Origin of the sequence: Microvirga terrae (genome assembly GCF_013307435.2) — a bacterium.
Lineage (GTDB): Bacteria > Pseudomonadota > Alphaproteobacteria > Rhizobiales > Beijerinckiaceae > Microvirga > Microvirga terrae.
The window spans coordinates 4264976-4321275 of the sequence record NZ_CP102845.1 but is presented as its reverse complement, the minus strand read 5'-3'; the positions used below and the strand labels follow the sequence as shown (position 1 = coordinate 4321275).

55 protein-coding genes (2 of these 55 running past the window's edge) are annotated in these 56300 nt (G+C 64.5%); 31 read left to right on the top strand and 24 right to left on the bottom strand.

Annotated features, from left to right (window positions below; translation table 11 throughout):
• Positions 1 to 928, bottom strand: the 5' portion of a protein-coding gene (locus HPT29_RS20335) for a dihydrodipicolinate synthase family protein (protein ID WP_173946474.1). Its footprint begins 11 nt before the window's first position; only the first 928 of its 939 coding nucleotides appear in the window; the start codon lies at positions 926 to 928; its stop codon lies beyond the left edge, outside the window.
• Between the two features lie 32 nt (positions 929 to 960).
• Positions 961 to 2694 (bottom strand): IlvD/Edd family dehydratase, encoded by a 1734-nt coding sequence (locus tag HPT29_RS20330; protein WP_173946473.1) that lies wholly within the window; start codon positions 2692 to 2694, stop codon positions 961 to 963.
• A 164-nt stretch (positions 2695 to 2858) separates the two neighbouring features.
• On the opposite strand from HPT29_RS20330, the gene ytfQ reads away from it, so the two are divergent.
• From ytfQ to mmsB, 8 genes are all read left to right on the top strand, one after another.
• Positions 2859 to 3821 carry a galactofuranose ABC transporter, galactofuranose-binding protein YtfQ gene (gene ytfQ / locus HPT29_RS20325; RefSeq protein ID WP_173946472.1) on the top strand — a complete coding sequence of 321 codons (963 nt, stop codon included), beginning with the start codon at positions 2859 to 2861 and terminating at the stop codon, positions 3819 to 3821.
• A 66-nt stretch (positions 3822 to 3887) separates the two neighbouring features.
• On the top strand, positions 3888 to 5396 hold the full coding sequence (gene ytfR / locus HPT29_RS20320; RefSeq protein ID WP_173946480.1) for a galactofuranose ABC transporter, ATP-binding protein YtfR: 1509 nt from the start codon (positions 3888 to 3890) through the stop codon (positions 5394 to 5396).
• Entirely contained in the window at positions 5397 to 6401 is a 1005-nt protein-coding gene (gene ytfT / locus HPT29_RS20315) for a galactofuranose ABC transporter, ATP-binding protein YtfT (protein ID WP_173946471.1), read from the top strand.
• Positions 6398 to 7357 carry a galactofuranose ABC transporter, permease protein YjfF gene (yjfF, locus tag HPT29_RS20310; protein WP_173946470.1) on the top strand — a complete coding sequence of 320 codons (960 nt, stop codon included), beginning with the start codon at positions 6398 to 6400 and terminating at the stop codon, positions 7355 to 7357. Before ytfT ends, yjfF begins: the two co-directional genes overlap by 4 nt.
• An 18-nt stretch (positions 7358 to 7375) precedes the next feature.
• The gene (locus HPT29_RS20305) at positions 7376 to 8146 is read left to right on the top strand and encodes a FadR/GntR family transcriptional regulator (protein ID WP_247654383.1); all 771 of its coding nucleotides are present in this window, start codon (positions 7376 to 7378) and stop codon (positions 8144 to 8146) included.
• 312 nt (positions 8147 to 8458) lie between these two features.
• Entirely contained in the window at positions 8459 to 9502 is a 1044-nt protein-coding gene (chvE, locus tag HPT29_RS20300) for a multiple monosaccharide ABC transporter substrate-binding protein (RefSeq protein WP_373371156.1), read from the top strand.
• Between the two features lie 82 nt (positions 9503 to 9584).
• Positions 9585 to 11114 (top strand): multiple monosaccharide ABC transporter ATP-binding protein, encoded by a 1530-nt coding sequence (gene mmsA / locus HPT29_RS20295; protein ID WP_173946469.1) that lies wholly within the window; start codon positions 9585 to 9587, stop codon positions 11112 to 11114.
• 55 nt (positions 11115 to 11169) lie between these two features.
• On the top strand, positions 11170 to 12315 hold the full coding sequence (mmsB, locus tag HPT29_RS20290; RefSeq protein ID WP_210272002.1) for a multiple monosaccharide ABC transporter permease: 1146 nt from the start codon (positions 11170 to 11172) through the stop codon (positions 12313 to 12315).
• 83 nt (positions 12316 to 12398) lie between these two features.
• On the opposite strand, the gene HPT29_RS20285 is transcribed toward mmsB, so the two are convergent.
• The gene (locus HPT29_RS20285; RefSeq protein ID WP_173946467.1) at positions 12399 to 12707 is read right to left on the bottom strand and encodes a hypothetical protein; all 309 of its coding nucleotides are present in this window, start codon (positions 12705 to 12707) and stop codon (positions 12399 to 12401) included.
• Between the two features lie 579 nt (positions 12708 to 13286).
• On the opposite strand from HPT29_RS20285, the gene HPT29_RS20280 reads away from it, so the two are divergent.
• Complete coding sequence (locus HPT29_RS20280; RefSeq protein ID WP_173946466.1) at positions 13287 to 13514, top strand: hypothetical protein; 228 nt, start codon at positions 13287 to 13289, stop codon at positions 13512 to 13514.
• Positions 13515 to 13581: 67 nt separating this feature from the next.
• Here the strand turns inward: HPT29_RS20280 and HPT29_RS20275 are convergent, their stop codons facing one another.
• From HPT29_RS20275 to HPT29_RS20260, 4 genes are all read right to left on the bottom strand, one after another.
• Positions 13582 to 14289, bottom strand: a complete 708-nt coding sequence (locus HPT29_RS20275; protein WP_173946465.1) for an outer membrane protein — start codon at positions 14287 to 14289, stop codon at positions 13582 to 13584.
• Positions 14290 to 14583: 294 nt separating this feature from the next.
• Positions 14584 to 15015, bottom strand: coding sequence for an NUDIX hydrolase (locus HPT29_RS20270; protein WP_173946464.1), 432 nt, complete (start codon positions 15013 to 15015; stop codon positions 14584 to 14586).
• Between the two features lie 62 nt (positions 15016 to 15077).
• Positions 15078 to 15572, bottom strand: a complete 495-nt coding sequence (locus tag HPT29_RS20265; protein ID WP_173946463.1) for a phasin family protein — start codon at positions 15570 to 15572, stop codon at positions 15078 to 15080.
• Positions 15573 to 15608: 36 nt separating this feature from the next.
• Positions 15609 to 15989, bottom strand: coding sequence for a phasin (locus tag HPT29_RS20260; protein WP_009763815.1), 381 nt, complete (start codon positions 15987 to 15989; stop codon positions 15609 to 15611).
• A 204-nt stretch (positions 15990 to 16193) separates the two neighbouring features.
• On the opposite strand from HPT29_RS20260, the gene HPT29_RS20255 reads away from it, so the two are divergent.
• From HPT29_RS20255 to HPT29_RS20245, 3 genes are all read left to right on the top strand, one after another.
• Positions 16194 to 18875, top strand: coding sequence for a sensor histidine kinase (locus tag HPT29_RS20255; RefSeq protein WP_173946462.1), 2682 nt, complete (start codon positions 16194 to 16196; stop codon positions 18873 to 18875).
• A complete protein-coding gene (locus tag HPT29_RS20250; RefSeq protein ID WP_173946461.1) occupies positions 18875 to 19342 on the top strand; it encodes a GNAT family N-acetyltransferase in 468 nt (155 codons plus the stop codon). Before HPT29_RS20255 ends, HPT29_RS20250 begins: the two co-directional genes overlap by 1 nt.
• A 130-nt stretch (positions 19343 to 19472) precedes the next feature.
• Positions 19473 to 22208: a bifunctional acetate--CoA ligase family protein/GNAT family N-acetyltransferase gene (locus tag HPT29_RS20245; RefSeq protein ID WP_173946460.1), complete on the top strand. Its 2736-nt coding sequence runs from the start codon at positions 19473 to 19475 to the stop codon at positions 22206 to 22208.
• A 59-nt stretch (positions 22209 to 22267) separates the two neighbouring features.
• Here HPT29_RS20245 and bfr read toward each other — a convergent pair whose 3' ends face one another.
• The 8 genes from bfr to HPT29_RS20205 all read right to left on the bottom strand — a co-directional run bounded on the left by bfr (position 22268) and on the right by HPT29_RS20205 (position 28621).
• Positions 22268 to 22756, bottom strand: a complete 489-nt coding sequence (bfr, locus tag HPT29_RS20240) for a bacterioferritin (protein WP_173946459.1) — start codon at positions 22754 to 22756, stop codon at positions 22268 to 22270.
• A 192-nt stretch (positions 22757 to 22948) separates the two neighbouring features.
• Positions 22949 to 23206, bottom strand: coding sequence for a (2Fe-2S)-binding protein (locus tag HPT29_RS20235; RefSeq protein WP_173946458.1), 258 nt, complete (start codon positions 23204 to 23206; stop codon positions 22949 to 22951).
• A 119-nt stretch (positions 23207 to 23325) separates the two neighbouring features.
• Complete coding sequence (locus HPT29_RS20230; RefSeq protein WP_173946457.1) at positions 23326 to 23895, bottom strand: putative glycolipid-binding domain-containing protein; 570 nt, start codon at positions 23893 to 23895, stop codon at positions 23326 to 23328.
• Between the two features lie 214 nt (positions 23896 to 24109).
• Complete coding sequence (locus tag HPT29_RS20225; protein WP_173946456.1) at positions 24110 to 24781, bottom strand: LutC/YkgG family protein; 672 nt, start codon at positions 24779 to 24781, stop codon at positions 24110 to 24112.
• A complete protein-coding gene (locus tag HPT29_RS20220; RefSeq protein ID WP_173946455.1) occupies positions 24778 to 26211 on the bottom strand; it encodes a LutB/LldF family L-lactate oxidation iron-sulfur protein in 1434 nt (477 codons plus the stop codon). Before HPT29_RS20220 ends, HPT29_RS20225 begins: the two co-directional genes overlap by 4 nt.
• Positions 26212 to 26220: 9 nt before the next feature.
• The gene (locus HPT29_RS20215) at positions 26221 to 26997 is read right to left on the bottom strand and encodes a (Fe-S)-binding protein (RefSeq protein ID WP_173946454.1); all 777 of its coding nucleotides are present in this window, start codon (positions 26995 to 26997) and stop codon (positions 26221 to 26223) included.
• A gap of 146 nt (positions 26998 to 27143) precedes the next feature.
• On the bottom strand, positions 27144 to 28004 hold the full coding sequence (locus tag HPT29_RS20210) for a calcium-binding protein (RefSeq protein ID WP_173946453.1): 861 nt from the start codon (positions 28002 to 28004) through the stop codon (positions 27144 to 27146).
• 230 nt (positions 28005 to 28234) lie between these two features.
• On the bottom strand, positions 28235 to 28621 hold the full coding sequence (locus tag HPT29_RS20205; protein WP_173946452.1) for a c-type cytochrome: 387 nt from the start codon (positions 28619 to 28621) through the stop codon (positions 28235 to 28237).
• A 248-nt stretch (positions 28622 to 28869) separates the two neighbouring features.
• Between HPT29_RS20205 and HPT29_RS20200 the strand changes: the two genes are divergently transcribed.
• The 8 genes from HPT29_RS20200 (at position 28870) to HPT29_RS20165 (ending at position 37656) form a co-directional block, all read left to right on the top strand.
• Positions 28870 to 30303 (top strand): FAD-linked oxidase C-terminal domain-containing protein, encoded by a 1434-nt coding sequence (locus HPT29_RS20200; protein WP_173946451.1) that lies wholly within the window; start codon positions 28870 to 28872, stop codon positions 30301 to 30303.
• Positions 30300 to 31496 carry an FAD-binding protein gene (locus HPT29_RS20195; protein ID WP_259060209.1) on the top strand — a complete coding sequence of 399 codons (1197 nt, stop codon included), beginning with the start codon at positions 30300 to 30302 and terminating at the stop codon, positions 31494 to 31496. The genes HPT29_RS20200 and HPT29_RS20195 overlap by 4 nt, the downstream gene beginning before the upstream one ends.
• Position 31497: 1 nt before the next feature.
• Complete coding sequence (locus HPT29_RS20190) at positions 31498 to 32112, top strand: DUF2585 domain-containing protein (protein ID WP_173946450.1); 615 nt, start codon at positions 31498 to 31500, stop codon at positions 32110 to 32112.
• 9 nt (positions 32113 to 32121) lie between these two features.
• Positions 32122 to 33477, top strand: a complete 1356-nt coding sequence (glcF, locus tag HPT29_RS20185) for a glycolate oxidase subunit GlcF (protein ID WP_173946449.1) — start codon at positions 32122 to 32124, stop codon at positions 33475 to 33477.
• A 157-nt stretch (positions 33478 to 33634) separates the two neighbouring features.
• On the top strand, positions 33635 to 35098 hold the full coding sequence (locus HPT29_RS20180; RefSeq protein WP_173946448.1) for a chromosome partitioning protein ParA: 1464 nt from the start codon (positions 33635 to 33637) through the stop codon (positions 35096 to 35098).
• 339 nt (positions 35099 to 35437) lie between these two features.
• Positions 35438 to 36289 carry an SDR family NAD(P)-dependent oxidoreductase gene (locus HPT29_RS20175; RefSeq protein WP_173946447.1) on the top strand — a complete coding sequence of 284 codons (852 nt, stop codon included), beginning with the start codon at positions 35438 to 35440 and terminating at the stop codon, positions 36287 to 36289.
• A 6-nt stretch (positions 36290 to 36295) separates the two neighbouring features.
• A complete protein-coding gene (locus HPT29_RS20170; RefSeq protein ID WP_173946446.1) occupies positions 36296 to 36892 on the top strand; it encodes an NUDIX hydrolase in 597 nt (198 codons plus the stop codon).
• Between the two features lie 56 nt (positions 36893 to 36948).
• On the top strand, positions 36949 to 37656 hold the full coding sequence (locus HPT29_RS20165; RefSeq protein WP_173946445.1) for a DUF2076 domain-containing protein: 708 nt from the start codon (positions 36949 to 36951) through the stop codon (positions 37654 to 37656).
• Between the two features lie 54 nt (positions 37657 to 37710).
• Here HPT29_RS20165 and HPT29_RS20160 read toward each other — a convergent pair whose 3' ends face one another.
• Entirely contained in the window at positions 37711 to 38040 is a 330-nt protein-coding gene (locus HPT29_RS20160) for a DMT family transporter (protein ID WP_173946476.1), read from the bottom strand.
• A gap of 119 nt (positions 38041 to 38159) precedes the next feature.
• Entirely contained in the window at positions 38160 to 38924 is a 765-nt protein-coding gene (locus HPT29_RS20155) for a L,D-transpeptidase (protein ID WP_173946444.1), read from the bottom strand.
• A 207-nt stretch (positions 38925 to 39131) separates the two neighbouring features.
• Here HPT29_RS20155 and HPT29_RS20150 point away from each other — a divergent pair, with 207 nt between their 5' ends.
• The 4 genes from HPT29_RS20150 to HPT29_RS20135 all read left to right on the top strand — a co-directional run bounded on the left by HPT29_RS20150 (position 39132) and on the right by HPT29_RS20135 (position 44046).
• Positions 39132 to 39977 (top strand): DMT family transporter, encoded by an 846-nt coding sequence (locus tag HPT29_RS20150; RefSeq protein WP_173946443.1) that lies wholly within the window; start codon positions 39132 to 39134, stop codon positions 39975 to 39977.
• A gap of 219 nt (positions 39978 to 40196) precedes the next feature.
• On the top strand, positions 40197 to 40484 hold the full coding sequence (gene groES / locus HPT29_RS20145) for a co-chaperone GroES (RefSeq protein WP_173946442.1): 288 nt from the start codon (positions 40197 to 40199) through the stop codon (positions 40482 to 40484).
• 56 nt (positions 40485 to 40540) lie between these two features.
• The gene (gene groL, locus HPT29_RS20140) at positions 40541 to 42187 is read left to right on the top strand and encodes a chaperonin GroEL (RefSeq protein WP_259060208.1); all 1647 of its coding nucleotides are present in this window, start codon (positions 40541 to 40543) and stop codon (positions 42185 to 42187) included.
• Between the two features lie 197 nt (positions 42188 to 42384).
• Positions 42385 to 44046 (top strand): calcium-binding protein, encoded by a 1662-nt coding sequence (locus HPT29_RS20135; RefSeq protein WP_173945425.1) that lies wholly within the window; start codon positions 42385 to 42387, stop codon positions 44044 to 44046.
• Between the two features lie 78 nt (positions 44047 to 44124).
• Here HPT29_RS20135 and gstA read toward each other — a convergent pair whose 3' ends face one another.
• Together gstA and HPT29_RS20125 are read right to left on the bottom strand one after the other, a co-directional pair.
• Positions 44125 to 44742 (bottom strand): glutathione transferase GstA, encoded by a 618-nt coding sequence (gstA, locus tag HPT29_RS20130; protein WP_173945424.1) that lies wholly within the window; start codon positions 44740 to 44742, stop codon positions 44125 to 44127.
• A 25-nt stretch (positions 44743 to 44767) separates the two neighbouring features.
• Positions 44768 to 45217, bottom strand: coding sequence for a DoxX family protein (locus HPT29_RS20125; RefSeq protein ID WP_173945423.1), 450 nt, complete (start codon positions 45215 to 45217; stop codon positions 44768 to 44770).
• Positions 45218 to 45313: 96 nt separating this feature from the next.
• Between HPT29_RS20125 and HPT29_RS20120 the strand changes: the two genes are divergently transcribed.
• The 5 genes from HPT29_RS20120 (at position 45314) to HPT29_RS20100 (ending at position 48224) form a co-directional block, all read left to right on the top strand.
• A complete protein-coding gene (locus HPT29_RS20120) occupies positions 45314 to 45760 on the top strand; it encodes a MarR family winged helix-turn-helix transcriptional regulator (protein ID WP_173945422.1) in 447 nt (148 codons plus the stop codon).
• Between the two features lie 78 nt (positions 45761 to 45838).
• A complete protein-coding gene (locus tag HPT29_RS20115) occupies positions 45839 to 46384 on the top strand; it encodes a VOC family protein (RefSeq protein WP_173945421.1) in 546 nt (181 codons plus the stop codon).
• An 84-nt stretch (positions 46385 to 46468) separates the two neighbouring features.
• Positions 46469 to 46855, top strand: coding sequence for a COG4315 family predicted lipoprotein (locus tag HPT29_RS20110; protein WP_173945420.1), 387 nt, complete (start codon positions 46469 to 46471; stop codon positions 46853 to 46855).
• A gap of 56 nt (positions 46856 to 46911) precedes the next feature.
• Positions 46912 to 47418 carry a sigma-70 family RNA polymerase sigma factor gene (locus HPT29_RS20105; protein ID WP_173945419.1) on the top strand — a complete coding sequence of 169 codons (507 nt, stop codon included), beginning with the start codon at positions 46912 to 46914 and terminating at the stop codon, positions 47416 to 47418.
• Positions 47415 to 48224, top strand: a complete 810-nt coding sequence (locus HPT29_RS20100; RefSeq protein WP_173945418.1) for an anti-sigma factor family protein — start codon at positions 47415 to 47417, stop codon at positions 48222 to 48224. The genes HPT29_RS20105 and HPT29_RS20100 overlap by 4 nt, the downstream gene beginning before the upstream one ends.
• Positions 48225 to 48238: 14 nt before the next feature.
• On the opposite strand, the gene HPT29_RS20095 is transcribed toward HPT29_RS20100, so the two are convergent.
• Complete coding sequence (locus HPT29_RS20095) at positions 48239 to 49066, bottom strand: aldo/keto reductase (protein WP_173945417.1); 828 nt, start codon at positions 49064 to 49066, stop codon at positions 48239 to 48241.
• A 198-nt stretch (positions 49067 to 49264) separates the two neighbouring features.
• Here HPT29_RS20095 and HPT29_RS20090 point away from each other — a divergent pair, with 198 nt between their 5' ends.
• Complete coding sequence (locus HPT29_RS20090) at positions 49265 to 50293, top strand: flavodoxin family protein (RefSeq protein WP_247654246.1); 1029 nt, start codon at positions 49265 to 49267, stop codon at positions 50291 to 50293.
• 62 nt (positions 50294 to 50355) lie between these two features.
• On the opposite strand, the gene HPT29_RS20085 is transcribed toward HPT29_RS20090, so the two are convergent.
• From HPT29_RS20085 to HPT29_RS20070, 4 genes are all read right to left on the bottom strand, one after another.
• Positions 50356 to 51384 carry an ABC transporter substrate-binding protein gene (locus HPT29_RS20085; RefSeq protein WP_173945416.1) on the bottom strand — a complete coding sequence of 343 codons (1029 nt, stop codon included), beginning with the start codon at positions 51382 to 51384 and terminating at the stop codon, positions 50356 to 50358.
• Between the two features lie 201 nt (positions 51385 to 51585).
• Positions 51586 to 52371: a MetQ/NlpA family ABC transporter substrate-binding protein gene (locus HPT29_RS20080; RefSeq protein ID WP_173945415.1), complete on the bottom strand. Its 786-nt coding sequence runs from the start codon at positions 52369 to 52371 to the stop codon at positions 51586 to 51588.
• Between the two features lie 34 nt (positions 52372 to 52405).
• A complete protein-coding gene (locus HPT29_RS20075; RefSeq protein ID WP_173945414.1) occupies positions 52406 to 53071 on the bottom strand; it encodes a methionine ABC transporter permease in 666 nt (221 codons plus the stop codon).
• Complete coding sequence (locus HPT29_RS20070) at positions 53061 to 54155, bottom strand: methionine ABC transporter ATP-binding protein (RefSeq protein WP_247654245.1); 1095 nt, start codon at positions 54153 to 54155, stop codon at positions 53061 to 53063. The genes HPT29_RS20075 and HPT29_RS20070 overlap by 11 nt, the downstream gene beginning before the upstream one ends.
• 262 nt (positions 54156 to 54417) lie before the next feature.
• Between HPT29_RS20070 and HPT29_RS20065 the strand changes: the two genes are divergently transcribed.
• Positions 54418 to 56300, top strand: the 5' portion of a protein-coding gene (locus HPT29_RS20065) for an ABC transporter ATP-binding protein/permease (RefSeq protein ID WP_173945413.1). It continues 214 nt past the right edge of the window; 1883 of the gene's 2097 nt are visible here — the first part of the coding sequence; the start codon lies at positions 54418 to 54420; its stop codon lies beyond the right edge, outside the window.

Here is a 56300-nt window from a genome sequence, read left to right as displayed (position 1 = left end):
AGCGCAGCACGACCGGATCGACACGGCGGGCGACCTCGATCAGACCCTTGCGGGTCTCCGGATGCAGGGACTGCAGTGGATGACGGACCGCGTCCGATCGGATGACGCCGCCCTCCTTCATGAGCACCTTGGCGGCCAGCAATCCGCACTGCCGGTTTTCGTAATTGATCAGTGGAAGCCAGCGTTCATAAGCAACCGCAGCCTCCTCCTTGTCGCCCGCCATATAGGGATCGATGATCTTGCGGATGCCGTCCGGATAGGCGCCGCCGGTCATCGCGCCCGTGGCGCCGGCATCGAGGTCGGCCATGAGGGTAATGGCTTCCTCGCCGTCCCAGGGACCTTCGATGGCGTCTCCTCCAAGAGCGATGAGATCCCGCAGCTTGGACGCGGTGCCGGGCACCTCGATCTTGAAATAGGAGACGTTGGCGATCTCCTTGGCCATGCGGGCAAGGAAGGGCGCTGACAGGGAAGTCCCAGCCATGGGCGCATCCTGAATCATGATCGGAATGCTGATGGCATCCGAGACCCTGCGGAAGAACTCGTAGATTCCAGCTTCCGACACCCTCAGGGTCGCACCGAAGAAGGGCGGCATGATCATCACCATGGCGGCGCCCGCGGCTTCTGCCCGCTTGCAGCGCTCGACGCAGATGTCGGTCGAGAAATGGCTGGTGGTGACGATGACCGGAACGCGGCCGGCGACATGGTCGAGCACCGTCGTCATCACGGTCTCGCGTTCGCTGTCGGTCAGAACGAACTGCTCGGAAAAGTTCGCCAGGATGCAGAGGCCGTCGGAGCCCGCGTCGATCATGAAGTCGATGGCACGTTTCTGGCCTTCGAGATCGAGCCTGCCGTCGTCATCGAAAATGGTGGGGGCCACCGGGAATACGCCGCGGTACGGGCGCGTGGAGGTCTTGCCGGTCGAGGACATGTTTTCTCCCTTCACTATCATCGGCGTCGTGTTCAATGGTTGTCGCGGGGAACGGGTGATCCTGTCCGTCCGACGAGAAAGTCCAGATCGACTCCTTTGTCGGCCTGCAGGACGTGGTCGATGTAGAGTTTGGCCCACCCGCGATCCGCATGCGGCGCCGGCGGAGCCCAGGCGGCGCGTCGACGCTCCAGCTCCTCGGCCTCGACGTGAAGATGCAGGCTGCGGGCGGTGACATCAAGCGTGATCAGGTCGCCGTTCTGCACCAGCGCCAGCGGACCGCCGGCGGCCGCCTCTGGTGCCACGTGCAGCACCACCGTGCCGTAGGCGGTGCCCGACATGCGCGCGTCCGAGATCCGGATCATGTCGCGGACGCCCTTCTTGAGCAGCTTCTGCGGCAACGGCATGTTGCCGACCTCGGCCATGCCCGGGTAGCCCTTCGGTCCGCAGTTCTTGAGCACCATGATGCAGGTCTCGTCGATGTCGAGATCCTCATCGTCGATGCGGTGATGCAGATCCTCAATGGTTTCGAATACGACGGCACGGCCCGTGTGCTGCATGAGTTCAGGCGAAGCCGCCGACGGCTTGATGACTGCGCCGTTCGGCGCAAGATTGCCCTTCAGGATGGCGATGCCGGCCTCCGGCTTGAATGGCTCCTCGAAGGTGGTGATCACCTCGCGGTTCCAGCACGGCGCGTCCTTCACATTCTCCCAGAGCGACTTGCCGTTAACGGTGAGCGTATCCTTGTGCAGAAGGCCGCGCTCGCCCAAGGTGCGCAGCACTACCGGCAGGCCGCCTGCATAGTAGAAGTCCTCCATGAGGAAGCGCCCTGACGGCATGAGATCGACGAGGCAGTGGATCTCGCGGCCGAGCCTGTCGAAATCGTCGAGGGTCAGGTCGATCCCAACCCGTCCCGCGATGGCGAGCAGGTGTACGACCGCGTTGGTCGAGCCGCCGATGGCCGCGAGCGTGCGGATCGCGTTCTCGAAGGCCTGCCTGGTCATTACCTTCGACAGCACGAGATCCTCGTTCACCATCTCGACGATGCGCCGCCCGGCCATGCGGGCGAGATGGTTGCGCCGGGCGTCGGCGGCCGGGATTGCGGCGTTCTCCGGCAGGCCGACTCCGAGAGCCTCGACCATGGAGGCCATGGTGGAGCCGGTGCCCATGGTCATGCAGTGGCCGGCCGAGCGGTTCATTCCACCTTCCGCCTCGTGGAATTCCTGCAGGGTCACCTCGCCCGCGCGCAATTGCTCGCTCATGGAGATGATGTTGGTACCCGAGCCGATATACTTGCCTCGATAGACGCCGCGCAGCTGGGGCCCGCCCGACACGCCGATCGTGGGCAGATCCGCCGAGGCGGCGCCCATCAGCAGGGCAGGGGTGGTCTTGTCGCAGCCCATGAGGAGAACCACGCCATCAAGCGGATGGGCGCGGATCGCCTCCTCCACGTCCATAGCCGCCAGATTGCGGAACAGCATGGCGGTCGGGCGCATGGTCACCTCGCCGAGCGAGGAGACGGGGAATTCGAGCGGGAAACCGCCAGCATCCAGCACGCCGTACTTCACGTGCTCGGCGATGGTGCGGAAATGCGCGTTGCAGGGCGTCAGCTCCGACCAGGTGTTACAGATTCCTATGACGGGCCGGCCCTCGAACTGGTCCTGCGGGAAGCCGCTGTTCTTCAGGAACGAGCGGTAATAGAATCCCATCTTGTCCTGACGTCCGAACCAGGCTTGGCTGCGCAGAGAGCGTTTCTTGTCTTCGGTCATTGTCCCGGTGCCTTCGCAACTGTGTAGCGCCCCGCCGAGCGGGGCTCAAAAGAACGCGACTTTGGTTGAATAGGCGCTCAATTTGATTCATATAATAGTACTAATGGTCAGCTGATAAGGCTGCTAAAGTCGAAGAGCAACGACAAATTTTAGGGAGAAAGCTCATGAAGGCCCGTCATCTTCTGACGACAATCGGCATGGCTGCGCTGATGCTGTCCTCAGGCGCCGCCTATGCCCAGAATAAAATGACCATCGGATTCTCGCAGGTTGGATCGGAATCCGGCTGGCGGGCCGCCGAGACGAAGGTCTCGAAGATCGAAGCCGAGAAGCGCGGCGTCGATCTGAAGATCTCCGACGCGCAGCAGAAGCAGGAGAATCAAATCCGCGCCGTTCGCTCGTTCATTGCGCAGGGCGTCGATGCCATCTTCATCGCTCCCGTCGTGTCGACGGGCTGGGACGCGGTTCTCAAGGAAGCCAAGGACGCCAAGATTCCGGTCGTCCTGCTTGATCGCTCGATCGACACGAAGGACGAGTCCCTCTACCTGACCGCCGTGACCTCCGACACCGTCTATGAGGGCAAGGTGGCCGGCGAGTGGCTGGCGAAGGAAACCGGCGGCAAGTGCAACGTGGTCGAGCTGCAGGGCACGGTGGGCTCGAGCCCGGCGATCAACCGCAAGAAGGGCTTCGATCAGGTCGTCGCCGCCAATCCCGGCATGAAGATCGTCCGCACCCAGTCCGGCGACTTTACCCGGACCAAGGGCAAGGAAGTGATGGAGAGCTTCATCAAGGCGGAGGGCGGCGGCAAGAACATCTGCGCCGTCTATGCGCATAACGACGATATGGCGATCGGCGCGATCCAGGCGATCAAGGAAGCCGGCCTGAAGCCCGGCAAGGACATCAAGATCGTCTCTATCGACGGCGTTCCGGACATCTTCAAGGCGATGTCCGATGGCGAAGCCAACGTCACGGTCGAATTGACGCCGAACATGGCCGGCCCTGCGCTCGACGCGCTCATGGCCTTCAAGAAGGACGGCACGGCGCCCAAAAAGTGGATCCAGACCGAGTCGAAGGTCTTCACGCCCGAGACGGCCAAGGCCGAATACGACAAGCGCAAGGATCTGTACTGAGATCCTAAGTGACGGGCAGCAGGCGAGCGCTCGCCTGCTGCCTGGCCCGTAGGCGGTGAGGACGGGATTCCACCATTGACAGAACAGTCTCATCTTCTCGAGATCCGAGGTCTCACGAAGGGCTTCCCGGGCGTTCAGGCGCTCGACCATGTGGATTTTACGCTGCAAGCCGGGGAGATCCACGGCCTTCTGGGTGAAAACGGCGCCGGCAAGTCGACCCTGATCAAGGTGCTGACTGGAGTCTTCAAGCGCGATGCCGGCACCATCCGGCTTGACGGCCAGGAGATCGAGGCGCGCGATCCCGCGGACGCGCTCTCGCTCGGCATCGGGACCGTCTATCAGGAGGTCAATCTTCTTCCGAACCTGTCGGTCGCGGAGAACCTCTTCATCGGCCGGCAGCCTCACCGATTCGGCCTCGTGCGCACGGGCGAGATGCGCCGTCGCTCAGAAGAGCTTCTGGCAGGCTATGGCCTCGACATCGATGTCGCCAATCCTTTGGGAACCTATTCGGTGGCGGTTCAGCAGATCGTTGCGATCGCCCGCGCGGTCGATCTCTCGGCCAAGGTGCTGATCCTCGACGAGCCGACGGCGAGCCTCGATACGCATGAGGTTGAAACCCTTTTCAAGATTTTGCGGGACCTCAAGAGCCGCGGCATCGGCATCGTGTTCGTCACGCACTTCCTCGATCAGGTCTACGCGGTCTGCGACCGGATCACTGTGCTTCGGAACGGTCGTCTCGTGGGTTCTCGTCCCATCGCCGCGCTGCCTCGCATCGAGCTCGTCTCGATGATGCTCGGCCGAGAGCTGGCCGCCGAGGCACTCCATCGCAACCAGCGCAGGGAGGTGACGGGAGAGCCGCTCGTGGCGTTCAAGGATTACGGCAAGCGCCGTCTCATGGAGCCTTTCGATCTGGCGGTTCGGCCCGGCGAAGTGGTGGGCCTTGCGGGCCTGCTCGGCTCCGGCCGGACGGAAACGGCCAAGCTGGTTTTCGGCATCGAGCGCGCCGACAGCGGTCAGGCCTTCGTCGGCGGCAAGCCTGTGCGCATCGCCACGCCGCGTGACGCCGCCCGGCTGCGGTTCGGCTTCACTCCTGAGGATCGAAAGACCGAGGGCATCGTGGCGGAACTGTCCGTTCGCGAGAATATCATCCTGGCGCTGCAGGCGCAGCGCGGCTGGCTGCGTCTGATCCCGAGACGCCGGCAGGAGGAGATCGCCGACCGCTTCATCAAGCTCCTCGACATCCGGACTCCGGATGCGGAGAAGCCCATCGGGCTTCTGTCGGGCGGCAATCAGCAGAAGGCGCTGCTCGCCCGATGGCTCGCCACCGAGCCGCGCTTCCTCATTCTCGACGAGCCGACCCGCGGCATCGATGTGGGCGCACATGCGGAGATCATCCGCCTGATCGAGCGCCTGTGCGAGGATGGGCTCGCCCTTCTCGTCATCTCGTCGGAACTGGAGGAGATCGCCTCCTACAGCGACCGGGTCGTCGTCCTGCGCGACCGGAGGCATGTGCGCGAACTCACCGGATCCGACGTCAGCGCCAATACCATCATGACAACCATCGCGGGCCATTGAATGAGCGGCATGATTCAGGCCAGTGCTCCTCGCACATTTCCCAAGGGACTTCCGCAGGTTGCGGCACTCCTCATCGTCTTTCTCGTCAACTGGCTCGTCTTCCGCGACTTCTTTGCTCTGCGCCTGCAGGACGGTCGGCTCTTCGGCAGCCTCGTCGACGTTCTGAACCGCGGCGCGCCGGTGGCCATTCTGGCCCTTGGCATGACCCTCGTCATCGCGACGCGAGGGATCGATCTCTCCGTCGGAGCCGTCATGGCCATCGCGGGTGCGACGGCCGCAACCTTGACCGCGCAGGGCTACCCGCTGCCCGTCGCTCTTGCTTCTGCCGCCGGAATCGGACTGGCTTGTGGCCTCTGGAACGGCTTCCTCGTTGCGGTGCTCGAAATTCAGCCCTTCGTCGCGACGCTGATCCTGATGGTGGCCGGGCGCGGTTTCGCGCAGCTGATCACGGAGGGGCAGATCATCACCTTCGTGAGCGAGGGCTTCGCGGCCATCGGTGGCGGCTCCTTCCTGATGCTGCCGATGCCTGTCGTGATCGCCATCGTGATGCTGATCATCACGCATGTGATGGTCCGCTATACGGCCCTCGGCCTCTTCATCGAGTCCATCGGCGCCAATGTCCGCTCGAGCGCCTATGCCGGGATCGGCACCAAGGTCGTGACCATCGCGGTGTACATGTGGTGCGGCCTATGCGCGGCCATTGCTGGGCTGATCGTGACGGCGGACATCCGCGGGGCGGATGCCAACAATGCCGGGCTCTGGCTCGAGCTCGACGCCATCCTGGCTGTGGTGATCGGCGGCACGTCCCTGTTCGGCGGGCGCTTCAGCCTCGGACTCTCCGTTATCGGCGCCCTGATCATCCAGGCCATGAACACGGGAATCCTGCTCAGCGGCTACCCGCCCGAATACAACCTTATCGTGAAAGCCATCGTGGTGCTCGCCGTGCTTCTCGCCCAGTCGCCGGTCCTGTCGGCCGTCCGTTCCGTTTGGAAGGCCAGGACATGATCAGGCGTCATCTTCCCGTCCTCGTCACACTCGCCGTGTTCATCGTCGGCTACCTGATCTGCCTCGCGCAGTTTCCGAGCTTCGCCTCGACCCGGGTGATCGGTAATCTTCTGACGGACAATGCCTTCCTGGGTATCGTGGCGGTCGGCATGACCTTCGTGATCCTGTCCGGCGGCATCGACCTCTCGGTCGGTTCGGTCATCGCCTTCACGGGCGTGTTCCTCGCCGTCACCATCGAGAAATACGGCCTCAATCCCTACTTGGCCTTCGTGCTCATTCTCGGGATCTCGGCTCTGTTCGGGGCCGGCATGGGGTTCCTGATCCATACCTTCCAGATTCCGGCCTTCATCGTCACGCTCGCCGGCATGTTCCTGGCGCGCGGCCTGTGCTTCGTCCTGACGACGGATTCGATCCCGATCAACGCGCCCGCTTATGGTCAGATCACGGATATCGCCTTCGGACTTCCGGGCGGGGGGAGGCTCACCTTCATCGCCATGATCATGCTGGTCACGTTCGGGACAGGCATCGTTCTGGCGCATTACACGCGCTTCGGCGCCAATGTCTACGCGCTCGGCGGCAACAGGACCTCCGCCCAGCTGATGGGTATACCCGTCGGAAGGACGACCATCCGCATCTACATGCTGTCGAGCTTCCTCGCGGCCTTGGCCGGGATCGTGTTTTCCTTTTATACCTCGGCCGGCTACTCCCTGGCGGCGACCGGGGTCGAACTCGACACGATCGCGGCGGTCGTCATCGGCGGTACCCTGCTCACGGGAGGCCACGGGACGATTATCGGCACACTCGTGGGCGTGCTGATCCAGGGATTGATCCAGACCTACATCACGTTCGAGGGGACCTTGAGTTCGTGGTGGACCAAGATCGCCATCGGGGCTCTGCTGTTCGCATTCATCGTGCTGCAGCGGGGGCTGTCGGCGGCGTCGCTTCGAACACGGTAGAGCAAAAGGAGACGGGTGTTGCTGAACGATGTCCAGAGGCCTTCGAGAGCGCGTTCAGCCCATGATCTCGTTGCCCATGGGATCGGCCAGAACATCATGCAGGGCCGTTTCCCTGTCGGCAGCACCCTGCCGGGGGACGCGGAGCTGATGGAGCTCTACGGCGTCTCGCGAACGGCCCTTCGGGAGGCGATGAAGACCTTGGCGGCGAAAGGCTTGATCGAGTCGAAGACCAAGGTCGGCACGAAGGTTCTCGATCGCAACAACTGGAATATGTTCGATGCCGACATCATCGAATGGCATCTCGAGATGGGGGTCGATGCCCGCTTCCTCGGGTGGCTCTTCGAGATCCGGCAGATGCTCGAGCCCCTCGCCTGCGCCACCGCCGCCGTGCGGCGCACGCCCGAACAGCTCAAGGAGATGCATCGGGCCCTCCAGGCCATGTACCAGTGCGAGAGCAGCCGGCAGGGCTTCACCAAGGCGGACCTCGCCTTCCATCAGGCCATTCTGGAGGCTTCGGGAAATCCCTTCCTGCAGTCGATCGGATCGGTCATCGGCGCGGCGCTCGCGACCTCGTTCACGATCAGCTCCCCGGTATCCAGCGACGACCGCTTCCGGGAAGTGATGCGGCAGCATCAAGCCGTATACGATGGCATCGAACAAGCCGATCCCGCGGCGGCGAGCGAGGCGATGTCCGACCTGATCCTGCAGGCGGCGCAGAGGGTCCAGATCAAACATGAGGAAAGCTCGCTGGCGAATGTCCAGGTCCATGCTTTCTCCGGAGTGGAGTAAACCTCCCGGTGGGATCACTGCTCCAGACCAACAGAGGCTTGGGTCGGTTCCTTGCTGCGCTGATTAGTATTATAGTATGATTTATGGCTTGGCGGGAGAGGACTAACACTCCGCCGGCAAAGTGGAGGGGGAGGGCTGTTCCAAGGGATGGCTCTGACTTTATCATAGGTGAAACGGGCGGCCTGGATGCCTCACGTACGGGAGGCCGACAGGGAGCCCGGAACGAAGAATGCTGAATATGCGCCGGGCGAGAGAATGTCGTTCCGGGCATGGACGAGAGGGAGAACGACCTTGAAGACATTCACGACCACATTGGCGGCCGTGGCTCTTGGAGCCTTTGGACTGCTTGGCGCCGCTCAGGCGCAGGATAAGGGTACGGTCGGCGTGGCCATGCCGACGAAGTCGTCCGCGCGCTGGATCGACGACGGCAACAACATGGTCAAGGTGCTCAAAGAGAAGGGCTACAACGTCGACCTGCAATACGCCGAGGACGATATCCCGAACCAGCTCTCGCAGATCGAGAACATGATTACCAAGGGGGCCAAGGTTCTTGTGATCGCGGCGATCGATGGCACGACCCTCTCCGATGCGCTGCAGCAGGCTGCCGATAAGGGCATCAAGGTCATCGCCTATGACCGCCTGATCCGCAACTCGAAGAACGTCGACTACTACGCCACCTTCGACAACTTCCAGGTCGGCGTGCTCCAGGGCGGCTATATCGAGAAGGCCCTCGGCCTGAAAGAGGGCAAAGGCCCGTTCAACATCGAGCTGTTCGGCGGCTCGCCGGACGACAACAACGCCTACTTCTTCTATAACGGCGCCATGTCCGTTCTCGAGCCTTACATCAAGAGCGGCAAGCTCAAGGTGGTCAGCGGCCAGACCGGCATGGACAAGGTCTCGACCCTGCGCTGGGACGGCGCTGTCGCCCAGGCCCGCATGGATAACCTTCTGTCCGCCTTCTACACCGACAAGCGCGTCGATGCGGTTCTCTCTCCCTATGACGGTCTGAGCATCGGCATCATCTCCTCGCTCAAGGGTGTGGGCTACGGCACGCCGAAGCAGCCGATGCCGGTCATCACCGGGCAGGATGCCGAGGTGCCCTCGATCAAGTCGATCCTCGCCAAGGAGCAGACCTCGACGGTGTTCAAGGACACCCGCGAACTGGCCAAGGTCACTGTCAACATGGTCGATGCAGTGCTCTCCGGAAAGCAGCCGGAAGTCAACGACACCAAGACCTATGAGAACGGCGTGAAGGTGGTTCCGTCATACCTGCTGAAGCCGGTCAGCGTCGATGCCTCGAACTGGAAGGAAGTCCTGGTCGGCAGCGGCTACTACAAGGAAGACCAGTTCAAATAATTGGTGCGATGAAGAATGGACCCTGCGCACTCGCGCAGGGTCCTTGCTCGTTTCTGGAAGGCTTTTTGCCTGAGGTCATGCAATGAATGCGATCCTTGAGATGCGGGGGATCACCAAGACGTTCCCGGGCGTGAAGGCGCTCGACAACGTCAACATCTCGGTCAAGGCCGGCGAGATTCATGCCCTGGTGGGCGAGAACGGCGCCGGAAAATCCACGCTGATGAAGGTCCTGAGCGGGGTCTATCCGCACGGCTCCTATTCCGGCGAGATCCGCTACGAGGGCGAGGAGCGACGTTTCTCGGGCATCGCCGACAGCGAGAAGCTCGGCATCATCATCATCCACCAGGAACTTGCCTTGGTGCCCCTCCTGTCGATCGCGGAGAACATCTTCCTCGGCAACGAGCAGGCCAAGTACGGGGTGATCGATTGGTCGATTGCATTTGCAAGAACCAAAGAGCTGCTGAAGCTCGTCGGCCTCAACGAATCTCCCGACGAACTGATCACCAACCTCGGTGTGGGCAAGCAGCAGCTGGTGGAAATTGCCAAGGCGCTTTCCAAGAAGGTGAAACTCCTCATCCTGGACGAGCCAACCGCCAGCTTGAACGAAAAGGACAGCGATGCGCTCCTGACCCTGCTGCTCCGGTTCAAGGAGCAGGGCATCTCGTCGATCCTGATCTCGCACAAGCTCAACGAGATCTCGAAGGTCGCCGATTCCATCACGGTCCTGCGCGACGGCGGCACGGTCGAGACGCTCGACTGCCGGGCGGAGGAGGTGAGCGAGGACCGGATCATCCGGGGCATGGTGGGCCGCACCATGGAAGATCGCTACCCGACACGCGAGCCAAAGATCGGCGAACCGATCTTCCAGGTTGAAAACTGGTCGGCCTATCATCCGCTCCACAGCCACGTGCAGGTGGTCAAGAACGTCAACTTGACCATCCGGCGCGGGGAGATCGTCGGCATCGCCGGGCTGATGGGGGCAGGACGAACCGAGTTCGCCATGAGCCTGTTCGGCCGCAGCTACGGCCAGAACATCTCTGGCCGAGTGACCCTGCACGGCAAGGAGATCGACGTCGGCACCGTCGAGAAGGCCGTTTCCAACGGCATCGCCTATGCGACCGAGGACAGGAAGACCTATGGCCTGGTTCTGGCCGAGGACATCCGCAAGAACGTGACGCTCGCCAATCTCGAGGGCGTCTCAAAAAATCTCGTCATCGACGATATTCAGGAACTGGCGGTCGCCAACGACTACCGGGGCAAGATGCGGATCCGGTGCTCCAACGTCTTCCAGGAGACGGTGAACCTCTCCGGCGGTAACCAGCAGAAGGTGGTCCTGAGCAAGTGGCTCTTCTCGGATCCGGAAATTCTGATCCTGGACGAGCCGACCCGCGGCATCGACGTCGGGGCGAAGTACGAAATCTACACGATCATCAACCGACTGGCCGATGCCGGCAAGGGTGTACTCATGATATCCTCGGAAATGCCGGAACTGCTCGGCATGTGCGACCGGATCTATGTCATGAACGAAGGCTCCCTGATTGCCGAGCTCGACATCGCCGAGGCATCCCAGGAAAAGATCATGCACGCTATCGTTAAGTCGGGGAGACGCTGAGATGGACACGAGAACCGCTGACGAGCTTCACGTTCCCCAGCAGACAACGTCGTGGATGGAGTTCGTCAAAACCCATTTCCGCGACTACGGCATGCTGCTGTCGCTTCTGGTCATCATGCTGTTCTTCCAGGTGGTGACCGACGGAACCCTGCTGCGACCGCTCAACCTCACCAACCTGGTGCTCCAGAACAGTTACATCGTCATCATGGCGTTGGGGATGCTCCTGGTCATCGTGGCCGGGCACATCGACCTCTCGGTCGGCTCTATCGTGGGCTTCGTCGGGGGCCTTGCCGCCATGATGATGGTGCGCTGGGGCTTCGATCCCGTGACGACCACCATCGCCTGCCTTATCGTGGGTGGGCTCATCGGTGCCGCTCAAGGCTACTGGGTCGCGTATTTCAAGGTCCCGTCCTTCATCGTCACGCTTGCCGGCATGCTGGTGTTCAAGGGCCTGACCCTGGCGCTCCTCGGCGGCATGTCGGTCGGCCCATTCCCGGTGGTGTTCCAACGCCTGAGCTCCGGCTTCATTCCGGACGTCTTTGGTGGCGAGGGCTTCAACTACACGGCGCTGTTTCTGGGTGCCGCCAGCGTGGCTGCGATCATCTATTTCAGCTTCCGCAGCCGGGCCAATCAGCTCAAGCATGCAGTCGAGACGGCACCATTCGGGCTGTTCCTGTTCAAGAACGGCCTTCTGGCCGTTCTGGTGGTTGCGTTCTGCTATCTGATGGCGACCTATCGCGGCCTGCCGAACGTGCTTGTCATCATGGCGGTGCTGATCGCCCTTTACGCTTTCGTGACCAACCGCACCACGATCGGCCGGCGCATCTATGCGCTCGGAGGCAACGAGAAGGCGGCCAAGCTGTCGGGCATCAAGACGGAGCGCCTGACCTTCCTGACCTTTGTCAACATGGGTGTGCTGGCGGGACTCGCCGGCCTGATCTTCGCCGCCCGCCTCAACACCGCGACCCCGAAGGCCGGCCTCGGGTTCGAGCTCGACGTGATCGCGGCCGTGTTCATCGGCGGCGCCTCGGCGACAGGTGGCGTCGGCAAGGTGACGGGTGCGGTTATAGGCGCCTTCGTCATGGGCGTGATGAACAACGGCATGTCGATCCTCGGCATCGGCATCGACTATCAGCAGGTGATCAAAGGCCTCGTGCTGCTCGCGGCCGTCTCGCTCGACGTCTACAACCGGAAGAAGTAGGCGCGCTTCCACTGACACGACTCAGCAGAACGGCGAGCCTCGGCTCGCCGTTTCGATTTGGGATGAGGCTGAAAGCGTTAAGCTTAGCGGGCCTCCGCCGTCATGCCGGCGGCTTCAGGAACGGGACTTTTGGTCAAGGTCATCCTGTCATTGCGCCGGTCGCAGGACACTGTGACGAAGCCGTCCGAGGCATTGATGCGAACGGTCACGATGTCGCTCGTGCTCACCAGCTTGACCGGCTCCTCGTCAACATCCTGCGCGGCCTCGTTGATGATCGAAAGGCACTCGCCGAAAGGCATGGATGCAACGCGGGTATCGGCCGACTGAGCGGCAGACCCGACCGCCAGGGCACCCAGGGTGCCGAGCGTGATTGCAAACGAAGTGGAGCGCATTGACCGATTCTCCCAACACTCGGAGATCACCACGCCCGAGAGTTTTCCGCTGTGTCCTATCGCACAGGGAAGGAACGTGCCTCGTCATAGGCCGTTCCTCGGTATCAATGTCGCAGGGGGAGGGTGGCCGCCGGCAACAGGCATCGCATGGCCAGGGTTAGAGAAGGGTGAAGAACCTCAACCACTCGACTCCTTCCGTTGTGCGGACATCCGACGTCCTCTCTCCTCGGCGTCCTCGAGAGCTTCAGCCAGCAGGCGACGGCTCTGCAGCAGGGCTTCTGCATCGTGTGCCACTCGGCTCAACGAGCCTAGGATCTTTTCGGCCTCCCTCTCATGACGGGTCTCGGGCATGACAATCTCCAGTAAGCTGTGCTGATCCAACCGCCTGACCGTTCCCAGGTTCCTGCACGCCATACCGACCTTGAGAGGAGCCATATTTCTGACGTAATAGCGTATAATTTAAATCGTATTGCACAGCTGCTTCGGGGACTATGTTCCTGGTGTGGAATCGACTAGTGCTTGATCCCTCCTATTGCGCGTTCAGACATGATTCATCCCAAGATTATCAGGGATGGTCCCATGCCGACTGGCGGACCAGACCCTTTGAAGGATGCTCTCGCTCTCCAGGCCCGGGTGAAAGGCCTGCAAGCCCTGCTCGAGTTGCAGCGTTGGCAGATCGAGGTGCTCAACAACAGACTTCATCCCACCGAACCGGGTGCCATCGCGGCGCGGCGTCTGCTCGCCATCAAGCGCAGCGAAACCGGACGGGATCAGTTCAGGGTACCAAAAAGCGTGAACGATCCTTGATGCTTCGAACAAATGAAAAGGCCCGATGTCGCCATCGGGCCTTTCGCTTTTCGAGGGCAGGGCCTGATCAGTTGAACTTGTAATTCACGCCGGCGCGGAGCACGCCGAACTCGGCATCGCGGTTCACGTTGACCCGACCGCCGAGATTGTAGTTGTCCTTCGTGTCGAGATCGACATAGAGGCCTTCGACCTTGGCGGTGAAATTGTTGGTGATGGCATATTCCACACCGCCGCCGAGGGTCCAGCCCCAGTTGATCTCGTCGCCGCTGTGATAGCCGAGCAGCGGGTCATAGCCCCGGTTGCCGCCGATATCGCCATAGGCGAAGCCGCCCGTGCCATAGACGAGGGCCCGGTCGAAGGCGACACCAGCGCGCGCGCGGATCGTGCCGAAGAAGCCATCCGAATCGCCGGGATAATAGGTCGTGCCGTAGGACGCGCCCTTGTTGCCGACGGCGGCGTATTGCAGGTCCGTTTCAGCGCCGGCCACGAACATGCCGAACTGATAGTTGTAGCCAGCCTGAGCACCACCGACGAAGCCGCCGCTCCGGCGCCCCTTGATGGTGCCGAAAGCCGGATCGTAGAAGCGGCTGTCGCCCGCGTTCCAGCCGTAGCCGGCATTCAGACCGGCGTAGAAGCCCGTCCAGGTGAAGACAGGAAGAGCATTGTAGGCGGGAGCAGGAGAATAACGGCCCGGCAGGTCAGCCGCGTGCGCCGGCGAAGCCGCAATGACAAGAGCCGCCGTGGCAGCGAGCAGTCCAAGAGCAGAGGTACGCATTACTGTATTCCGTGCTTTGCAACCAAGATCAGATAGGCATTTATTGCCCGTCCCGGGTGTAATAAAGGATAGCGAGAGAATGTTGCAATATCGGAAGCGGGAACCATTCGAAATATGATTGACGATTGATGAACGTTTACTGTTCATCAACCATTTCAGCCGCGCCCGACTTGAGGTCTTGCGCCTGTTGTGCGCAGATCCCAGCGTGAAGTTTGGCCGCGAGGCCTCCAAGTAAGAGACAAAACTTGGCCTCGCCTTTTTCGGGGCGAGGCCTTTTTGCATTGGGCGTGCGTCTCAGGAGTCACGAAGGTTCAAGGCCTTTGCGCGGCGGGCGACAACATCCACATCTGCACTCATCGGCAGGACGGTCGGATCGAGATCCTCGATAAGAAACCACTTTGCCTCAAGAGCATCGTCGCCGGCGATCGGCTCGCCTGAAATCCAACGGCATTGCACGGCGGTCAGAATATAGTGCTGCTGAACCTGCCCGCCTGAACCCCGCGTGATGACATCGAGCGTGGTGATGACATCCTGGGCTTCCGCATGAACGGCGGTTTCCTCCAGAAGCTCCCGCATCGTCGCTTCCTCGACCGTTTCGCCGAACTCGATCTTGCCGCCGGGAAAGCCCCATAGACCGGCATCGGGCGGGTTGGCGCGCCGCACGAGCAGAGTGTAGCCGTCCCGGATCACGACGGCAATGACGGCAGGAATCGGGGATGTGAACATGAAAAAGGCCCGGCCATGAACGGCCGAGCCTTAATACAATGCAGCGCCGATGTGGAGTGTGGTCAGCGACCCGAGCGGTGCAGTGCCGATTGCAAAGGCTCGAGGCTCTTGGTGAACCAGAGAGCCGTGGTCTCGGCGATATCTTTCCACTGCGAGGAAGCCGCCTCAAAGACCTGACGAGCCGCTTGGCTCTGGGCGTTGAAGGCCTCAGGAAGTGGGGACGGTTTGATGGCCGAGCGCCACAGGTCGAGCGCAGCATGGCGCTGCGTGATCATGGCGTCGATGATCTTGTCGTTCACCTCGAGGGCGCCCTTGGCCGATGCCGCCGCCGCTTCGCTCATGGCTTGGCGGAGGGCATCACCCTGCTTCCTGGCGGATGAGAAGAAGGTTCCGGCCTCAATGGGAGCTGTGGCAGTCGCAGAATGGGGAACGGGCGTCGCCTCGGTGACGGCCTCGACCGTGTCGGCGGTCGGGATGGCAGCCATCTCGACCAGATCGCCGGCTTTCTGCATGCTCTTGGCTGTACTCTTGGCTTTGGGCTTCTTCACTTCCGCCATCGTGACGTCCTCGCAAGGTCTAAAGGAGCAGGGTGCTTACTTCTTGGATCCGGGCTGCTTCATGGCCGATTGAGCCAGAGAGCCGAACTCCTTCATCTGGGTCTGCATCGCCTCGAACTGGGTCCGGACGAACTCGGCCTGGATCTGCATGGCTTCCTGCATGTCCTTCGCGCGCACCATCCGCTGAGCGAGGTCGAAGGCAGCCGAGAGGTTCTGCTCGGTATAGGCGAAGGTCTTGCGCGCAGCATCCTTTGCGCTGGCCTGAACGGTGTTGGCTGAGCCTTCGAAAGTGTCGGCAGTCTTTTGAGCGGCGCTCATGAAGCCGTCGATGGCCTTGCGGGCCTGCTCGACGCTCTTCTCGGCGAAGTCGCGCATCTCCGGGGGAACTTCATAATTTTGGGTCGGGTTCGTGGCCATAGGATACTCCTGCTCGTTGAGGGATTTGTGCAGTGCAATATCACATTGTGCGCTGCAAAATCAACTCCCTTTTGCGTCGCCCTTATTAAGGTTACCTGAAAGTAAAAGGATTCAAGTGTCGGTGCTTTGCATGCTTGGCCGCTGATATTAGGCTAAAAGCTCTGCCAGAGGTGGATCGAAGGCAGTTCACAGCAAGGACCGTTAATGACGGGCGGACCCAACCCATTCGAGGCGCTGATGGCGCGGCTTGCCGCGGAGCCGGACTTGCGCCTTCTGGCCAAGCCTGACGCGGGCGTGCTTGTCTGGGACCAGACTGGCGACAGGCTGCTTTGGGCGTCTCCAGCGGCCCGGGGGGTGCAGGACGCATTCACCGACGCGATGGGGCAGGTGGTCCCGGGGTTCCGGGCTCATGACCGCATCAAGGCCCTGGCAGGTGGCCGCGCACCGCGGCAGGGAGTTCGCCAGGAGCGGCTCCGCCTTGATCCGAACCGCCCCTGGCTCCCAGTCGCGGCCCTCTGCCGTCTGGAGTCGCTGGAGAATGGCGAAACCGTCTTGGTGACAGTTTTCTCCGGCGGCGTGCCAAAGCCTTCGTCCCGTCGTCGCACGGTCCAACCGGTCGAGGAATCGGCTTCCGAGCCCGCTGTGCCAAGCGACGTCGAGAGCGCCTCTCCGCCCATCAAGCGTACCGGTCCGGTCCGCTTCATCTGGCACGCGGATGCACAGACCCGTTTCACCGATGTGTCGCCTGATCTTGCCCGGGCTGTGGGACCGATCGCTGGCAACATCCTCGGTCTGACATGGGAGGAGGTGGCCCAGACGGTCGTTGAGGATCCTGACGGGGCCGTGGCGGCCCTTTTCTCGCGCCGCGAAACCTGGAGCGGGCACACCGTTCTCTGGAGCGTCGACAATTCACGGCTGCAGGTGCCCGTCGACTGGGCCGGCATGCCGGTCTTCGGCTTGGGCCGGGAACTCGTCGGCTTCCGCGGCTTCGGGCTCCTGCGCATGGAGGATGTTCGCGAGCGCGAGGCACAGGATGAACCCTCGATTGTCCCGGCCGATCTGATTGCACAAAGCCTCGTCAACGACGAGACGCTGCCGTTCCGTCCCCCTGAGGAGATGCCGGATGAGGAGCCTTCCGCCGAACCCGAGCAGCCCGGAGAGGAAAGTTGGTTTTCGAGTCTTCGCCATCGAGTGACCGAGGCTCTGTCCACTCCCAGGCCGTCTGATCCGGAGCCGCGCGAGCAGAGCCGTCCTGCCGAAAAGACTGGTCAGACATCGGGACTTTCCACTGCGGAGCGCAACGCCTTTCGTGAGATCGCCCGCGCGCTGGGGGCGCGGCTGGAGCACAACGGGCCAGCCCAGGATGATAGGGTCCCTGAAGAGCCGGTGGGTGCTCCCGAGCCCGGTCCGTCCTCACTGGAGCCGCCGACTGCTTCAGATAAGGGTGACCGGGTGCTCGACCGCCTGCCCATCGGTGTGCTGGTCCATCGCGGCGAGACCGTCTTGTTCGGCAATCGCTTTCTTCTCGACCTGACCGGCTACGACGACATCGAACAGATCCGCTCGGACGGGGGGATCGTCCACCTGTTTCGCGGCTCCCCCGCTCTCGGCGGTGCAGGCGACGGTGACTCTACTCTCGCGCTCACCACAAGGGCCGGCGAGACGATCGCCGTTGCCGTGCGCTCCGCGTCTGCCGAGTGGGGGGGCGAGCCGGCCGATCTGATGGTCGTCCGGATTGCGGCCGGCGGCGACGCTCCGGCGTCTGTCCAGGACAGCCGGATCCATGAATTGGAGGCGATCCTCGATACGGCAACCGACGGCGTTATTGTGCTCAACGAAACGGGACGCATCCTCTCCCTCAACCGCTCGGCCGAGGCGCTCTTCGGCTATGACGAGCAGGCGGTGGCGGGCGATGCGATCACCGTTCTCCTGGCCCCGGAGAGCCATATGGTCGCTCTCGACTACCTGGAGAGCCTGCGCACCCCCGGTGTCCGGAGCCTGCTCAATGATGGGCGTGAGGTGCTCGGCCGGGAGCGTCAGGGCGGGTCGATTCCGCTCTTCATGACGATGGGCCGTCTCGGCGACGGGCCGGATCGCCGCTTCTGCGCGGTTCTTCGCGACATCACGGTTTTCAAGCGGGCGGAGGGCGAGTTGATCGGCGCCAAGCACGCGGCCGAGGAGGCGAGCGCTCAGAAATCCGATCTCCTGGCCAAGATCAGCCATGAAATCCGCACGCCGCTGAACGCCATCCTGGGCTTCGCCGAGGTCATGCTCGAAGAGCGGTTCGGCGCCATCGGCAATGAACGCTACAAGGAGTATCTCAAAGACGTTCATGCCTCCGGGTCCCATGTGATCAGCCTCGTGAACGATCTTTTGGATCTTGCGAAGATCGAGGCTGGCCGTCTGGAGCTGTCCTTCACGGGGGTGAGCCTCAACGAACTGGTCTCGTCCTGCGTGACCCTGCTTCAGCCCCAGGCTGCGCGCGACCGCATCGTCATGCGCATGAGCTTCGCGCCGAAGCTGCCGCCGGTGGTGGCCGATGAGCGGTCCATGCGCCAGATCGTCCTCAATCTCGTCTCCAATGCCATCAAGTTCACCGATGCGGGCGGGCAGGTCATCGTTTCCACGGCGATCACGGATCAGGGCGAGGTAGCTTTCCGCGTGCGCGATACCGGGATCGGAATGACGCCCGAGGAGGTCGAAGCGGCGCTCGAGCCGTTCCGCCAGCTCGCCACCTCGCGCAAGCGCGGCGGCACGGGCCTCGGATTGCCGCTGACCAAGGCGCTCGTCGAAGCGAACCGGGGCGCGCTGCAGATCGCGAGCAAGCCAAGCGAGGGAACCCTCGTCGAGGTGATCTTTCCTCCGACACGCGTCCTGGCTGAATAGTGCCTGGCTTCGCGCTCCGCCGCGCCGCTCTGGCGGACGTGCCGACAATCGCCGACCTGAACCGTCGCGTCCGCCAGACCTGCCTGCCTTACCTGCCGGATCTTCACACTCCAGATGAGGATCTCGCCTTCTTTCGGGGGACGGTTTTTCCGACATCCGAGGTCTGGCTGGCCGAGGCGGGCACCCAGCCTATCGGGTTTGCCGCTGCGCGGCAGGATTGGCTGGAACACCTTTACGTCGATCCGGCATGGCACGGAAGGGGCGTCGGATCGGCTCTCCTGTCCTCCGTCAGGGACAATCGTGCCGAGCTGAACCTCTGGACGTTTCAGGAGAACGCGCAGGCACGCCGCTTCTATGAACACCACGGGTTCGATTTGGTCACGGTAACCGATGGTTCGGGCAACGAGGAGCAATGTCCGGATGCGCATTACCGGTGGGCCCGCCCCGAAATCCGGCACGGTTCGTAACCGGATCTTTCCGCGTCATGCTTCCCATCCTCGGCGAATTGCGATCGATCAACGATGCCGATGCATATTGCAGATATGAGCGGCCGCGATACGTACTGGGTTCGGATGCTCCACGAGACGAAGGATCGCCATGTCTACCTATCGCCTCGATCGGCTGTTTTCCCCCCGTTCCATCGCGGTGGTCGGCGCGAGCCCTCGTCCCGGTTCTCTCGGCCTGATCTTCGTGCGCAATCTGATCGCAGGAGGCTTCGACGGAGAGCTTTTTCCCGTCAATCCGCATCATATCGAGGTCGAGGGCAGGCCCTGCTTCGCATCCGTGGAACAGCTTCCGGAGATCCCCGACCTCGTCGTGGTGGCGGTGCCGCCCGAGCGGGTGCTCGGCGTGATTGAGGAGGCCGGTCGAGCGGGCGTGAGCGCCGCCATCGTGGCGACCGCCGGGATGGGATACGGCGCAGGTTCCCTGGGCGATCAGGTCCGGCTCGCGGCGCGTGCTCACGGGCTGCGCATCGTCGGCCCCAACTGCATCGGCGTACTGGCACCGCGCGCCAGGATGAACGCCAGCTTCGCCGCTCATAATGTCAGGCCCGGGGACCTGGCTCTCGTGTCCCAGTCCGGTGCGCTCGCCGCCGGTCTCGTCGAATGGGCCGCCCAGCGGCAGGTGGGGTTCTCGGCCATCGTGTCCCTGGGCGACAAGGTCGATGTCGATTTCAGCGATTGCCTGGACTTCTTCTCCGCCGACAGCGGCACCCGGGCGATCCTCCTCTACATCGAGTCCATCGACAACGCGCAGAAATTCATGTCGGCGGCCCGGGCCGCCGCGCGCGTCAAGCCGGTGGTGGTCATCAAGGCCGGGCGGCACGCTCAGGGAGCCCGGGCTGCCGCGACCCATACCGGGGCCCTGGCCGGGTCCGACGCCGTCTATGACGCGGCCTTCCGACGGGCCGGCCTGCTTCGGGTACTCGACCTCGACCAGCTCTTCGCCGCAGCCGAGACCCTGGGACGGCAGAAGCCGTTTTCTGGAAGCCGTTTGGCAGTTCTTACCAATGGAGGTGGGATCGGGGTTCTCGCCGTCGACCGTTTGGTCGATCTCGGCGGAACGCTCGCGCCCCTGTCGGAGAAAACCCGTAATTCCCTCGACGCCATCCTGCCGCCGACCTGGTCCCACGCCAATCCCATCGACATCGTCGGCGATGCGGACCCGGCCCGGTACGCGGGGGCCCTCGAGGCCCTGCTGGCCGATCCCGAGAACGATGCGGTTCTGATCCTCAACGTGCCCACGGCCATCGCGGGGGCCTCCGACGTCGCCGCAGCCGTTGTCGACGTGGTCCGGCGGGACCGCTCCCGGGGCTACCGGCAGAAGCCGGTCTTCGCCGCCTGGATCGGCGAGGATCCGGACTCGGCCCGCCTCTTCGAGGAGGCGCGGATCCCGAATTTCGCCACTGAGGCCGACGCGGTCCGCGGCTTCATGCAGCTCGTGCGCTACCGGGAGGCGCAGGAGGAGCTGATGGAGACGCCGGACAACCTCCCGCATGACTTCGAGCCGGACACGGAGGCCGCGCGAGCCGTCGTCGCGCATGTGCTGGCGCAGGGCCGGCGCTGGCTCGACCCGCTCGAGGTCAATGCCCTGCTGCGGGCCTACGACATTCCGACGGTGCCGGTCACCCTCGCGACCACGCCGGACGAAGCCGGGGAGGCGGCCCGGCCGATCATCGCCGAGGGAGGCACGGTGGCCGTCAAGGTTCTCTCGCCGGACATCATGCACAAGTCCGACATCGGCGGCGTGAAGCTGGACCTGACCACCGAGGAGGGGGTCAGGAAGGCCGCCGCCGAGATCTTCGAGCGCGCGGCCCGCCTGAAGCCGCAGGCTCATGTGACGGGCGTCACCGTTCAGCCCATGGTGCGGCGGGCCAAGGCCCGCGAGCTCATCGTGGGTCTCGCGGACGATCCCTCCTTCGGCCCCGTCGTGCTGTTCGGGCGCGGTGGCACGGCGGTCGAGGTCATCAACGACAAGGCGCTGGCCCTGCCGCCCCTCGACCTGAAACTCGCGGGCGACCTGATCGCCCGCACCCGGGTGTCCCGGCGCCTGAAGGCCTACCGGGACGTCCCGGCGGCCGACGAGGGAGCGATCGCCCTCACGCTGGTGAAGCTGGCGCAGATGGCCGCCGACATCCCGGAGATCCGCGAACTCGACATCAATCCCCTGCTGGCCGACCAAACCGGGGTGATCGCGGTCGATGCCCGCGTGGCGGTCGCGCCCGAAACCCGGAAGGGGAGCGGCCATCCGCGGTTCGCGGTCAGGCCGTACCCGAAGGAATGGGAGCGCACGATCAAGCTGCGCAATGGACGGACGGCGTTCGTGCGGCCCGTCCGGCCGGAGGACGAGGCGGAGTTCCGGCGCTTTTTCGAGCAGATCACGCCCGAGGACCTGCGCCTTCGGTTCTTCGCGCCGGTGCGCGACTTCAGCCACACCTTCCTGGCCCGTCTGACGCAGCTCGACTATGCCCGCGCCATCGCTTTCGTGGCCTTCGACGAGGCGACGGGCGAGATGATGGGCGCGGTCCGCCTCCATGCGGATGCCAACCATGAAACCGGCGAATACGGCATCCTGCTCCGCTCGGACCTCAAGGGGCTCGGCCTGGGCTGGGAGTTGATGCGCCTGATGATCGAATGGGCCAAGGTGGACGGCCTGCACGAGATCGAAGGCCAGGTCCTGCGCGAGAATTCCACCATGCTCGACATGTGCCGCAGCCTCGGCTTCTCGGTCCGGGTCGATCCGGATGATCCGGAACTGCGCCTGGTCACCCTGCCGATCGCGTCGATCCACGAGCCGGAAAAGCTCGCGCAGCAGCAGCCGCCGCCGGGGTGAAACGAAGACGGCCCGCCGGGAGGGCGGGCCGTGTCCTGCATCGGAATGATGGCGAATGCTTAATCGTGGTCGTCCTGGAGCCCGCCGATATGCTTCTGGGCGTAGAGCTCGATGCCGACCTGCTCGACGAGGTTGATCTGGGTCTCGAGGAAGTCGATATGGCCTTCCTCGTCGGCCATCAGCTCCTCGAAGAGGTTCTTGGACACCCGGTCGCCGATGCTGTCGCAATAGGCCGCCGCCTCGCCGTAGAGGTTGCGCGCGTCGTATTCCGCCGCCAGGTCGGATTCGAGGATTTCCTGGATGTTCTGGCCGATGCGCAGGGGATCGAGCACCTGCAGGTTGGCGAAGCCCTCAAGGAAGATGATGCGCTCGATGAAGCGGTCGGCGTGGTGCATCTCCTCGATGGATTCCTTGCGCCAGGTCTTCGCAAGTTCCTTGTATCCCCAATCGTCCAGGAGCCGGTAGTGCAGCCAGTACTGGTTGACCGCCGTCAGCTCGCTGCGCAGGCCGCGATTGAGATACTCGATTACCTTGGGATCACCCTTCATCCTACCCTCTCGTTCACTGGCGCATCGTGCGGAAAAGTGGATCCGGTTTTCAGCTCGAACGATGCGCCCATCCAGAAAAAGCATCGGATGGATCCCAAAAGTGCGGTCCACGTTTGGGTCCGATACTCAAGGCGCCGGATGCGCCGGAACAGTCTTTAGAGGATTTGTGAACTAGGGTGGAAGTTGTTTTCTTCAAAGGGTGGGTTCGGCGGCGGCTTTTTCCAAAGCGGTCGGGCAGCAGCCGCGGTTGCAGGCCGCGATGGGCTCGACTCCCGCATCGATCAGCGCCTGGTCCATGATCGCGCGGATCGTCCGCGCGCAGCGCCCGCAATTGGGGCTGCAGCCGAGACAGCGATAGACCTGCGCCGGGGTGCGGGGACATTCCGGTCCCGGCTTGAGGCACGCTTTGACATCACCGTCGGAGAGGATGTTGCAGGAGCAGACGATCATTTGTTGTTCTAGTTTAGAATGACTAAAAACTACATGTGATATCAAAGACTTAACGAAAAAAACCGCCGGGCGCCAGCACTATTCCCTGTGCCCAGATGTCACGGCCACGTCGTAATGCGTCAGCCTAGGCGTTTGAACAACCTGGGATAGTCCAGGACGAAGCCGTCCCCGTCCACGGGGAGATCGGCGGTGAAGCCGCTCTCCAGGCTCTCGAACCGGTAGAGGGAGCCCGCATCGATCGCCGTATAGCGCTGATCGGCTGGAGAGACGGTCAGATCGGGCACGCCGATGTAGCAGAGCCGGATGTCCATGCTCTCGCCGGTCTCCAGGTCGAGGCGCCGGATCGGGAGCGTGTTGGTCAGGGGCGTCGCCTGGATGTCGACATCGATGCAGCCCTGCAGGTCCGGCCGGTCCTTGCCGTTCTCGCGCCAGTGCCCGCGGCCGTCGCTCTCCAGATGCAGCACGTGCCCCGAGGTGGTCCTCACGTGGACCTCCTTCGTGTGCCACAGCGCATCCAGCCTGACCCGATAGGAGAGGCCGAACTCGTCCTCGCCCTCCCGGCCAACGACGACGCCCGAGATGGCGAGCCCGCCATCGGCCGGACGCACGTCCACATGCTCCAATCCTGCCTCGCAGCCGTCCCAGGCCGACCAGCGGAGGGCGCGGAAGATCAGGGTCGGGATGGACATGGGGGGCTCCGGGGCGCAGCTCTTGTGCCGGTCGATTATGGCTCAGCCAGGCGGCTTGTCGAATCGCCCGCCCCGTCATGGCCGGCCTTGTGCCGGCCATCCCGATCGGAAAGGCGCGGCGCCACACAGAAGCGGGATCACCGGCACAAGGCCGGTGATCACATGCAGGAGCGGCTTGTGCCTGAAATCGGGGCAACGGTCCGGCGCGAGGCCCTCAGTCCCGCACCACCACCACATGCAGGCGCCGCGGGCCGTGGGCGCCGAGCAGCAGGGTCTGCTCGATGTCGCCGGACCGGGACGGGCCGGTGATCCAGTTCACCGTGCGCGGCATCGTGCCCTTGCCGTAGGCGAAGCGGACCCGATTCCAGACGGATTCGTAATCGCCCGCGATGTCCTTGGCCGACACCACGATGATGTGGTTGTCGGGCAGGAAGTTGAGGGTGGACGGGTTCTGGTGCCCCGACACCATGGCGAGGGTGCCGGATTCGGCCACGCCCCCGAAGGCGTGGCTCACCGCGTTGAGGTCGCGGCCCTCGCTCGGCCCATGGGCGATCTCGAGGGCGGTCTCGGACCAGGGCATCGCCTGCAGGCGCGGATCGTCGCCCATGCGCAGGGTCGCAGGCAGGTTGTGGTTGCGCAGGAAGAGCGCGATGGATTGCGGCACCTCCGCCGGGGAGGCGACCTCTGTCACCGTGGCGAGCGCCGTTTCGACCATGGTCTTGAAGAGCGCGATGCGCTCCTCGCCGGACACCTGCCCGCGCTGGGGGATCACGCCCTTGGGGGCGCGTTCCAGGCGGTCGGCCACGATCTGCCGCCGGATGGTCTCGCTGCCCTTGACGCCGAGGGAGCGGCGAATGTTGGCGAAAATGTCGTCGCGGGCGCTCATGCGCGGGCCCCCTTGCGCTCGCGCTTCCAGCGCTGCTGGAAGGTCTCGCCCTGCGGGGCCGGGAAGTCGCGGTACTTGGTCCAGCCCTTGGCCATGGGCAGCCATGCGAAGCGGCCGCGCTGGCGTCCGGCGAGGGCGAGCGCCCCCATGGCGGCGCGGGTCGCCAGCCGGTAGAGGGCGGGGCGCCTGGCGAAGAAGCCCCAGAGCTGGAGGCCGGACCGGACGGTGGCGGGGGTCAGGTGCCGTTCGAATTCCCGTTCGCGCCAGTGGCGCATGAGTTTCGGCAGCGGGATCCTGACCGGGCACACGCTCTCGCAGCGCCCACAGAACGTGGACGCGTTGGGCAGGTGGCCGGCCTTGTCGACGCCGATCAGCGAGGGCGTGAGCACCGCCCCCATGGGGCCGGGATAGACCCAGCCATAGGCGTGCCCGCCGACCGCGTGATAGACCGGGCAATGATTCATGCAGGCGCCGCACCGGATGCAGCGCAGCATCTCCTCGAAGCTCGTGCCAAGCATGGAGGAGCGGCCGTTGTCGAGGATGACGACGTGGTAGTTCTCCGGCCCGTCCGCATCGGGGCTGCGGCGGGGGCCGGTGGAGAAGGTGGTGTAGACCGACATCTCCTGGCCCGTGGCCGAACGGGCGAGAACGCGCAGGAGCTGGCTGACGTCCTCGAGCGTCGGGACGAGCTTCTCGATGGACGCGAGCACGATATGGGTCTTCGGCAGGATCTGGGTCAGATCGCCGTTGCCCTCGTTGGTCACGATGATCGAGGTGCCGGTCTCCGCCACCAGGAAGTTGGCGCCCGTGATGCCGACATCCGCCGCCAGGAACCGCTCGCGCAGGACGGCCCGGGCCTCGGTGAGAAGCTGCACCGGCTCGGAAAGGTCGCGCTTGGCGTCGAGATGCGTATGGACGCGCCGGAAATCCTCCTCGACCTGGGTGGCGTTGAGGTGAACGGCCGGCGCGATGATGTGGCTCGGCAGCTCGCCGCGCAGCTGGATGATGTATTCGCCGAGATCGGTCTCGACCGGCCGGATGCCGTTCGCCTCCAGGTGATGGTTGATCCCGATCTCCTCCGAGATCATGGACTTGCCCTTCGTGACCGTCTTGGCCCCCGTGTCGCGGCAGATGCCGAGAATGATGTCGCGGGCCTCATCGGCGTTGCGGGCGAAATGCACGTGCCCGCCCGACGCTCTCACCTTCTCCTCATAGGCCTCGAGGTAGAGGTCGAGATGCTCGAGCGTGTGGTTCTTGATGTCGCGCGCCGCATCCCGCAGCGCCTCGAATTCCGGCAGCTTGGCGGCCGCCATCTGGCGCTTGTCGATGAAGCCCTGCTTCACGTTGCCGAGCGCCTTCTGGAGCTGATCGTCGTTCAGCGCCCGCGCGGCATTCTGCTTGAACTGGGGGGAGGTGGAATGAACGGTCATGATCGACTTTTACTTGACGGCAGGGGCTTTGGCGACACCGATCGGCGGTTCGTCGGTCATGCCGGCCAGAACCTCCGCCACATGACGCACTTGAATCGGACGGCCGTCGCGGGTGAGTTTTCCCGCCATGTTCATGAGGCAGCCGAGATCGCCGGCGAGCAGGGTGGGGGCATGGGCCTCCTCGACGTTCCTGGCCTTGGCGTCGACGATGGCGCCCGAGATGTCGCTGTACTTGACGGCGAACGTGCCGCCGAAGCCGCAGCAGACGTCGCTGTCCTTCATCTCGACGAGGCTCAGGCCCTCCACGCTCCCGAGAAGCCGGCGCGGCTGGGTCTTCACGCCGAGCTCCCTGAGGCCCGAGCAGGAATCGTGATAGGTGACGGCGCCGTCGAACGTCGCATCGACCCTGGTGACGCCGAGCACGTCGACCAGGAAGCTCGTCAGCTCGTAGGTCCTGGCGGCGAGCGCATCGGCCTTGGCGCGCCAGTTCGGGTCCTCCTCGAAGAGTTCCGGGTAGTGGACCTTGATCGTGCCCGCGCAGGAGCCCGAGGGCGCCACCACGTAATCGTAGCCGTGGAAGGCTTCGATCACCTGCATGGCGAGGTCGCGCGTGGTGCCGCGGTCGCCCGAATTGTAGGCCGGCTGCCCGCAGCAGGTCTGGACGGGAACGTCGACGATGCAGCCGGCATCTTCCAGAAGCTTGACGGCGGCAAAGCCCACGGAGGGGCGCATCAGATCGACGAGGCAGGTGACGAAGAGGCCGACGCGGGTCTGTCTCGGGGCCATGTTCACGGTTCTAGGATCTCGCGTTGTTTTTGAGATCGTACCATGAACGTAAATCAGGCTGGGTCAAGAGGACCGCCGGCAGACCTGTCATGAAGCACGGGAGCGGCCGGACCCATAAGGCCCGGCCGCTTCGCAAGGACCGTCTCTCAGGCGATCAGCAGGAAGTCGGACGCGTGAAGCTCCACACGTCCGGCGACGGATGCAAACTGCACCGCCTTGGCCGTGCCGCTGCCATCCACGTCGTAGAAGAGCGCACCGGCAGCCTGATCGTAGAGAATGTGCTGGCCGGCACTCGTCGCCTTCGTGCCGAGGGCGAATTCGCTTTCGCTCAGGGTGTTGCCCGCGCCGTCGCCCAAGGCCGCGAAGGCGCCGAGGTTCAACTCGAAACGATCGCCCTGGTCGAGGCCTTCTCCGACGTCGGGAATGAAGTTGAATTCCGATACGACGTCGACGCTGCCGTCGAGCTGCGTGAACCGGAAGGCGTCCGCACCGAAGCCGCCCACGAGCTCGTCGGTGCCCGCACCACCGATGACGGTGTCCTGGCCGAATCCGCCGCTGACCTTGTCGACCCCGGCCCCGCCCTCCAGGACGTCGTCGCCGCTGTCGCCGTTGAGCTTGTCGCCGCCTGCGCCGCCATAGGCATGATCGTTGCCGCTGCCGCCGTGGAGCAGGTTGCCGGCATCGCCGCCGCGAAGCTCGTCGTTTCCTTCATCGCCGTAGAGACGGTCGAAGCCGTCGCCGGACGTGACGATCACGTCGTCGCCGGCTTTGCCGGACACCGTATCGCTCCCGCCCAGGGCGTCGATCACATCGTCGGACGACGTTCCGTCCAGGGTCTCGCCCGCGTTGGTCCCGAGGATGGTGTTCGGGGGAGGCGCAGGGTTCTGCTCGAGAACCGGCAGGCGGGACAGCAGATCGGATCCGAACGGAAGGCCCGAGATCCTGGACAGATCGGGCCGATCGAGCTCGGCCATTCGGTCATGGATGCTGGCAAGAAGACTCACCATGAATCTCTCTCCTATGATCGTGATGCGGGGCCTCGCGGCACCCGACATAGGAGGCTAACTTTCGATTCATTATATAGTTTCAATGATGATCGACGACGCTGTGGCGCGTCGCTGCGAAACATCCAGCGTAACCGGGCAGAAAACCCGGCTCACGCTGGCCTTTTTATGCTGAAACGGAGCTGTTCGATACCTGCATTGCATTCAGCGCAATGCGAGCTTGGCCGCAATAGTCACTGGGATTTCTTACCCGAGGCGTCGAATTGCTTGAGGTAAGCGACGAGATCGTTGACCCTCTGCTCGTCCTTCAGGCCGGCATAGATCATCTTGGTGCCCGGGATCTTGGCTTTCGGGTCCTTGATGTACTCGCGGAACGTGGCTTCGTCCCAGGTGATGCCGGAGTTCTTGTTGGCCGCGGAGTAGTTGTAGCCCTCGACCGATCCCGAGTGGCGGCCGAAGAGGCCGTTCAGCACCGGGCCCACGGCGTTTTTCGCATTCTCGCCCACCTGGTGGCAGGCCCGGCACTGGGCGAAGACCTTCTCGCCGGCAGCCGCATCCTGGGCCTGGGCGGACCCGAGCCCGGCGAGAAGCAGGGCGGCGGAAAGAACGAAGGAACGCATCAAAAACTCCTTTGCTGGACCCCTGTCCCATCCTAGAGCATCGGACCCGAAAGTGGACACCACTTTTGGGATCCATCCGATGCTGAATTTTTTGAGCGACGCATCGTTCTTTGCGGAAAACCGGGTCCACTTTTCCCCACGATGCGTTAGAGACATTCTAGATTATGTGAAAACGCCGTCGGGAAAAGCCGCCTTGTTGTAAAGGTAGCCATTCCTGGGACGCACCGGTGATTCCTCGGGAGGATGCCATGACCATTGCATTTCCACAGCCGGACAAAGCGGTTCTGGCGCGACGGAAGGAGATCGTCGACGGTCTGGGACGCCTTGTCGCGTCGGAGGCGCTGATCGTGTCCGAGGACGAGCGCCGCGCCTTCGAGACCGACGGCCTGACCGCCTATCGCCGGATGCCCCTCGCGGTAGTGCTGCCCTCGACCACGGAGGAGGTCTCGGCGATCCTGCGCTTCTGCCACGAGAACCGCGTCAAGGTGGTGCCGCGCGGGGCGGGAACCTCGTTGTGCGGCGGCGCGATCCCGCAGGAGGACGCCATCGTGCTCGGCGTCGCCAAGATGAACCGGGTGCTCAACGTCGATTTCGAGGCACGCACGGCGCGCGTCCAGTCGGGCATTACCAATCTCGGCATCAGCCAGGCGGTGTCGCATGAGGGCTTCTTCTACGCGCCCGACCCGTCGAGCCAGCTCGCCTGCACGATCGCCGGCAACATCGCGATGAACTCGGGCGGGGCCCATTGCCTGAAATACGGCGTGACCACCAACAACCTGCTCGGCGTCACCCTGGTGATGCTCGACGGCACGGTGGTGGAGATCGGCGGCGAGCATCTCGACGCTGCGGGCTACGACCTCCTCGGCCTGATCTGCGGATCGGAGGGGCAGCTCGGCGTCGTCACCGAGGCCGTGGTGCGGATCCTGCGCGCGGCGGAAGGAGCGCGGCCGGCGCTCTTCGGATTCTCGTCGGTAGAGGATGCGGGCGCCTGCGTGGCGGCGATCATCGGGGCGGGCATCATCCCGGTGGCGCTCGAATACATGGACAAGCCCGCGATCCAGATCTGCGAGGCCTTCGCCCATGCGGGCTATCCGCTCGACGTGGAGGCCATGCTGATCTGCGAGGTGGAGGGCTCGGACCAGGAGATCGACGACATGCTCCGCCGCATCGTGGCGATCGCCGAGCCGTTCCGGCCGAAGACCATGAAGGTCTCGCAATCGGAGGCCGAGAGCGCGGCGATCTGGAAGGGCCGCAAATCCGCCTTCGGGGCCACGGGGCGCGTCGCCGATTACATCTGCATGGACGGCACCATCCCGACCGGCCAGCTGCCCTACGTGCTCAACCGGATCGACGAGATCGTGAAGTCCTACGGGCTCGGCGTCGCCAACGTGTTCCATGCGGGCGACGGCAACCTGCATCCGCTCGTCATGTTCAACACCAACGTGCCGGGCGAGATGGAGAAGGCCGAAAAGGCCGGCGAGGACATCCTCCGGCTCTGCGTCGAGGTCGGCGGCTGCCTCACGGGCGAGCATGGCGTCGGGATCGAGAAGCGCGACTTGATGACCTGCCAGTTCAACGCCACGGATCTCGAGCAGCAGATGCGCGTGCGCGGCGTGTTCGACCCCGGCTGGCTCCTCAACCCGGCGAAGGTGTTCCCCCTCGAAGGAAGGTTCGCCGCGTGATCGTCGATCCCCCTCGCCATACCCCCCGCGACGAGCAGGACGCGTCGATCATCATCCGCGAGGCCGCCGACAAGGGCACGCTCCTCAACGTCGGAGGCAACGGCACCAAGGCTTCGATGGGACGGCCGAACCAGACCGACGCGTCGCTCTCGTCGTCGGGCCTGACCGGGATCACGCTCTACGAGCCGGCCGAACTCGTGATCTCCGCGCGCAGCGGCACGCCGGTGCTCGAGGTCATGCGGGTGCTGGCCGCGAAGGGGCAGGAACTGCCCTTCGAGCCCATGGATTACCGCTCACTGCTCGGCATCAAGGGCGAGCCGACCATCGGGGCGGTGGCGGCCATGAACATCTCCGGCCCGCGCCGCATCATGGCGGGCGCCGCCCGCGACAGCCTGATCGGCGTGCGCTTCGTCAACGGGCGCGGCGAGGTGGTGAAATCCGGCGGACGCGTGATGAAGAACGTCACCGGGCTCGACCTCGTGAAGCTGATGGGCGGCTCCTGGGGCACGCTGGGCTTCCTGACCGAGGTGACGTTCAAGGTGCTGCCCAAGCAGGAGCGCATGGCGACCCTCGTGATCCGCGGCCTCGACGACCGGCAAGCCATCGAGGCCCTGTCCATGGCGCTCGGCTCGCCCTTCGACGTGACCGGCGCCGCCCATGTTCCAGACCGCGACCGCCGGGGCGGCAACACGCTGATCCGGCTCGAAGGCTTCAGGATCTCGGTCGATTACCGGATGAACGAGCTCAAGCGCCTGCTGAGGCGCTTCCGCTTCATGGACATCCTCGAAGGGGTCGGGGCCGAGGCCCTCTGGCAGTCGGTGCGCGACGTGACGCTCCTGACCGATCAGGGCAACCGGGCCGTCTGGCGCGTCTCCACGGTGCCGACCAAGGGGCCCGACCTGGTCGCGCAGGTGGCGCAGTCCCTCGACGCGCAATGGTTCTACGACTGGGGCGGGGGGCTCGTCTGGATCTCGACGCCTGTCGACGGCGATGCGGGCGCGTCGGTCCTGCGCGAGGCGACCGGAGCGTTCGGCGGCCATGCCACCCTGGTGCGCGCCCCGGCCGAGATCCGCTCCGCCGTCGACGTGTTCGAACCGCAATCGGACGCCCTGATGACGCTCTCGCGCGGCGTCAAGGCGTCCTTCGATCCCGCCGGAATCCTCAATCCCGGCCGGATGTACGCGGGGATCTGAGATGGCCGGCACGGCATCATTTGCGGAGGCACGGCCGTCGAACGGCGGGCGGACGGCGCTCGTCGCGGGCCTCGCCCTCGGGCTCATCGCATGCACGGCCGCGATCCTCCTGCTGATGGGCCGCACGCCGATCTGCACCTGCGGGACGATCGAGCTTTGGCACGGCACCGTGAAGGATTCGGGCAACTCGCAGCATCTGACCGACTGGTACACGCCCTCCCACGTCATCCACGGCTTCCTGTTCTATGCGGGAGCCTGGGCGATCGGGCTTCTGCGCGGAAAGGCGCTGCCCTTCGGCGTTGCGCTTCTTTGTGCCATCGGGCTCGAAGCCGCGTGGGAAATCGCCGAGAACACCGACGCGGTCATCGAGCGCTATCGTGCGACCACCATCGCGCTCGACTATTACGGCGACAGCGTCGTCAACTCGGTGTCGGACATCCTCGCCATGATGGCCGGCTTCGTCTTGGCGCGGATCTGGCCGGTCTGGCTGACGGCGCTCGTCGCCGCAATCATGGAAGCTTTCGTCGGGTTCTGGATCCGCGACAACCTCATTTTGAACGTCATCATGCTGATCCATCCCATGGATGCCATCAACCGCTGGCAAGGGGCGATGTGAGACAAAACCATGCAGACCAATTTCACGCCCGATCAGCTCAGAGATCCCGCCATGGCCAGTTCGGAGAAGATCCTCCGGACCTGCGTCCATTGCGGCTTCTGCACGGCGACCTGCCCGACCTATCTCCTGCTCGGCGACGAGCTCGATTCCCCGCGCGGGCGCATCTACCTGATGAAGGACATGCTGGAGAGCGGCAAGCCCGCGTCTCCGGAAGTGGTCAAGCATATCGACCGCTGCCTCTCGTGCCTGTCCTGCATGACCACCTGTCCGTCCGGCGTGCATTACATGCATCTGGTCGACCATGCCCGCGCCTATATCGAGGCGACCTATACGCGTCCCTGGCATGACCGGCTCCTGCGCTGGGTGTTGGCCAGCGTGCTGCCTTATCCGGGCCGCTTCCGGTTCGCGCTCGGCGCCGCGGTGCTGGCCAAGCCCCTGAAGGGCGTGATCGGCGGGCTGCCGCTCCTCGGCAACCGCCTGCAGGCGATGATCGAACTGGCGCCCGCAAAAGCGCCCGCCCGCTCGCCCTTCGAGCAGCCCGGCACCTTCAAGGCCCATGGCGAGCGCCGGGGCCGGGTGGCGATTCTGTCCGGGTGCGCCCAGCCGGTGCTCAAGCCCGGCTTCAACGAGGCCGCCGTCCGCCTCCTCAACCGCCATGGCGTCGACGTGGTCCAGCCCAAGGGGGAGGGGTGCTGCGGCGCCCTCGTCCACCACATGGGCCGCGACGAGGAGGCCCATGGCTTCGCCAAGCGCAACATCGACGCCTGGATCGCCGAGATGGACGGGGAGGGGCTCGACGCCATCATCATCACGGCGTCCGGCTGCGGCACGACGATCAAGGATTACGGCTTCATGTTCCGGGAGGACCCGGACTATGCCGAGAAGGCCGCCCGCGTCTCGGCCATCGCCAAGGACGTCACCGAATACGTCACGTCCCTCAAGCTCATGGAGCCGGTCCGCGAGACCGACCTGGTGGTGGCCTATCACTCCGCCTGCTCCATGCAGCACGGGCAGGCGATCCGCACCGAACCGAAGACCCTGCTGAAGCAGGCGGGCTTCACCGTGAAGGACGTGCCGGAAGGGCATATCTGCTGCGGGTCCGCCGGCACCTACAACCTGCTGCAGCCCGAGATCGCCGCCCAGCTCAGGGCCCGCAAGGTCGCCAATATCGAGCGCACCAAGCCCGATCTCATCGCGACCGGCAACATCGGCTGCATGACGCAGATCGGGAAGGGAACCGGGATTCCCATCGTCCACACGGTCGAGCTTCTCGACTGGGCGACCGGCGGGCCCATGCCGGAAGCCCTGGAGGCGGCCGGCTTCCAGAAGCGCATCTCGGGATCGTTGACCATCGCGGCCGAGTGAGGCTGCTACATTCTTACGCAACGAAATTTCATTTCCAAACCGCTCCCATCTGGGCTAAAGGTCGGGAAAGGGTGAATTTCAGAGGCGTAAGGGCCGGCATATGTCTTCGGGTTGGACGTCGTTCAGGAACCGTTTTGGCAGGAAGCAGGATGAGGCTTTGGCCGGCTCCCTGCATGAGGAGGGCGAGAGCGCCCAGGCAGCCGCGGCCGCCGCTGCACCTGTCGAGGCGCCCGCCCACAAGGGCGAGACGATCGTGGTTCGTCCCAACGGGGCGCTCGATTCCGTCGGCCAGAAGAACGAGCTGATTCGCGTCCGCTTCGCCAACATGATCGACCGGCTGGAGGAGATCCGCAGCCTGAAGGAGGATTTCGCCCTTCTCAGCGAGCCCGTGAACGACCTCATCCGCAGCTACCCGCAGCTCCAGTCGCGGCTTCTCGAAACCGAGGCGGTGCTCAGGCAGGAAAGCGACATGACCGTGGCCCTGCGCCGGGAGCTCGGCGACATCAACAGCCTCCATGCCCGGACGGTGGACGATCTGACCGCCGCGGTCTCGCAGCTGCGCAAGGCGGAGTCCCGGGTTCGCGAGCAGGATTCCTTCATCGAGGACCTGCGCCTCAACGTGAAGGACAAGGAGGCGATCGTCGGCGACCTGGAGAACCAGCTCGCCATCGAAACGGAGCGCGCCCGCAACATCACCGAGGAGAACCAGGCTCTGCGCCTCGAAGCCCAGGAGGCCGACCAGACGGTGGCCCGGGCCGAACGGGAGCTCATCGAGACCCGAGAGCGCAACGGCCTGCTCGATCATGAGGTGAAACGCCTGCAGAAGGTGGCCGAGGAGCAGAACTATCGCCTCTCCAGCCTGACCAACCGCTACGGCGAACTGGAGACCCAGCTCGAGGCGACGCGCCAGCGCGCCTCCGAGCTCGAGACCAAGCTCATGGCCGAGCAGGTGCTGCGCCAGCGCCTCGAGACCCAGATCGATTCCGAGCGCTCGGCCCATCAGACCGATCTTTCGGCGCTCGACATGAAGATCGAGGGCCTCAACTCGCGTCTGGCCGCGACCGACAAGATCCTGGCCCATACCCGCGACCAGCTGCGCGACAAGAACGAGGCCCTGCGCGGCGTCGAGCGCAACCTGAAAGAGACGACCATCGAGAAGAACACCCTCGACCGCCGCCTCGAGGCGACCCAGCAGGAGGTCGAGCGCCAGGTCGCCATGGTCAACGAACTCCAGCGCTCGCGCATCGAGCTGCAGGAGCGCGTCGAGATGCTCAACAAGGCCATCGCGGCCAAGGACTTCCAGATCGAGAGCTCCGACAACAAGCTGGCGAGCCTCACCGAGCGCATCGATCAGCTCACCAAGCGCTTCGATCAGGAGCGCGGGACCCTGGAGGCGGCCAACCGCCGCCTCACCGAGGAGCTGCAGAACGAGAAGGCCGAGCGCTCCCTGGTCCAGGGCGCCCTCGAAATCGCCCGCGAGAGCCGCACCAAGATCCAGAAGAAATACGTGGCCCTGCGCAAGAAGACCCGCCTCGACACGCCGGAAGAGGATCCGACGCTGTTCGACGAGGACGAGACCGAAACCAATGTCCGGCCCCTGAAATCGCCGGACGCGGAATAGATCGTTCACCTCCACGGCCCCGCAGAGATGCGGGGCTTTTTCTTCGGTGGATGGCGTTTGCGCCGCTCAAACCGTCATCACCGGCCCTGTGCCGGCGATCCCGATGGATCGAGGCGCAGCGCTCCTCAGTGTCGGAATGGCCGGGACAAGCCCGGCCATGACGCGGAGAGGGCGCCACGACAAGGAAGGTTCAGGCCGGGACCGAGATCGGCTCGCGCACCGCGCCGGACACATGGCGCCCATCGCTCCGCCGGCCTTGGCGAACGAGCCCCGGCGCGCCACTTTGGGCCGATCGTCCAATCGCATCCGTCTCGGAAACAAGAACGAAGGATCCAAGCAATGGCCCAGCACCCTGCAATCGCCCCCGGCCGCGTCGCGGTCGTCACCGGAGCCGCGAGCGGCATCGGGCTTGCCGCCGCCAGGCGGTTCGCGGAGCTCGGCATGAGGGTCTGCCTGGCGGATCTCGAAGGCGAGGCGCTCCGGCGCGCCGCCGAGGAGGTGGCCGGGGTCGCCGGCAGCCCGGACCACGTGCTGGCGGTCGCGACCGATGTCAGCCGGCTGGAGGAGGTCGAGAGACTGAAGGAAAGCGTTCATTCCGCCTTCGGCGAGGTGGCGCTTCTGATGAACAATGCCGGGACCGAGGCCGGCGGCGAGATGTTCGGCGATCCGCAGCGCTGGCGCGCCATCCTCGAGACCAATCTCTGGGGCGTCATCAACGGCGTTCAGGTCTTCGCCCCCGCCATGATCGACCAGAACACCCCGGGCGCCATCATCAATACGGGATCGAAGCAGGGCATCACCACGCCGCCCGGCAACACCGCCTACAACATCTCCAAGGCCGGCGTGAAGGTTTTCACCGAGGCGCTCGCCCACGACCTGCGCACCCGGCCCGGCTGCCAGGTCACGGCGCATCTGCTCATTCCGGGCTTCGTCTATACGGGCTTCACCCGGGCCAGGGGCATCAGCGAGAAGCCGGCCGGCGCCTGGGCGCCGGAGCAGGTCGTCGACTTCCTGCTGCCGGCCCTTGAGCGGAAGGACTTCTACGTGCTCTGCCCGGACAACGAGACCACGCGCGAGATGGACGAGAAGCGCATCCGCTGGGCCGCCGAGGACCTCATCGAGAACCGTCCGCCGCTGTCGCGCTGGCACCCCGACTACAAGGAGGCCTTCGCCAAGGTGATGGAAGGCTGACCACACTTGGGTTCCTCGACCGTGCCCTTCGATCCGGCAGCCTTTCGGGAGCAGATCGGGACGATCCTGAACGCGCACGCCGGGGCGTTCGGCGTGCCGCAGGAACGGCATGCGCTTCTGCGCCGTCAGATCGCCGATGGGGACGCCCTCCACGCGCGGGGGACGTGGCCCGGGCATGTCACCACATCGGCGTTCATCCTCGATCCGGCGGGGCGGCGGATCCTGCTGATCCATCACCGCTCCCTCGGGCGCTGGCTCCAGCCCGGCGGCCATTACGAGCCGCCGGACGAGCCGGCGATGTCGGCTCTTCGCGAGGCCGTGGAGGAAACCGGAATGGGCGGCCTCGTGATCGACCCGTGGCATGCGCGGACGGGCCTGCCCATCGACATCGACAGCCACCGCATCCCGGCCCGTCCCGAGCGGAACGAACCCGAGCATTGGCATCACGACATCCGCTATGTGGTGAGGGCAACGGAGCGCGACGCCGTCCGTCCCGATCTGCGGGAGGTGCATGGTGCGGCTTGGCGCGACGTCGCGGACCTGGAGACGATCGCCCCGCAGGCCCTGCGGAATATGCGCCTGCTCGGACTGGCCCACCCCTGACAAAGGCCGGGGCCATGCTTACATCCTCCACCAGCACGCCCTGAAGGAGCCATGCCATGAATGATCAGGAACGCCAGGTCATCAGCGACATCTTTCGACGCCTCGAGCAGGTAGCGGACCAGCCTCGCGATCCGGAGGCCGAGCGCTTCATCGCCGAGAAGCTGCGCCAGCAGCCCTATGCGCCCTACGCCCTGGCCCAGGCCGTCTTCGTCCAGGAGCAGGCTTTGGGCAATCTCCAGGCCGAGAACGAGCAGTTGCGGGCCGAGCTCGACCGGGCGAGCCGCCAGCCTCAGCAAGGTGGCTTCCTGTCCAGCATCTTCGGCGGCGGCGCGTCGCGTCCGCCGGGACCGGCCTACAACACTCCGCCGGCCCGCCAGGCCTCGCCCTGGGGCCAGCCCCAGCAATTCCCGCAGCAGCCCTACGGGGCTCCCCAAGGCGGCATGGCGGGCGGCGCGCCCGGCGCCTGGGGCGGCGGCATGCAGCGCGGCGGCGGCTTTCTTGGAACCGCCCTCACGACGGCGGCGGGCGTCGCCGGCGGCATGATGATCGCCAACGCCCTGACCCACGCCTTCGGCGGCGACAACAATCCGCTGAACGACGCGTCCTCCCTGGCCGGCCTGGGCGGGGCCGATCAGGCGGCGGACAATGCCAATCTCGGCGGCATCACCGACTCGCTCTACAACGAGCCCCAGGGCGACCAGGGCGGCCAGGACGATTTCTCCGACTTCGGCGGCGATGGCGGCGACGAAGGGGATTGGACCTGAGATCCCGCTGTCGGCCGCGTCAGATGCGCCCGCCCTCCGGCGGGCGTTTTCGTGTCAGTGGCCGGAGGTTTTCGAGAAGACGTTGATGAGCAGCACGCCTGTCAGGATGAGCGCCATGCCGGCGAGGGCGGGCAGGTCGAGCGGTTGCCGGTAGATCAGCCATCCCGCGAGGGCGATCAGCACGATGCCGACGCCGGACCAGATCGCATAGGCGATCCCGATCGGAATCGTGCGCATGGTCAGGGACAGGCAGTAGAAGGCGAGCCCATAGCCGACGACCACGATGACCGATGGCCAGACGCGCGTGAAGCCCTCCGATGCCTTGAGGGCCGATGTCGCGACGACCTCGCTGACGATGGCCGCAAAGAGATAGGCGTAGTTCATGGCATCCCCCGTTGACCCGGTCATGCCGCCTTACAATGGACCGCGGGCGATTCCCAAAAGCCGATGGCCGGGACGAGCCCGGCCATCGCATAAGGCATGGAATGCCGCGTGCGGGGCGGTCAGATCACGATCACGGTCGTTCCGACCTTCACGCGGTTGTAGAGATCGACCACGTCGTCGTTGAGCATGCGGATGCAGCCGGACGAGACGGCCTGGCCGATGGTGTGCGGCTCGTTGGTGCCGTGGATCCGGTAGAGAGACGAGCCCAGGTACAGGGCGCGGGCGCCGAGCGGGTTGTCCGGTCCGCCTTCCATGAAGCGCGGAAGATCGGGGCGGCGGCGCAGCATCTCGGCCGGCGGGCGCCAGGACGGCCATTCGCGCTTCATGGACACGGTCTTGCGCCCGCTCCACTCAAAGCCTTCACGGCCGACGCCGATTCCGTAGCGGAGGGCGCGGCCGCCTTCCTGCACCAAATAGAGGAACTTGTTGTTGGTATCGACGATGATCGTGCCCGGGCGCTCGGCGCCGCGATACGACACGAGCTGGCGCTGGAATTCCGGCGCGATCGCGTAGTCGATGCTGTTGTCGTAGCCCGTGCCGTTGCCGTAGTCCTGCGGCAGGGACCCGACGACGCTGCCGGTGGTGCGCACGTCGTAAGGATAGCTCGCGACCCGTTCGGCCTGATAGGCCCGTGCGGCCGGGCGCGCCGCGCGGGGATAGCTCTCGGCATACCCATCCTCCGTGTGGGCATAGGGATAGTCGTAGCCCGGGGAGACATAGGTGTTGCCGTAGAAATTGCCGCTCCGGTAGGCGGGCTGCGCGGAGGCAGCAGCCGGGAGGAGGGCGGCCAGAAGCAGTGCAGAGCAAGAGGTCCAAGCGCGCATCGAAGTATCCTGTCTAGCTGTTTTGCAGAATAAACCGGAAGCGCGGCTTTTGTTTCCGCCAAGCTGTCTGAATTTAAGCTGAGGCCGGAGGATCGCTTTCCTGTCGATGCTTTGAAAAGAGGGGTGAAGGCGCGCGGAAAGTGCTGTAAGAGCCGTGCTTCTCGAGGGCGCTCATTCCGGACGCCGTCTCCACATCGTCGTGACATCATGATATTCGGTCCCGCCCTGCGGGCGGCCGCGGGCATCGCGGTTCTGTCCATCATGGATGCGGTCATCAAGGGGATGTCCGCCCATTACCCGACCTTCCAGGTCGCCTTCCTGCGCTTCATGTGCGGCAGCCTCGTGGTCGCCGGGGTCGTGGCGGTTCTGAAGCCGGGCTGGCCCAACCGCGAGACCGTCGCGGCCAACGCGATCCGCTCCGTGATTGCGGTCGTCACGGCCTTGAGCTTCTTCTATGCCCTGGGACAGCTGCCGCTCGCCGAGACCCTCGTCCTGTCCTTCCTGTCGCCGATGTTCATCGCCCTGTTCGGCATGCTGATGCTGCGCGAGAGGGTCGACAGCCGGATCGTGGGAGCGATCGCCATCGGGTTCCTGGGGACCCTCGTGGTGGTCTTCGGCCAGACCGGGGAGACCGGGGCGGCCCGGTCCTGGACGGGCGTGGCGGCGGCCCTCGTCTCGGCCATCACCTATGCCCTGAGCCTGGTGCTGCTGCGCCAGCGCGCCCAAAGGGACAAGTTCCTGCACATCGTCATCTTCCAGAATATCGGGCCGTTCATCCTGGTGGCGCCGTTCGGTCTCTGGGCCTGGCAGCCCCTGAACACCGCGCATCTGCCCTGGTTCCTGCTCATGGGCGTGCTCGGCGTGATCGGCCACGTGCTGATGGCGACCGCCTATGCCAAGGCTGAGGCGGCCAGGCTCGCCCCGCTCGAATACACGGCCCTGATCTGGGCCGTGCTGATCGGCTACGGGGTTTTCAGCGAAATCCCCACCTGGGCGACCCTGGGCGGCGGCATCCTCATCGTGGCGGCCGCGATGCTGACCTCCCGGCGCTGAGGCAGCCGGCGTCCGGTCGGTCATGAAAGCATCACATCAGGCCTTTAGGAGGAGCCAAGGGTCATTTTCTGCCATGGTCCCTCGGGCAGGTCTCTTGACTCCCTCCGCCCATATGACTATCTCGCCGCCAGCGTTGGCACTCCTCCAAGGACAGTGCTAACAGCGAAGAGACCAAGGTGCGGCCAGAGGGGCCGTGCCCATCGTCAAAGGGGAAGTTCCATGAAGTTCCGTCCGCTGCACGACCGCGTCGTCGTCCGCCGCATCGAAGCCGAGGAAAAGACGGCCGGCGGCATCATCATCCCGGACACCGCCAAGGAAAAGCCGCAAGAGGGCGAAGTCATCGCCGTCGGCCCCGGCGCCCGTGACGAGAGCGGCAAGGTTGCTGCCCTCGACGTGAAGGCCGGCGACCGCGTCCTGTTCGGCAAGTGGTCCGGCACCGAAGTGCGCATCGACGGTCAGGACCTCCTGATCATGAAGGAATCCGACATCATGGGCATCGTCGGCTAATCGGCCGCCATCGCCCCGATCGCAAGAATTTTCCAATTTAACTGGAGGCAAAGCCCATGGCTGCCAAAGACGTTAAGTTCTCCTCCGACGCTCGCGACAAGATGCTCCGTGGCGTCGACATCCTCGCCGATGCGGTAAAGGTCACGCTGGGCCCCAAGGGCCGCAACGTGGTGATCGAGAAGTCCTTCGGGGCCCCGCGCATCACCAAGGACGGCGTCACCGTCGCCAAGGAGATCGAGCTCTCCGACAAGTTCGAGAACATGGGCGCCCAGATGGTGCGCGAAGTGGCCTCGAAGACCAACGACATCGCCGGTGACGGCACCACGACGGCGACGGTTCTGGCCCAGGCCATCGTGCGCGAAGGCGCCAAGGCAGTGGCCGCCGGCATGAACCCGATGGACCTCAAGCGCGGCATCGACCTCGCCACCGCCGAGGCCGTGAAGGACATCCAGTCCCGCGCCAAGAAGGTCGCCTCCTCCGAGGAAGTGGCCCAGGTCGGCACGATTTCCGCTAACGGCGACAAGGACATCGGCGAGATGATCGCCCATGCCATGCAGAAGGTCGGCAACGAGGGCGTGATCACGGTCGAGGAAGCCAAGACCGCCGAGACCGAGCTCGACGTCGTGGAAGGCATGCAGTTCGACCGCGGCTACCTCTCGCCGTACTTCATCACCAACGCCGAGAAGATGGTGGCCGAGCTCGAGGATCCCTACATCCTCATCCACGAGAAGAAGCTCTCGTCGCTCCAGCCCATGCTGCCGATCCTCGAGGCCGTCGTTCAGACCGGCAAGCCGCTCCTCATCATCGCCGAGGACGTGGAAGGCGAGGCGCTCGCCACTCTCGTGGTCAACAAGCTGCGTGGCGGCCTGAAGATCGCCGCCGTGAAGGCTCCGGGCTTCGGCGACCGCCGCAAGGCCATGCTCGAGGACATCGCCGTCCTGACCGCCGGCCAGACGATCTCCGAAGACCTCGGCATCAAGCTCGAGACCGTGCAGCTCCCGATGCTCGGCCGCGCCAAGCGCGTCCGCATCGAGAAGGAGAACACCACGATCATCGACGGCGCCGGCCAGAAGGCCGACATCGAGGCCCGCGTTTCGCAGATCAAGGCGCAGATCGAGGAGACCACCTCGGACTACGACCGTGAGAAGCTGCAGGAGCGTCTGGCCAAGCTCGCCGGCGGCGTCGCGGTGATCCGCGTCGGCGGCGCGACCGAGGTCGAGGTGAAGGAGAAGAAGGACCGCGTCGACGACGCCCTGAACGCCACCCGCGCTGCGGTGGAAGAAGGCATCGTCCCCGGCGGCGGCACGGCTCTGCTGCGCGCCAAGGCTGCGGTTGCCAAGCTCCAGAGCGACAATGCCGACGTGAATGCCGGCATCAAGATCGTTCTGCGCGCTCTCGAGGCTCCGATCCGTCAGATCGCCGAGAACGCCGGTGTCGAAGGCTCGATCGTCGTCGGCAAGATCGGCGACAACACGAAGTCCGACACCTTCGGCTTCAACGCCCAGACGGAAGAGTTCGTGGACATGCTCCAGGCCGGCATCGTCGATCCGGCGAAGGTGGTCCGCACGGCTCTGCAGGACGCGGCTTCGGTCGCCGGCCTGCTCGTCACGACCGAGGCCATGGTGGCCGAGGCCCCCAAGCGCGAATCCGCTCCGGCCATGCCGGGCGGAGGCATGGGTGGCATGGGCGGCATGGACTTCTAAGAAGTCCCCTTTCCACTGCTCTGACTTAACGGAAGGCCCCGGAGGAAACTCCGGGGCTTTTTGTTGCCTCTAGAGTAGCTGCAATGAGCCGATATCCACAGCTGTGGCCCAAATACTTAGCTTAGAAAGCGAGATATTGCTTTAAGTTATTAGATAACATATCAAATATTGTCTAATTCTATGGGGCTGGGGTATCTATGACCACATATGTGATCAACGCGTCGAACCCGCTCTCTCCGACTGACAAAGATGGTCAGCACGCCCTCGGACTTTCATCGGGTGATACGGTTATTCTCGAGGCTGGATCCGAGATCATTGCGAATGGCTACAATGCTTTCGCCGTGATCGGGGGATATGACGTTACCCTCCTGATCGACGGGAGGGTCAGTAGCCGCCTTGCCACGGGGGTGGCGGTGCATGGGACCGTCAGTGTCGGCAGCACAGGTAGTATCTACGGGTTCGACTCTGGCCTCCGATTGGTGAACGATTACCCTTCCGACCGTCCCAACTACCTCAACAACGAGGGTAGGATCTCCGGTGTTCTCACAGCAATTGAGGTTTGGAGCCCTAAGACCTTTATTACCAACAGCGGGACGATTATCGGCCAGGATTATGGCATCGTTGCCGCGGGGATGAACGATCCAGATCAGAGCCTAATGATCAACAACACGGGCCGGATCTCGACAGCGACGCCTGATTGTGAAGCCGTTAACGGTCTTTTCGGCGGATCGAATACGATCATCAATCGGGGCACCATTGAAGGCAGGATCGCTCTGGGGGTGAAGAGCGATCTTTATGACGGTCGGGGAGGCGTGGTCACGGGTCTTGTGTATATGGGCCATGGGAACGACACAGCCTTCGGGGGAGCGGGTGATGAGACGTTCATCACTGAAAACGGAGCGAACTTTCTGGATGCAGGCGGCGGGACCGACACACTGATCGTCGTTGCACCTTCGGCGATCGATCTCCGGGTGACGGAGCGGCAGCAAACCTCGGAAGACTCCTGGGATATCATCCGCAACGTCGAAAATCTGAGTGGCGGGGTATTCAGCGACAGGTTGATCGGAAACTCTGCGGCCAATACGCTCACCGGCAATGATGGAAACGATACCCTTGATGGCTATGACGGCAATGACCTTCTGAGCGGCGGAGCCGGCAACGATCTTCTCGTTGGAGGTGCAGGTTCAGACACCGCGGTATTCACGGGCAATTTCTCCGATTACACTATTTCCCTCGCGCAAAGCGGTACAATTACGGTCACGGATCACCGCGCTACGGGCGATGGAATCGACTATCTGGGCGGAGTAGAATTCGCGCTCTTCGGCGATAGGATCTTCACGCTGCCACCTCCGTCTGCGCCATCACCAGCGGTCACACCTACGCCCGCAACGGAGCCCTCCACTCCTACGCCGTCCACACCCATCGCCTCCCCGGCCAAGAACCTCTCCTTCCGCGGCGGCAAGAAGGCTGAAACCTTCATGGGCGAGAGCGGGCACGACTATCTCAACGGCGGTCTCGGCAACGATACCCTGACCGGCCGTGATGGTCAGGACACGTTCGCCTTCAGCAGCAAGCTGGGGCCGAAGAACGTGGACCGGATCACGGATTTCGAACACGCAGACGACTCGATCAGCCTGGCGAAGGCAATCTTCAGCAAGCTCCAGAAAGGCGTGTTGTCCAAAGCCGCGTTCTGGGTCGGAGCAGGGGCGCATGACAAGAGCGACCGCATCATCTTCAACGAGAAGACGGGCGCTTTGTCCTACGATGCGGACGGGTCGGGCACTCACCATGCGGCGATCAAGTTCGCCCAGCTGAAAGCTGGTACAGTGCTGAGCGCGAGCGACTTCTTCGTGGTGTGATCGTTCGATCCGCCGCATCGACGCAAAAAGGCCCCGGAGAGATCCGGGGCCTTGTTCGTCATGGACGACCAGCAGCAATCAGGCGGCGGTCTTCAGAAGCCCTTCGGCCTCCAGGGCCTGCTGGACGCTCGGGCGCGCCGCGATGCGGGCCTGGAAGGCCTGCAGGTGCGGGAACGGCGAAAGGTCGACATTGTGGAAGTTCGCCCAGTTCACGACCGTGAACAGATAGGCGTCGGCGATCGTGAAGGTCTCGCCCATCAGGTAGGGCCGCTTGGCCAGAGCCTCGTCGAGATAGGCGAACCGGGCAGCGAGGCGCTCCTTGGTGGCGGCCTTAACGGCGTCCGGGGTGGCCGGGTTCCACAGGGGGCCGAAGCCCTTGTGGATCTCGGTGCTGATGAAGCCGAGCCATTCGAGCAGCCGGTAGCGCTCCACGGTCCCGGGGGCCGGCACGAGCGTCGTGTCCGGCTGCTGGTCGGCCAGGTACTGGACGATGGCGCTGGCCTCGGTGAGCACGGAGCCGTCCTGCAGGCCGAGCGCCGGCACGTAGCCCTTCGGGTTGATGGTGGCGTAGTTCGCCCCGGACTCGGTGGTGCGGTTGGCCAGATCGACCTTCTCCAGGCTCACCGGAATGCCGGCCTCGCGGGCGACGATGTGAGGCGCGAGCGAGCAGGCGCCGGGATAATAGTAGAGCTTCATGGGTCTTCTCCAGGGTTGAAGGGGATCAGGCCGCGGCCTTGAGGGAGGCCGGCGCGGGGGCGAGACTCAGCGGGCGGGAGGGCTTGAGGGCATAGGCCCCGTCGCCGAGAAGGGCTTGTGCGACGGACAGGACGATCAGGTAAAGCGGGTATTCCCAGCCGCCGCCTGGAGCCGAGAAGACCCAGCCATTGCCGATATGCACCCAGGCCGCCCCGAACAGGACCGGCAGCAGGCCCAGCGCCACCCAGCGGCTCTGCACGCCCAGCACGAGCAGGACGCCGCCGATGAACTCGGCCAGGAAGGTGGCATAGGCGAGGGCGCCGGGCAGGCCAAGCGACTCGAAGTATTGCGCGGTTCCGGCGAGGGTGAAGGTCATCCACTTCAGGACGACGCTGTGAGCGATATACATGACACCGAGCGCGACGCGCAGGAGCAGGGCCGCATAGTCGGAAGGAGACGGGTGGGCGAGTGGCATTGCAATTCTCCATGCAAGTGCATAGAGTTTTGATGCAGGTGCATTGGTCTGTCAATTTATATGCATTTGCATTGAATCAAGGAAGGGTTTGCCGGGATGCAAGAGCCGTCCGCCGCGATCATCAAGGCCTGGGGGCGCCTGATCAGGGCCGAGCGCACCGTGGTGGGGCGCATCGAGGCGGAGCTGAAAAGCGCCGGATTTCCGTCGCTGCACTGGTATGACGTGCTGCTCGAGCTGAAGCGTGGGCCGGACGGGCGGCTCACGCCCCGCGAGATCGAGGCGGCGGTGCTGTTCGAGCAATACAACCTCTCCCGGCTTCTCGACCGCATGGAAGCCGAGGGGCTCGTGCGCCGCATTCCATTTCCGGGTGACAAACGCCGACAGCTGGTCGAGATCACGGAAGCGGGGCGGAGCCTGCAGGAGCGCATGTGGCCGGTCTATGGCGGCGCCATCAGCCGCTTCTTCGGGGAAAAGCTCGGAGAGAAGGAGGCCGGGCAGCTGTCGGGCCTGCTGCTCAAGCTGTTGCAAGCCGAGAATACCTGAAGCCCGAAGAACGAACTGGACCGAAGGACGTTCATGAGAGAAGACGGCTAAGTTCCGACGGCCGACGAGGGATCACCCGTGAAACCAACCATCTTCTCCTTCCCCACGCCGCGGCGCAGCCTTCTTGCCGTCTTTCTCGTCCTCGGCGCGGCGGTTCAGATCGCGGGCTGTCCTCCTGCCTGGGCGCAGTCGGCCTCGTCCGCCCGCTCCAGCTCGGCGTCCATCCGGACACCGGACTTCGACGAGAGCGTGCGCTGGTACCAGGACATGCTCGGGTTTCGGCTGATCGGGAGCCAGAGCCTGGTTCCCGGCCGTCAGGCCGTGCTGGAGCGGAGCGGCTTCCTGTTGGAGATCACCGAGGTCGATCACGTGCTGCAGCCAGATCGAGATCCCCACGCCACGGGCAATGTCGCCGTGACGCCTTTGCCAGTCATCAGCTTCCTCGTCCCCGACGTGGACGAGGAGGTCCAGCGCCTCCGCAAGGCCGGGGTCGAGATCCTGCAGAATCCCGAAGACGAGCTCGATGGTCGCTACCGTACGGCGCAGATCCGCGACAACGGCCGCCACCGGATCGAATTGCGGGAGCCCATCGACGAGAACGGCTTCAACGCGATGGGGCGCTGACGGAAATTTTCCCGCCCCGGGGAATAATCCCAAGCGTGGCGTGTCTTTGAAATCGTGGCCATCACCGGCCTCAGGAGGACACCCATGAAGCTGTTTCTGCGCCCGGCCATCCTGGCAGGAGCCCTCGTCGTCGCCACCGTCGCGCTTGCGCAATCCGCCGCCCCCGCGAAGGTGGCGGACACGAGCAAGGGCAAGGCTCTCGTCGATGCCAAGGGCATGACCCTCTACACCTTCGACCGCGACAGCGCCGGCAAGTCGGCCTGCAACGGGCAATGCGCCCAGAACTGGCCGCCGCTGATGGCGGGCGGGGGCGCCGCTGCCTCTGGCGACTGGAGCGTGGTCACCCGCGACGACGGCTCTAAGCAATGGGCCTACAAGGGCAAGCCGCTCTATCTCTGGGTCAAGGACACCAAGCCGGGCGAGGTCACGGGCGACGGCGTCAACAACGTCTGGCATGTCGCGGCGCCCTGATCCTTGCAGGAGCAGCCCGTTCATCGTTGAATGATGCGGCCAGCTGAGAGTCGCCCTTGGACGAGATCGCTTCCCTTCTCGAACCGCTGATCCCGGGCCTGCGCCGGTACGCCTGGGCCCTCCTGCGCGATGGCGAGGCGGCGGACGATCTCGTCCAGGATACCCTGGAGCGTGCGATCAGCCGCTGGAGCCAGCGGCGCGACGGCGATCTGAGAGCCTGGCTCTTCACGATCCAGCGCAATCTGTTCATCAACAGCCTTCGCCAGAGGAAGGTGCGCGGGATCCCCGTCGGGGAAGAGGCCCTGAACGACGTTCAGTCTCCCGACATGAACCCCGAGAGCCACGCCGGATTGCGCGATGTCCTGAAAGGACTCGAGGCCCTTCCGGAGGAGCAGCGCTCCATCCTGCTGCTGGTGGGCGTCGAGGATCTGTCCTACGAGCAGGCCGCGCAGGTGCTGGGCATCCCGCTCGGCACGGTCATGTCCCGCTTGAGCCGGGCTCGGACGCGACTGAGAGAGTTTATGGAACACGGGCGCGGTGCCGCCTTGAGGAGAGTGAAGTGACGGGCGAGCGACCCATCGGTGAAGACGATCTGCAGGCCTTCGTCGACGGCCGGCTCTCGGCTTCGCAGCGCGAGTCGATCAAGGCGTATCTCGCCGATCATCCGGCGGCTGCCACGCAGGTCGAGCGCGAGATCGAGCAGCGGGAGGCCCTGCGCGCCCGGCTCGCTTTCAAGGCGCAGGAGCCCATTCCCTCACGCCTTCGCGTCGCCAACCTCATGGCGGCCCGCCGTCGCACGCCGTTGATTCGTCCTGCGGCGTTCGCCGCCGCACTGGCATGGCTTGCCATCGGCGGAAGCCTTGGAGCCTGGGGCGGCGTCTGGTGGAGCACCCGGGCGCACAGGCAGGCGGACGCCATGAGCGTCGCCGACAACGCCATCGCGGCGCATCGCATCTATGTGAGCGAGCGCCTGCACCCCGTGGAAGTTCCCGCCGATCAGGAGGCGCATCTCGTGCAATGGCTGTCGCGGCGCGTGGGCAAGCCGCTGACCGCGCCGAACCTGAACGCCCAGGGTTATCGCCTCATCGGCGGGAGGCTGCTTCCCGACAGCGGTGAAGCGGCCGCGCTCTTCATGTACGAGAATGTGGGCGGCAGCCGCCTCACGCTCTATGCCCGATCGCGCGAGAACGAGACCGAGACATCCTTCCGCTTCGAGGAACAGGACGGAGTCTCGGCCTGTTCCTGGATCGACAAGGGATTGTCGTACGTGGTCACGGCCAAGGCGGATCGCGCCCAGCTCCTGCCGATCGCCGAGGCGATCTACAAGCAGCTCGAGGCTGCAGGCGACCCCGCGAAGAGCCGCCTGTAATCATCTCTCCAGCTTCAGCCGAACACCGCGGGATCGGGCCCGACGCGGCCGGAGGCGTCGTCGAGCGCTTCGATCGCACGCATGTCCTCGGCGGCGAGCTTGAAGTCGAACACGTCGATGTTCTCGCGCATGCGGGAGGGCGTCACGGATTTCGGAATGACCACGAGCCCGTTGTCGAGATGCCAGCGCAGGATGACCTGGGCGGGCGTCTTGCCATATTTGCGGCCGATCGCCGTGAGGGTCTCGTCGCTCAGGAGCGTGCCCTGTCCGAGCGGGCTCCAGGATTCCGTCGCAATGCCGCTCTTCGCGTGAAATGCGCGCAGTTCCGTCTGCTGGAATCGCGGATGCAGCTCGATCTGGTTGACCGCAGGGGTCACGCCGCTCTCGTCGATCAGTTTCTGCAGATGCGGCACCATGAAGTTCGATACGCCGATCGATTTCGCCCGTCCGTCCTGCTTCAGCTTGGTCAGCGCGCGCCACGTGTCGCGATAGGCCTCGCTGCCCGCGACGGGCCAGTGGATGAGGTAGAGATCGACGTGGTCGAGCCCAAGGCGCGCCAGGCTCTCGTCGAAGGCGCGCAGTGTCTCGTCGTACCCGTGACGGTCGTTCCAGACCTTGGTGGTGATGAAGAGCTCCTCACGGGCCACGGGAGCGGCCTTGATGGCCTGCCCGACGCCTTCCTCGTTGCCGTAGATGGCGGCCGTATCGATCGAGCGGTAGCCCGCCTTGATCGCCTCGCCGACGGCGCTCGCGGCTTCCTCGTTGGAGACCCGCCAGACGCCGTAGCCGAATTGCGGCATGGCGTTGCCATCGTTCAGGCGGACAGTGGGGATGGTCGTCATAGGCTGCTCCATTGACAATGCGGCAGGAAGGTTGGGTCGATATGGAATAAGCAAATAGTGACCGCCACCGGCGAGCGCCATGCCGGAACCGGCATGGGCACCCTGCGTTGCAAGCTTGACACGATCATCCCCGCACAGGAGCCCGCCTTGTCCATTCCAGAAGCGCGGAAGGGGACCCCCGATCCGACCCTCGACGAGATGGAGTTCCGCCGACGGTTCCTCGAACAGTTTCAGGATCCCGCCTTCGCGGCGCTGGAGGGGGAGCTGCAGCGGGTTGCCGACGCCGCCTGGGACGCCTACAGCCATCATCGCAAGAGCCCCAAGACCCGCAAGGCCGGGCCCGGCTTCGCCGATCCCGACTACGATCTCGCGGTCGACTGGATCGCCGCGAAGGATGCGATCGACCGGGCCCAGGAGCGGCATGAGAGCAGCTCCGGTCCCGCCCGCTTCCTTCTCGTCTCGGCGTCGTCACGCAGCGAGCACACCTGCCCCGGCGAGATGTCCAAGAGCTACCGCCTCGTGGAGATCGCGCATCAGGTCCTGGCCAGTGCCGGCAATACCGAGGTCGAGGTGCTCGAACTGAGCCGTCTCACGGCCGAATACGGCCGTCACATTCACCCCTGCAAGGCCTGTTTCTCGACGGCGGCCGCTTTGTGCCACTGGCCCTGTTCCTGCTATCCCAACTTCTCTCTCGGCCAGACGCACGACTGGATGAACGAGATCTATCCCAGATGGGTGGAGGCGCATGGGGTGATGATCATCACGCCCGTCAACTGGTATCAGGTCTCGTCGCCCTTGAAGCTGATGATGGACCGGCTCGTCTGTGCCGACGGCGGCAATCCGGACCCGACCTCGACGCAGGGCAAGAAGACGGACATCGCCAAGGGTCTCGAGCTGAAAGGCTGGGACTACCCCAAGCATCTGGCCGGCAGGCAGTTCTCCGTCATCGTCCACGGCGATGCCGAAGGGGCGGGGAGCGTCCGCCGCAGCCTGTCCGACTGGCTGCGCGCCATGGACCTGGAGCCCGCGGGCGCAGCTGCGGAGTTCGATCGCTATATCGGCTACTGGAAGCCCTACGCCACCAGCCATGAGGAGCTCGACCAGGATCAGGCCGTGCAGGACGAGGTGCGCAACGCCGCCTGGACCCTGCTCGAAGCCGTCAAGGCGAAGCGGGACGGAAAGCTCGTTGCCGCCGGAGAGAACCTGAAGGAGCCTCGGCAGAAGTAGCGCACGCGCGAAGGCCGGGCGATCGGGCCTGGTCCAGCTTACCGCGCTCGACGATCCGTGGCCTATCTCGGAGCCGACTTCACCTCGGCGTCCCACTTCTTGAGCAGGCGCGTCCGCTCCGCCACGGAGCCGTACTTGGCGGTGTCGTAGTTGATCAGCTTCATCTCCGAGAGCTTCGGCGCATCCGGCGAAACGGGAGCGTTCTTGTTGGACGCGATGGAATAGATCTTCAGGTCCGCGCCGACGAGCTTCTGGGCGTCGGCCGAGAGCGCCCAGTCGACGAAGGCCTGCGCCGTTTCCGTGTTCTTGCCGCCCTTCACGACGGAGATGGATCCGGTCTCGTAGCCGGTGCCCTCGCAGGGTGCCAGGGTTTTCACCGGTGCCCCATCGGCGATCATCGTCACCATGTCGTGCATGAAGGCAATGGCGATTCCGGTCTCTCCCAGCGCCACGGCCTTGACCGGAGCGGCGCCCGACTTGGTGTATTGATTGACGTTCTTGTGCAGGCCTTTCATGTAGTCGAAGGCCTTGTCCTCGCCCATGAGCTGAACGAGCGAAGCCAGGAACACGTAGGCGGTGCCGGACGAGTTCGGATCGGACACCTGCACCTCGTCGCGGTATTTCGGATCGAGAAGATCCGCCCAGCATTTCGGCTCGGGCAGGCCACGGCTTTCCAGCACTTTCGTGTTGTATCCGATGCCGAGGGCGCCGAGATAGGTCCCCGTCGCGCGGTATCCCGCCTGCTCGGCGAAGCGCTGAGCCCAGTCATGCAACTCCGGCAGCTTCGGCGACTTGTACGCAACCGTGAGGCCTTCCTCGGCCGCCTGGATGTGGGAATCGCCCGGGCCGCCCCACCAGACGTCGGCGCGCGGATTCGAGGCTTCGGCCCTGATCTGCGCCAGGGTTTCGCCGGTACTCTTGCGCACCATCGTGGCCTTCGCGCCCGTGGCCTTCTCGAAGGCCGCGACGCCGACGCGGCACTGCTCCTCGAGAATGGAGCAGTAGATCGTGATCGGCGCCTGAGCCTGAGCGGCCAGCGGAGCGGCGCAGAGTGTCGTCGTGAGAGCCAGGCCGAACAGTGACAGGCGCATGAATCCTCCTCCGGGAATGCCGGGCTGATCGCCCCGGCTCCTCTCGTGCGTCAAGAGACCCTGCGATGAGGAAGCTTAGCCGGCTTGTTGTCAAGGAGGCTTTGGTCGAGTGCCGTGCCTCCGCTCACGAGCGACAGGCGGAAGACCGAACAGAAAGGCCGGGCACGAGGCCCGGCCTTCGAATGCGTGGAGCTGCGCCGCTTACCAGCTCGTCAGGACCGAGCCCTTGAACTTCTCCTCGATGAACTGCTTCACCTCGGGCGTGTGGTAGCTCTCGACGAGAGCCTTCACCCACGGCTTGTTCTTGTCCTCGCTGCGCACGGCGATGAGGTTCACGTAGGGACCCTTCGGGTTCTCCCGGGCGATGGGATCCTTCACCGGATCGAGGCCGCCTGCGGTCGCATAGTTGGTGTTGATGACGGACGCGTCCACGTCTTCGAGGACGCGCGGTCCCTGGGCGGCTTCGATCTCGACGAACTTGATCTTCTTCGGGTTGTCGGTGATGTCGATCGGCGTCGGCTTGAAGCCGACATTGTCCTTCAGCTTGATCAGGCCCTTGTCCTGCAGCAGCAGAAGCGCGCGGCCACCGTTGGTCGGGTCGTTCGGGATCGAGATCGTCGCGCCGTTCGGCAGGGCGTCGAGGCTCTTGTGCTTCTTCGAGTAGATGCCGATCGGGAAGTTCACGGTCAGCGCGACGCTTTCGATCTTGAAGCCGCGATCGGCCACCTGGTTGTCGAGATAGGGCTGGTTCTGGAACGAGTTCGCCTCGATGTCGCCACCGGCGAGCGCGGTGTTCGGCACCACGTAATCGGAGAACTCGACGATCTTGAGATCGAGGCCCTTCTTGGCCGCGATGGGCTTCACGGCTTCGAGGATCTGCGCATGAGGGCCGGGCGTAGCGCCGATGCGGATCGTCTGGGTCTGCGCCAGAGCCGGCAGGGCAGCAATCGAGAGAAGGGCGGCGAGGCCCAGCTTCTTCAGGGACATCGGGTGACTCCTTGTGCGATGTTTTGGTTGATGATCAGGCGTGGCGGATGCGCTTGTTGAGGTGGCGTGCGAGGCGGTCGCCGATGCTCTGCACCGCCTGGACCAGCACGATGAGCACGACCACGACCGCGAGCATCATCTCCGGCATGAAGCGCTGATAGCCGTAGCGGATGCCGAGATCGCCCAGGCCGCCGCCGCCGACGGCGCCGACCATGGCCGAGAAGCCCAGCAGCGACACGACGGCCAGCGTCAGGCCGAGAACGATGCCGGGCAGCGCTTCGGGGATCAGCACCTTGCGCACGATCTGGATCGGGCTCGCGCCGAAGGCGCGCGCGGCCTCGATCAGGCCCTGGTCTACCTCGCGGATCGCGCCCTCGATGAGGCGTGCGATGAAGGGCGTCGCGGCGATCGTCAGCGGCACGATGGCGGCGTTCGTCCCGATGGAGGTGCCGGCGATCAGGCGCGTGAACGGGATGATGGCCACGACGAGAATAATGAAGGGGGTCGAGCGCGTGGCGTTGACGATGACGCCGAGCACCCGGTTGACCCAGGGGGCGGCGAACAATTCGCCTTTGCCCGATGTGGCGAGGAACACGCCGAGCGGCAGGCCGAAGAGCGTGGCGATCAGCGCCGAGACGGCGACCATGTAGAGGGTTTCGCCCGTGGAATTGGCGATGAGGCGGATCATCTCAGGCGACATGGCCGAGGACCTCCGTGTCGAGACCGTGCTTGTTCAGAAAGTCGAGGGTGGTGGCAAGCGATTGCTCGGGCACGCCGACCACGAGGGTGCCGAACGGGCGGCCTGCTATCTCGTCGACGGAGCCCGACAGGATGTTGGTCTCGATGTCGAGATCGCGGGCGAGCCGCGCGAGGACCGGATCCGTCGCATGGGGGCCGCGGAAGCCGATGCGCACCACGGCCTGACTGCCGGGCGTCGCCTCGGGCCGGAGCCTGCTCTGCACGTAGGGCGGCAGGGCGCGGCCGGACTCGTCGGCGAGAAACGAGCGGGTCACCTCGTGCTGCGGCCGGGTGAAGACCTCGAACACGTCGCCCTGCTCGACGATGCGCCCGCCTTCGATCACCGCGACCTCGCGGGCGATGTTGCGGATCACCGCCATCTCGTGGGTGATGAGCAGGATGGTCAGGCCGAGCTCGTCGTTGATGCGGCCGAGCAGATCGAGAATCGACCGGGTGGTCTCCGGGTCGAGCGCCGAAGTCGCCTCGTCCGACAGGAGAACCTTGGGCTTGGTGGCGAGCGCGCGGGCGATGCCGACGCGCTGCTTCTGGCCGCCGGAGAGTTCGGACGGATAGCGGTTGCGCTTGTCCGAGAGGCCGACGAGAGCCAGAAGCTCCTCGACGCGGGTCCGGATCTCGGCCTTGTCATAGCCGGCGACCTCCAGCGGCAGGGCGATGTTCTGAGCCGCCGTGCGCGAGGAGAGCAGGTTGAAGTGCTGGAAGATCATGCCGATCGAGCGACGCGCATGACGAAGCGCGGCTTCGGGCAGGGCTGCGATGTCGGCGCCGTCGACGATCACCTTGCCGGAGGAGGGCTTCTCGAGTCCGTTCACCAGGCGGATCAGGGTCGACTTGCCGGCGCCCGAACGGCCGATGACGCCGAGGATCGAGCCCTGGGGGACGGCGAGGTTGATCTCACGAAGGGCCGTGACGGGCTGGCCGTCCCGTCCGGGAAACGTCTTCGACACCTTCTCCAGGCGCACGATGGGCTCCGCCGGGATCAGGCGCTGGGCAGTCTGGCTGCCGAGATAGCCGAGAGGGGCGTTCATAAAGTCGCCTTTGCAGTGACGTCGGGGATGTCGAAATGACACATGAAACATCCCGTTCTCTAAGTCAATTGTTTCGTTCGTTAAACAGGACGATCCGTTTTTGCCGAACGCGATTGGCCATTTATGTGCCTGTTGCACTTCTCACAAGGCTGCTATCGCATGGAGAGAAGGGAAGTTCCTCCTTTCTTTCGCCACAAGCCCGATTGATCCGGCTTCTCGGATATCCACGGAGCCGGGAACGGGATCTCGGCAGGAGATGTGTATGATCAAGGCGAGCGTTGCGCTGGCAGTCGTAGGATTGGCCGTTCTGCTGGCTTCCCTGTCCGGGGCGGCTGGAGTTCCGTTCTATCTGCCCCTCTCGAGCCTCGTCCTGGCCGGGATCGTGTTCGCAGGGCGGAACATCCCGACCTTCCTGCGGATCTTCGTCGTGATGATTGCGGCGACCCATCTGGTGCTGGTGGCGCTGGTGGTCGGCGCCGCCACGGGCCTGATCACGGGCGATTATACCGGATACGTGCCGCCGCCCTCCGCGGCGCTGGGCGCGACGGCCTTCGGGGCGATCATCTACGGCCTGTCCTACGTTCCGGTCGTGCGCACCATCTGCCGCATCACCGACCTTTATCTCGACTCGCAGGCCGACAGCGTCATCCGCATTCCCTTCCTCGGCCTCGTGCGGGCCCGGGAGGGCACCATCGGCATCGCGATGATCGGGATCCTCATCGCCATCAACCTCGCCCAGGTCGCGCTGAACGTCCGCCTCAGCTTCTTCTCGCGCGACATGTTCAATGCGCTCGAAGCGAAGGATGCAGCAGCCTTCTGGTATCAGCTCTTCGTCATCTTCACGCCGCTGGCGGCTGTGTTCGTGGCCATGGCCCTGACCGAGGTGCTGCTGCAGAACGTGCTGTCCATCCGCTGGCGAGCCTTTCTCAACACCTACTATCTTCGCGAGTGGCTCGGCGACGGGACGCATTACCGGATGCAGATCATGGGCCGCGGCGCGGACAACCCGGACCAGCGCATCTCGGAGGACCTGCGCAAGTTCGTCGAGAGCACCTATTCCCTGTCCGTCGGCCTGATGAACCAGGCCGCGACCCTGGTGTCCTTCGTGGCGATCCTCTGGACGATCTCGGCCGGCTTCACCTTCCCGGGGACGAGCGTGGAAGTGCCGGGTCTGCTGGTCTGGGTCTGCGCCGCCTATGCGATCCTCGGCACCTGGGTGACCCATCTCATCGGACGGCCGCTGATCGCGCTCAACTTCGAACAGGAGCGCGTGGAGGCGAATTACCGCTTCTCGCTGGCACGCCTGCGCGAATACACGGAACAGGTCGCGCTCCTGTCCGGCGAGACCGCCGAGCGGGAAGGCCTCGGCCGGCGGTTCGGTCAGATCGTCGACAACTACATGCGGATCGTGTTCCGCCTCATCAAGCTCAACACCTTCACGTCGGCCTATTTCCAGGCCAACGTGGTGGTGCCCTACATCCTGACCGCGCCGTATTACTTCATCGGCAAGATCTCCCTCGGCCAGATGCAGCAGGTGGTCGGCGCGTTCTCGCGGGTGGAGTCGGCGCTGACCTACTTCATCACGATCTATACGACGCTCGCCGACTACAAGGCCGTGCTCGACCGTCTCACCACCTTCGAGGGCGCAATCGCATCGGCCCAGCGCGTCGGGGGCGAGAGCAAGCTGGCCGTCGCCGAAGCGCCCGGACGGGACCTGCGCCTGAACGACCTTGACGTGCGGCTGCCCGACGGCAGCGCTCTCATGCATACGGACGAGCTGGCCTTCCATCCGGGCGAGCGTACCCTGATGACCGGGCCGTCGGGCTCCGGCAAGTCCACCCTGTTCCGCGCCATCGCGGGCATCTGGCCCTTCGGCGAGGGGCAGGTGCTGGTCCCCGAAGGGCAGACCATGATGCTCCTGCCGCAGCGGCCGTACATTCCCATCGGGACCCTGCGTGAGGCTGTGACCTACCCCAGCCGGGCGGACGCCTATGACGACATCCAGATCGCCGAGGCTTTGCGCTCGGCCCGGCTGCCGCAGATCGCCGAGCGTCTCGACGACGACCGCAACTGGGCCCAGACCCTGTCGCTCGGCGAGCAGCAGCGCCTCGCCGTCGCCCGGGCGCTTCTCGCCAAGCCCGACTG

Bases quoted from the DNA above. Each gene is read 5' to 3' on its own strand.
- HPT29_RS20070 (WP_247654245.1), bottom strand. From the start codon at position 54,155: ATGAACGCCCCTCTCGGCTATCTCGGCAGCCAGACTGCCCAGCGCCTG.
- HPT29_RS20150 (WP_173946443.1), top strand. From the start codon at position 39,132: ATGATATTCGGTCCCGCCCTGCGGGCGGCCGCGGGCATCGCGGTTCTG.
- HPT29_RS20075 (WP_173945414.1), bottom strand. From the start codon at position 53,071: ATGTCGCCTGAGATGATCCGCCTCATCGCCAATTCCACGGGCGAAACC.
- HPT29_RS20125 (WP_173945423.1), bottom strand. From the start codon at position 45,217: ATGCCACTCGCCCACCCGTCTCCTTCCGACTATGCGGCCCTGCTCCTG.
- HPT29_RS20330 (WP_173946473.1), bottom strand. From the start codon at position 2,694: ATGACCGAAGACAAGAAACGCTCTCTGCGCAGCCAAGCCTGGTTCGGA.
- HPT29_RS20285 (WP_173946467.1), bottom strand. From the start codon at position 12,707: ATGCGCTCCACTTCGTTTGCAATCACGCTCGGCACCCTGGGTGCCCTG.
- HPT29_RS20165 (WP_173946445.1), top strand. From the start codon at position 36,949: ATGAATGATCAGGAACGCCAGGTCATCAGCGACATCTTTCGACGCCTC.
- HPT29_RS20255 (WP_173946462.1), top strand. From the start codon at position 16,194: ATGACGGGCGGACCCAACCCATTCGAGGCGCTGATGGCGCGGCTTGCC.
- ytfT (WP_173946471.1), top strand. From the start codon at position 5,397: ATGAGCGGCATGATTCAGGCCAGTGCTCCTCGCACATTTCCCAAGGGA.
- mmsB (WP_210272002.1), top strand. From the start codon at position 11,170: ATGGAGTTCGTCAAAACCCATTTCCGCGACTACGGCATGCTGCTGTCG.
- HPT29_RS20260 (WP_009763815.1), bottom strand. From the start codon at position 15,989: ATGGCCACGAACCCGACCCAAAATTATGAAGTTCCCCCGGAGATGCGC.
- HPT29_RS20230 (WP_173946457.1), bottom strand. From the start codon at position 23,895: ATGTCCATCCCGACCCTGATCTTCCGCGCCCTCCGCTGGTCGGCCTGG.
- HPT29_RS20215 (WP_173946454.1), bottom strand. From the start codon at position 26,997: ATGGCCCCGAGACAGACCCGCGTCGGCCTCTTCGTCACCTGCCTCGTC.
- HPT29_RS20110 (WP_173945420.1), top strand. From the start codon at position 46,469: ATGAAGCTGTTTCTGCGCCCGGCCATCCTGGCAGGAGCCCTCGTCGTC.
- gstA (WP_173945424.1), bottom strand. From the start codon at position 44,742: ATGAAGCTCTACTATTATCCCGGCGCCTGCTCGCTCGCGCCTCACATC.
- HPT29_RS20090 (WP_247654246.1), top strand. From the start codon at position 49,265: ATGGAGTTCCGCCGACGGTTCCTCGAACAGTTTCAGGATCCCGCCTTC.
- HPT29_RS20245 (WP_173946460.1), top strand. From the start codon at position 19,473: ATGTCTACCTATCGCCTCGATCGGCTGTTTTCCCCCCGTTCCATCGCG.
- yjfF (WP_173946470.1), top strand. From the start codon at position 6,398: ATGATCAGGCGTCATCTTCCCGTCCTCGTCACACTCGCCGTGTTCATC.
- HPT29_RS20155 (WP_173946444.1), bottom strand. From the start codon at position 38,924: ATGCGCGCTTGGACCTCTTGCTCTGCACTGCTTCTGGCCGCCCTCCTC.
- HPT29_RS20235 (WP_173946458.1), bottom strand. From the start codon at position 23,206: ATGATCGTCTGCTCCTGCAACATCCTCTCCGACGGTGATGTCAAAGCG.
- HPT29_RS20095 (WP_173945417.1), bottom strand. From the start codon at position 49,066: ATGACGACCATCCCCACTGTCCGCCTGAACGATGGCAACGCCATGCCG.
- bfr (WP_173946459.1), bottom strand. From the start codon at position 22,756: ATGAAGGGTGATCCCAAGGTAATCGAGTATCTCAATCGCGGCCTGCGC.
- HPT29_RS20225 (WP_173946456.1), bottom strand. From the start codon at position 24,781: ATGAGCGCCCGCGACGACATTTTCGCCAACATTCGCCGCTCCCTCGGC.
- HPT29_RS20120 (WP_173945422.1), top strand. From the start codon at position 45,314: ATGCAAGAGCCGTCCGCCGCGATCATCAAGGCCTGGGGGCGCCTGATC.
- HPT29_RS20280 (WP_173946466.1), top strand. From the start codon at position 13,287: ATGCCGACTGGCGGACCAGACCCTTTGAAGGATGCTCTCGCTCTCCAG.
- HPT29_RS20200 (WP_173946451.1), top strand. From the start codon at position 28,870: ATGACCATTGCATTTCCACAGCCGGACAAAGCGGTTCTGGCGCGACGG.
- HPT29_RS20160 (WP_173946476.1), bottom strand. From the start codon at position 38,040: ATGAACTACGCCTATCTCTTTGCGGCCATCGTCAGCGAGGTCGTCGCG.
- ytfQ (WP_173946472.1), top strand. From the start codon at position 2,859: ATGAAGGCCCGTCATCTTCTGACGACAATCGGCATGGCTGCGCTGATG.
- HPT29_RS20270 (WP_173946464.1), bottom strand. From the start codon at position 15,015: ATGTTCACATCCCCGATTCCTGCCGTCATTGCCGTCGTGATCCGGGAC.
- HPT29_RS20265 (WP_173946463.1), bottom strand. From the start codon at position 15,572: ATGGCGGAAGTGAAGAAGCCCAAAGCCAAGAGTACAGCCAAGAGCATG.
- HPT29_RS20175 (WP_173946447.1), top strand. From the start codon at position 35,438: ATGGCCCAGCACCCTGCAATCGCCCCCGGCCGCGTCGCGGTCGTCACC.
- HPT29_RS20220 (WP_173946455.1), bottom strand. From the start codon at position 26,211: ATGACCGTTCATTCCACCTCCCCCCAGTTCAAGCAGAATGCCGCGCGG.
- HPT29_RS20135 (WP_173945425.1), top strand. From the start codon at position 42,385: ATGACCACATATGTGATCAACGCGTCGAACCCGCTCTCTCCGACTGAC.
- HPT29_RS20205 (WP_173946452.1), bottom strand. From the start codon at position 28,621: ATGCGTTCCTTCGTTCTTTCCGCCGCCCTGCTTCTCGCCGGGCTCGGG.
- mmsA (WP_173946469.1), top strand. From the start codon at position 9,585: ATGAATGCGATCCTTGAGATGCGGGGGATCACCAAGACGTTCCCGGGC.
- HPT29_RS20085 (WP_173945416.1), bottom strand. From the start codon at position 51,384: ATGCGCCTGTCACTGTTCGGCCTGGCTCTCACGACGACACTCTGCGCC.
- glcF (WP_173946449.1), top strand. From the start codon at position 32,122: ATGCAGACCAATTTCACGCCCGATCAGCTCAGAGATCCCGCCATGGCC.
- HPT29_RS20210 (WP_173946453.1), bottom strand. From the start codon at position 28,004: ATGGTGAGTCTTCTTGCCAGCATCCATGACCGAATGGCCGAGCTCGAT.
- groES (WP_173946442.1), top strand. From the start codon at position 40,197: ATGAAGTTCCGTCCGCTGCACGACCGCGTCGTCGTCCGCCGCATCGAA.
- HPT29_RS20190 (WP_173946450.1), top strand. From the start codon at position 31,498: ATGGCCGGCACGGCATCATTTGCGGAGGCACGGCCGTCGAACGGCGGG.
- groL (WP_259060208.1), top strand. From the start codon at position 40,541: ATGGCTGCCAAAGACGTTAAGTTCTCCTCCGACGCTCGCGACAAGATG.
- HPT29_RS20080 (WP_173945415.1), bottom strand. From the start codon at position 52,371: ATGTCCCTGAAGAAGCTGGGCCTCGCCGCCCTTCTCTCGATTGCTGCC.
- HPT29_RS20275 (WP_173946465.1), bottom strand. From the start codon at position 14,289: ATGCGTACCTCTGCTCTTGGACTGCTCGCTGCCACGGCGGCTCTTGTC.